At 65.0% G+C, this 57,446-nt stretch carries 53 protein-coding genes and 2 tRNA genes (2 of these 55 cut by a window edge); 29 read left to right on the forward strand and 26 right to left on the reverse strand.

Features of this window, described 5'->3' with window-relative positions:
• The 3 genes from LPA45_RS11375 to gloB all read right to left on the reverse strand — a co-directional run.
• On the reverse strand, positions 1-1,255 hold the 5' portion of the coding sequence (locus LPA45_RS11375; protein ID WP_367394556.1) for a propionate--CoA ligase. 638 nt of this gene lie to the left of the window's left edge; 1,255 of the gene's 1,893 nt are visible here — the first part of the coding sequence; its start codon is at positions 1,253-1,255; its stop codon lies off the left edge, out of view.
• A 169-nt stretch (positions 1,256-1,424) separates the two neighbouring features.
• Positions 1,425-3,113, reverse strand: coding sequence for a transglycosylase SLT domain-containing protein (locus LPA45_RS11380; RefSeq protein ID WP_317920357.1), 1,689 nt, complete (start codon positions 3,111-3,113; stop codon positions 1,425-1,427).
• 133 nt (positions 3,114-3,246) lie between these two features.
• On the reverse strand, positions 3,247-4,047 hold the full coding sequence (gene gloB, locus LPA45_RS11385; RefSeq protein WP_317920355.1) for a hydroxyacylglutathione hydrolase: 801 nt from the start codon (positions 4,045-4,047) through the stop codon (positions 3,247-3,249).
• Positions 4,048-4,059: 12 nt separating this feature from the next.
• Between gloB and LPA45_RS11390 the strand changes: the two genes are divergently transcribed.
• The 14 genes from LPA45_RS11390 (at position 4,060) to LPA45_RS11455 (ending at position 15,267) form a co-directional block, all read left to right on the forward strand.
• Complete coding sequence (locus LPA45_RS11390; RefSeq protein ID WP_116321972.1) at positions 4,060-4,896, forward strand: methyltransferase domain-containing protein; 837 nt, start codon at positions 4,060-4,062, stop codon at positions 4,894-4,896.
• A 66-nt stretch (positions 4,897-4,962) separates the two neighbouring features.
• Complete coding sequence (gene rnhA, locus LPA45_RS11395; protein ID WP_116321971.1) at positions 4,963-5,400, forward strand: ribonuclease HI; 438 nt, start codon at positions 4,963-4,965, stop codon at positions 5,398-5,400.
• Between the two features lie 48 nt (positions 5,401-5,448).
• A complete protein-coding gene (dnaQ, locus tag LPA45_RS11400) occupies positions 5,449-6,189 on the forward strand; it encodes a DNA polymerase III subunit epsilon (protein ID WP_376790605.1) in 741 nt (246 codons plus the stop codon).
• A gap of 91 nt (positions 6,190-6,280) precedes the next feature.
• Positions 6,281-6,355, forward strand: a tRNA-Val gene (locus tag LPA45_RS11405).
• 96 nt (positions 6,356-6,451) lie between these two features.
• On the forward strand, positions 6,452-7,348 hold the full coding sequence (locus LPA45_RS11410; RefSeq protein WP_367394557.1) for a tyrosine-type recombinase/integrase: 897 nt from the start codon (positions 6,452-6,454) through the stop codon (positions 7,346-7,348).
• Complete coding sequence (locus LPA45_RS11415; protein ID WP_367394558.1) at positions 7,330-7,776, forward strand: hypothetical protein; 447 nt, start codon at positions 7,330-7,332, stop codon at positions 7,774-7,776. The genes LPA45_RS11410 and LPA45_RS11415 overlap by 19 nt, the downstream gene beginning before the upstream one ends.
• Positions 7,777-7,869: 93 nt before the next feature.
• On the forward strand, positions 7,870-8,121 hold the full coding sequence (locus LPA45_RS11420) for a hypothetical protein (protein WP_367394559.1): 252 nt from the start codon (positions 7,870-7,872) through the stop codon (positions 8,119-8,121).
• Between the two features lie 81 nt (positions 8,122-8,202).
• Positions 8,203-9,171, forward strand: a complete 969-nt coding sequence (locus LPA45_RS11425) for a helix-turn-helix domain-containing protein (protein WP_367394560.1) — start codon at positions 8,203-8,205, stop codon at positions 9,169-9,171.
• A complete protein-coding gene (locus LPA45_RS11430; RefSeq protein ID WP_367394561.1) occupies positions 9,168-10,568 on the forward strand; it encodes a replicative DNA helicase in 1,401 nt (466 codons plus the stop codon). Before LPA45_RS11425 ends, LPA45_RS11430 begins: the two co-directional genes overlap by 4 nt.
• Before the next feature lie 172 nt (positions 10,569-10,740).
• Positions 10,741-11,256: a hypothetical protein gene (locus tag LPA45_RS11435; protein ID WP_367394562.1), complete on the forward strand. Its 516-nt coding sequence runs from the start codon at positions 10,741-10,743 to the stop codon at positions 11,254-11,256.
• 10 nt (positions 11,257-11,266) lie between these two features.
• Positions 11,267-11,908, forward strand: coding sequence for a hypothetical protein (locus tag LPA45_RS11440; RefSeq protein WP_367394563.1), 642 nt, complete (start codon positions 11,267-11,269; stop codon positions 11,906-11,908).
• A gap of 23 nt (positions 11,909-11,931) precedes the next feature.
• Positions 11,932-13,296, forward strand: coding sequence for a phage portal protein (locus tag LPA45_RS11445; protein WP_367394564.1), 1,365 nt, complete (start codon positions 11,932-11,934; stop codon positions 13,294-13,296).
• 4 nt (positions 13,297-13,300) lie between these two features.
• Positions 13,301-14,323 carry a hypothetical protein gene (locus LPA45_RS11450; protein WP_367394565.1) on the forward strand — a complete coding sequence of 341 codons (1,023 nt, stop codon included), beginning with the start codon at positions 13,301-13,303 and terminating at the stop codon, positions 14,321-14,323.
• 281 nt (positions 14,324-14,604) lie between these two features.
• On the forward strand, positions 14,605-15,267 hold the full coding sequence (locus tag LPA45_RS11455) for a hypothetical protein (RefSeq protein ID WP_367394566.1): 663 nt from the start codon (positions 14,605-14,607) through the stop codon (positions 15,265-15,267).
• 366 nt (positions 15,268-15,633) lie between these two features.
• Here LPA45_RS11455 and LPA45_RS11460 read toward each other — a convergent pair whose 3' ends face one another.
• A complete protein-coding gene (locus LPA45_RS11460; protein ID WP_367394567.1) occupies positions 15,634-16,257 on the reverse strand; it encodes a hypothetical protein in 624 nt (207 codons plus the stop codon).
• 5 nt (positions 16,258-16,262) lie between these two features.
• Complete coding sequence (locus tag LPA45_RS11465; protein WP_367394568.1) at positions 16,263-17,255, reverse strand: DUF262 domain-containing protein; 993 nt, start codon at positions 17,253-17,255, stop codon at positions 16,263-16,265.
• A gap of 555 nt (positions 17,256-17,810) precedes the next feature.
• On the opposite strand from LPA45_RS11465, the gene LPA45_RS11470 reads away from it, so the two are divergent.
• Positions 17,811-19,856 (forward strand): diguanylate cyclase domain-containing protein, encoded by a 2,046-nt coding sequence (locus tag LPA45_RS11470; RefSeq protein WP_317920350.1) that lies wholly within the window; start codon positions 17,811-17,813, stop codon positions 19,854-19,856.
• Between the two features lie 86 nt (positions 19,857-19,942).
• Here the strand turns inward: LPA45_RS11470 and LPA45_RS11475 are convergent, their stop codons facing one another.
• The 6 genes from LPA45_RS11475 to LPA45_RS11500 form a co-directional block, all read right to left on the reverse strand.
• A complete protein-coding gene (locus tag LPA45_RS11475) occupies positions 19,943-21,673 on the reverse strand; it encodes an ABC transporter substrate-binding protein (RefSeq protein ID WP_116322044.1) in 1,731 nt (576 codons plus the stop codon).
• Positions 21,674-21,796: 123 nt separating this feature from the next.
• On the reverse strand, positions 21,797-22,105 hold the full coding sequence (locus LPA45_RS11480) for a DUF2160 domain-containing protein (RefSeq protein WP_116321969.1): 309 nt from the start codon (positions 22,103-22,105) through the stop codon (positions 21,797-21,799).
• Positions 22,106-22,148: 43 nt separating this feature from the next.
• Entirely contained in the window at positions 22,149-22,979 is an 831-nt protein-coding gene (locus LPA45_RS11485) for a carbohydrate ABC transporter permease (RefSeq protein ID WP_317920346.1), read from the reverse strand.
• Positions 22,972-23,856: a carbohydrate ABC transporter permease gene (locus LPA45_RS11490; RefSeq protein WP_116321967.1), complete on the reverse strand. Its 885-nt coding sequence runs from the start codon at positions 23,854-23,856 to the stop codon at positions 22,972-22,974. Before LPA45_RS11490 ends, LPA45_RS11485 begins: the two co-directional genes overlap by 8 nt.
• On the reverse strand, positions 23,853-24,959 hold the full coding sequence (locus tag LPA45_RS11495; RefSeq protein ID WP_317925429.1) for an ABC transporter ATP-binding protein: 1,107 nt from the start codon (positions 24,957-24,959) through the stop codon (positions 23,853-23,855). The genes LPA45_RS11490 and LPA45_RS11495 overlap by 4 nt, the downstream gene beginning before the upstream one ends.
• Before the next feature lie 2 nt (positions 24,960-24,961).
• The gene (locus tag LPA45_RS11500; RefSeq protein WP_317925428.1) at positions 24,962-26,131 is read right to left on the reverse strand and encodes an ABC transporter ATP-binding protein; all 1,170 of its coding nucleotides are present in this window, start codon (positions 26,129-26,131) and stop codon (positions 24,962-24,964) included.
• A 157-nt stretch (positions 26,132-26,288) separates the two neighbouring features.
• Here LPA45_RS11500 and LPA45_RS11505 point away from each other — a divergent pair, with 157 nt between their 5' ends.
• Positions 26,289-27,059 carry a DeoR/GlpR family DNA-binding transcription regulator gene (locus LPA45_RS11505; RefSeq protein ID WP_116321964.1) on the forward strand — a complete coding sequence of 257 codons (771 nt, stop codon included), beginning with the start codon at positions 26,289-26,291 and terminating at the stop codon, positions 27,057-27,059.
• Between the two features lie 169 nt (positions 27,060-27,228).
• On the opposite strand, the gene purU is transcribed toward LPA45_RS11505, so the two are convergent.
• Both purU and LPA45_RS11515 read right to left on the reverse strand, forming a co-directional pair.
• Entirely contained in the window at positions 27,229-28,095 is an 867-nt protein-coding gene (gene purU / locus LPA45_RS11510; protein WP_116321963.1) for a formyltetrahydrofolate deformylase, read from the reverse strand.
• Between the two features lie 99 nt (positions 28,096-28,194).
• Positions 28,195-29,103, reverse strand: coding sequence for a DUF4743 domain-containing protein (locus LPA45_RS11515; protein ID WP_317925426.1), 909 nt, complete (start codon positions 29,101-29,103; stop codon positions 28,195-28,197).
• 56 nt (positions 29,104-29,159) lie between these two features.
• Between LPA45_RS11515 and glpK the strand changes: the two genes are divergently transcribed.
• The 4 genes from glpK (at position 29,160) to LPA45_RS11535 (ending at position 33,329) form a co-directional block, all read left to right on the forward strand.
• On the forward strand, positions 29,160-30,734 hold the full coding sequence (gene glpK, locus LPA45_RS11520; protein WP_116321961.1) for a glycerol kinase GlpK: 1,575 nt from the start codon (positions 29,160-29,162) through the stop codon (positions 30,732-30,734).
• A 61-nt stretch (positions 30,735-30,795) separates the two neighbouring features.
• Positions 30,796-32,442 carry a glycerol-3-phosphate dehydrogenase/oxidase gene (locus LPA45_RS11525; RefSeq protein ID WP_317925425.1) on the forward strand — a complete coding sequence of 549 codons (1,647 nt, stop codon included), beginning with the start codon at positions 30,796-30,798 and terminating at the stop codon, positions 32,440-32,442.
• A 53-nt stretch (positions 32,443-32,495) separates the two neighbouring features.
• Complete coding sequence (locus LPA45_RS11530; RefSeq protein ID WP_233528286.1) at positions 32,496-32,855, forward strand: MliC family protein; 360 nt, start codon at positions 32,496-32,498, stop codon at positions 32,853-32,855.
• Positions 32,856-32,948: 93 nt separating this feature from the next.
• The gene (locus LPA45_RS11535; RefSeq protein WP_116321958.1) at positions 32,949-33,329 is read left to right on the forward strand and encodes a hypothetical protein; all 381 of its coding nucleotides are present in this window, start codon (positions 32,949-32,951) and stop codon (positions 33,327-33,329) included.
• A gap of 57 nt (positions 33,330-33,386) precedes the next feature.
• On the opposite strand, the gene LPA45_RS11540 is transcribed toward LPA45_RS11535, so the two are convergent.
• The 5 genes from LPA45_RS11540 to LPA45_RS11560 form a co-directional block, all read right to left on the reverse strand.
• On the reverse strand, positions 33,387-33,680 hold the full coding sequence (locus tag LPA45_RS11540; protein ID WP_317925430.1) for a hypothetical protein: 294 nt from the start codon (positions 33,678-33,680) through the stop codon (positions 33,387-33,389).
• Positions 33,681-33,757: 77 nt separating this feature from the next.
• Positions 33,758-33,982, reverse strand: coding sequence for a hypothetical protein (locus tag LPA45_RS11545; protein ID WP_116321956.1), 225 nt, complete (start codon positions 33,980-33,982; stop codon positions 33,758-33,760).
• 111 nt (positions 33,983-34,093) lie between these two features.
• Complete coding sequence (locus LPA45_RS11550; protein WP_317925423.1) at positions 34,094-34,510, reverse strand: YXWGXW repeat-containing protein; 417 nt, start codon at positions 34,508-34,510, stop codon at positions 34,094-34,096.
• Between the two features lie 126 nt (positions 34,511-34,636).
• Positions 34,637-34,840: a hypothetical protein gene (locus tag LPA45_RS11555; protein ID WP_116321954.1), complete on the reverse strand. Its 204-nt coding sequence runs from the start codon at positions 34,838-34,840 to the stop codon at positions 34,637-34,639.
• Positions 34,841-34,960: 120 nt separating this feature from the next.
• Entirely contained in the window at positions 34,961-35,365 is a 405-nt protein-coding gene (locus LPA45_RS11560; protein ID WP_116321953.1) for a lysozyme inhibitor LprI family protein, read from the reverse strand.
• Between the two features lie 318 nt (positions 35,366-35,683).
• On the opposite strand from LPA45_RS11560, the gene LPA45_RS11565 reads away from it, so the two are divergent.
• Positions 35,684-36,280, forward strand: a complete 597-nt coding sequence (locus LPA45_RS11565) for a YfiR family protein (protein ID WP_317925420.1) — start codon at positions 35,684-35,686, stop codon at positions 36,278-36,280.
• Positions 36,277-37,542 carry a diguanylate cyclase domain-containing protein gene (locus LPA45_RS11570; protein WP_317925418.1) on the forward strand — a complete coding sequence of 422 codons (1,266 nt, stop codon included), beginning with the start codon at positions 36,277-36,279 and terminating at the stop codon, positions 37,540-37,542. Before LPA45_RS11565 ends, LPA45_RS11570 begins: the two co-directional genes overlap by 4 nt.
• Positions 37,543-37,682: 140 nt before the next feature.
• Here the strand turns inward: LPA45_RS11570 and LPA45_RS11575 are convergent, their stop codons facing one another.
• From LPA45_RS11575 to acs, 7 genes are all read right to left on the reverse strand, one after another.
• Positions 37,683-37,958: a hypothetical protein gene (locus LPA45_RS11575; protein ID WP_116321950.1), complete on the reverse strand. Its 276-nt coding sequence runs from the start codon at positions 37,956-37,958 to the stop codon at positions 37,683-37,685.
• Positions 37,959-38,011: 53 nt separating this feature from the next.
• Positions 38,012-38,860 carry a D-amino acid aminotransferase gene (locus LPA45_RS11580; protein ID WP_317925416.1) on the reverse strand — a complete coding sequence of 283 codons (849 nt, stop codon included), beginning with the start codon at positions 38,858-38,860 and terminating at the stop codon, positions 38,012-38,014.
• Positions 38,861-39,255: 395 nt separating this feature from the next.
• Positions 39,256-39,561: a hypothetical protein gene (locus LPA45_RS11585; RefSeq protein WP_147316263.1), complete on the reverse strand. Its 306-nt coding sequence runs from the start codon at positions 39,559-39,561 to the stop codon at positions 39,256-39,258.
• Positions 39,562-39,670: 109 nt separating this feature from the next.
• Complete coding sequence (locus LPA45_RS11590; RefSeq protein WP_317925414.1) at positions 39,671-40,771, reverse strand: acyltransferase; 1,101 nt, start codon at positions 40,769-40,771, stop codon at positions 39,671-39,673.
• 614 nt (positions 40,772-41,385) lie between these two features.
• Positions 41,386-41,476 (reverse strand) — tRNA-Ser (locus LPA45_RS11595).
• A 60-nt stretch (positions 41,477-41,536) separates the two neighbouring features.
• A complete protein-coding gene (locus tag LPA45_RS11600) occupies positions 41,537-43,588 on the reverse strand; it encodes a sodium:solute symporter family protein (protein ID WP_317925412.1) in 2,052 nt (683 codons plus the stop codon).
• A gap of 94 nt (positions 43,589-43,682) precedes the next feature.
• Positions 43,683-45,665, reverse strand: a complete 1,983-nt coding sequence (acs, locus tag LPA45_RS11605) for an acetate--CoA ligase (protein ID WP_367394569.1) — start codon at positions 45,663-45,665, stop codon at positions 43,683-43,685.
• A gap of 1,369 nt (positions 45,666-47,034) precedes the next feature.
• Between acs and ltrA the strand changes: the two genes are divergently transcribed.
• The 5 genes from ltrA to murI all read left to right on the forward strand — a co-directional run bounded on the left by ltrA (position 47,035) and on the right by murI (position 53,206).
• A complete protein-coding gene (ltrA, locus tag LPA45_RS11610) occupies positions 47,035-48,735 on the forward strand; it encodes a group II intron reverse transcriptase/maturase (RefSeq protein ID WP_317919906.1) in 1,701 nt (566 codons plus the stop codon).
• Between the two features lie 290 nt (positions 48,736-49,025).
• A complete protein-coding gene (locus tag LPA45_RS11615) occupies positions 49,026-49,928 on the forward strand; it encodes a DMT family transporter (protein ID WP_116322296.1) in 903 nt (300 codons plus the stop codon).
• A gap of 123 nt (positions 49,929-50,051) precedes the next feature.
• Positions 50,052-50,603, forward strand: coding sequence for a TIGR00645 family protein (locus LPA45_RS11620; RefSeq protein ID WP_116322214.1), 552 nt, complete (start codon positions 50,052-50,054; stop codon positions 50,601-50,603).
• A gap of 170 nt (positions 50,604-50,773) precedes the next feature.
• On the forward strand, positions 50,774-52,297 hold the full coding sequence (locus LPA45_RS11625; protein ID WP_116322215.1) for a fumarate hydratase: 1,524 nt from the start codon (positions 50,774-50,776) through the stop codon (positions 52,295-52,297).
• A 99-nt stretch (positions 52,298-52,396) separates the two neighbouring features.
• Entirely contained in the window at positions 52,397-53,206 is an 810-nt protein-coding gene (murI, locus tag LPA45_RS11630) for a glutamate racemase (RefSeq protein ID WP_116322216.1), read from the forward strand.
• Between the two features lie 22 nt (positions 53,207-53,228).
• Here murI and LPA45_RS11635 read toward each other — a convergent pair whose 3' ends face one another.
• Positions 53,229-55,529 (reverse strand): AAA family ATPase, encoded by a 2,301-nt coding sequence (locus LPA45_RS11635; RefSeq protein ID WP_317919903.1) that lies wholly within the window; start codon positions 55,527-55,529, stop codon positions 53,229-53,231.
• A 513-nt stretch (positions 55,530-56,042) separates the two neighbouring features.
• Here LPA45_RS11635 and LPA45_RS11640 point away from each other — a divergent pair.
• Together LPA45_RS11640 and LPA45_RS11645 are read left to right on the forward strand one after the other, a co-directional pair.
• A complete protein-coding gene (locus tag LPA45_RS11640; protein ID WP_317919902.1) occupies positions 56,043-56,705 on the forward strand; it encodes an energy transducer TonB in 663 nt (220 codons plus the stop codon).
• An 87-nt stretch (positions 56,706-56,792) separates the two neighbouring features.
• Positions 56,793-57,446 carry the 5' portion of a MotA/TolQ/ExbB proton channel family protein gene (locus LPA45_RS11645; protein ID WP_116322219.1) on the forward strand. It continues 75 nt past the right edge of the window, so 654 of the gene's 729 nt are visible here — the first part of the coding sequence; it begins with the start codon at positions 56,793-56,795; its stop codon lies off the right edge, out of view.

The following is a 57,446-nucleotide window of genomic DNA, read 5'->3' on the forward strand; positions in this document are numbered from 1 at the left end:
CGTAGGCCGGCACCCCCGGCGAGCCGAGCTTGGGCGGCAGCGGCTCGATGCCGCGCTGGATCGCCAGGATCGGCCAGCCCGACTCGGTCTGCCAGTAGTTGTCGACCACCGGCTTGCCTAGGCCGTCCTGGATCCAGCGCGCGGTGGGCTCGTCCAGCGGCTCGCCAGCCAGGAACAGCAGGCGCAGGCTGGACAGGTCGTAGCGCGTCAGCCAGGCCGGGTCCTGCTTCTTCAGCACGCGGATCGCGGTGGGCGCGCTGAACATCAGGTTGACCCGGTACTGCTCGACCAGCCGCCACAGGATGCCGCCATCCGGGCGGATCGGCGTGCCTTCGTACATCAGCGTCGTCATGCCGGCCAGCAGCGGGCCGTAGACGATATAGCTGTGACCGACCACCCAGCCGATGTCGGAGGCCGTGAACATGGTGTCGCCCGGCTTGCCGCAGAAGATGTAGTCCATCGAGGTAGCCAGCGCCACCGCATAGCCGCCGGTATCGCGCTGCACGCCCTTGGGCTTGCCGGTGGTGCCGGAGGTGTAGAGCACATACGAGGGTTCGCTGGACTCCAGCCACACGCACGGCACCTGCGCGCCGGCCACGCGGTCGCGCCAGGTGGCGTAGTCCTCATCGCGGCCTTCCGTGCGCGGCATCTCGGCGAGCTGGCGATTGACCAGCAGCACCTTGTCCGGCTGGTGCGACGACAGCCGGATGGCCTCGTCCAGCAGCGGCTTGTACGGCACCACCTTGCCGGCGCGCGAGCCAGCGTCGGCGCTGATCACCACGCGCGGGCGGGCGTCGTCGATCCGGGCCGCCAGGCTGACCGAGGCAAAGCCGCCGAACACCACCGAATGGATCGCGCCGATGCGCGCGCAGGCCAGCATTGCAAACGCAGCCTGCGGGATCATCGGCATGTAGATCAGCACGCGGTCGCCCTTCTGCACACCCAGCCCCTGCAGGATCGCCGCCATGCGGTTGACCTCGTCGTGCAGCTCGGCATAGGTGTAGGTATGGGACTGGTCGACCTCGGTCGAGACCCAGTGCAGCGCCGGCTGGCCGGCTCGCGCCGCCAGGTGGCGGTCAACCGCGTTGTGGCACAGGTTGGTGCGCCCGCCCACGAACCAGCGCGTGAATGGCGCCCGGCTGTTGTCGAGCACCTGGTCGAACGAGGTTTCCCAATCGATGCGCGTCGCCTGTTCGGCCCAGAACCCCTGCGGGTCGGCCAGCGAACGGGCATGCACGGCATGGCTTGCCGTCATGGCAGTCTCCTCCGCGTCTGCGGTCGTTGTGATGATGACGGTAGTTTGCCACCGGCGCGGGCCCGGGGGAAACGGGATTCGGAGGGGTGCAGCCCGTGGCCGGTGTCCGCGGCAGGCACAAAAAAAGAGGCGTGCCGCCGGCACGCCTCTTTGCTCTCAAACGCCGCGCTCAGCGCGTCTTGCCCTTGGCACTGGATTTGGCTGACGCCTTCACCACCGGGCCCGACCTGGCCTCGCGCGTCACCTTGGCCGGCGCCGCCTTACCGCCGCGGCGCGGTGAGGCGTCGACCGTGATGCGCTTGCGTGGCTCGGCCTTGCCATGGCCTGCCTGTTTGCCCCCCTGCGCCGATACACGCACGATGCCGCCCTTGCTGCCACGCTCGGCACGATCCTCGCGCTCGGCCCGGTCGGCCTGTTCGGCGCGTGCCGCACGGACCGCGCCGGCGCCGCGCACGGGCACCATCAGCACCAGGCTCTGCCCGGCCACCAGCTTGGTGCCCGACAGCTTGTTCCAGGACTGCACCTGGCCCGGCGACACGCCATAGCGTCGGGCCACCGATGCCACCGTATCGCGCCGGGTGGCGCGCACCACCACGCGGCGGGCATCGGGCAGGTCAGGCTCCATCGCCAGCATGGCGTTGTCGGCCAGGCTTGCGCTGATGTCCTGGTCGTGGCGGCCCGAACGCGGAATCATCACGGTCGAGCCGGCCTTCAGGCGCATGCCCTTGGGAATGCTGTTGATCTCGCGCAGCGTGTCGGCATCGATATTGAGCCGCGCCGCCAGTGACTCGACGCGCTCGCGCCCGTCCACCGTGACCGCGGTCCAGCTCGACAGCCCGCCGCGGTAGGTGTTCAGGTTGTACTGGAAGCGCTCGGCATTGTCGAACGGCAGCAGGATCTGCGGGTTGGATGCGCCCAGGATCACCGGCCGGTTGAACGACGGGTTCAGCGCCTTGAACTCCTCCAGCGTCATGTCCGCCAGCTTGGCCGCCAGGTTCACGTCGATATCGCGCGAGGTGGTCACCGTGACGAAGTACGGGTGGTCCGGGATCTCGGGCAGCCTGACGCCGTACACCGCCGGGTTGGCGATGATGTTCTTGACCGCCTGCAGCTTCGGCACGTAGTAGCGCGTCTCGTTGGGCATGGTCAGGCTGGCGTAGTCGGTCGGCAGCCCGCGCGCCTGGTTGCGCGCGATCGCACGCGACACCGCGCCCTCGCCCCAGTTGTAGGCAGCCAGCGCCAGGTGCCAGTCGCCGAACATGTCATAGAGCCGCTGCAGGTAGTCGAGCGCGGCATCGGTCGAGGCCAGCACATCGCGGCGCTCGTCGCGGAACATGTTCTGCTTCAGGTTGTACGACTTGCCGGTGCTGGGGATGAACTGCCACATGCCGGCGGCCTTGGCGGTGGACTGGGCCTGCGGGTTGAACGCGCTCTCGACGAACGGCAGCAGCGCCAGCTCGGTCGGCATCTTGCGGCGCTCCAGTTCTTCGACGATGTGGTACAGGTAGCGGCTCGACCGCCCGACCATGCGCTCCATGTATTCCGGGCGCTGCGCATACCACTGCGTGCGGTCATCGACCAGCGTGCCCTCCAGGTCCTGCATGGCGAAGCCGCGCCGGATCCGGTCCCAGATATCGTTGGACGGGCCGCGCAGCCAGTCCAGGCCGCCCTGGTCGGCATTGATGGTGGTCGTGGAAGCCAGCGCCGATTTGTCGCTGAGCGAGTTGAGCGGATCCTGGCGCCTGGCGGTCTGGGCGGTCGCGCCGTTGGCATCGGCGTCAGGCGGCGTGGGGGTGCTGGCGCAGGCTGCAAGCAGCGCCGCACACGCAACTACCGCCAGTAATCGACCAATTTTCATTAAGTTCTCAAATCGTGACGCTAAAAGGTTGCGTGATGCTAAAAAAAACGGACTATCGCGTCAATCAGATTTTTCTAGGTAGCGGCCCGAAAGCCTTGACTCGTAAGGGTTTTCGGCAGGGCCTGCATTCAATTTAGCGGAAATTGTCCTTCCACCCACGCAACGCGCCAAATGCTTTTGCGTCGCTGTCGGTGGCACCGCCCTGCGCCGACACCGCGGCGCGCACCGCAGGCTCGCGCGAGCGCAGGAACGGGTTGACCTCGCGCTCGTGGGCGATGGTGGTCGGCAGCGTGGGCGTATCGGCCGCACGCAGTGCATCGACGCGCTGCTCCCACGCCGCCAGCGCGGCATTCTCCGGCTCGACCGCCCGCGCGAAGCGCACGTTGCTGCGCGTGTACTCGTGGGCGCAGTAGACGCGCGTGTCGCCCGGCAGGCCCGCCAGCTTGTCCAGCGACGCCAGCATCTGGGCCGGCGACCCCTCGAACAGCCGCCCGCAGCCGCTGGCGAACAACGTGTCGCCGCAGAACACGGCGGGACCGGCCTCGCCCAGGTCGCCCACGTAGGCAATATGGCCGGCGGTATGTCCGGGCACGTCCAGCACCCGCAGCGTCACGGCCGGCTCGGCCAGCGTCACCTCGTCGCCCTCGCGCAGCGCCCGCGTGCGTCCGCCGATACGTTCACCCGCGGGCCCCAGCACCGGCATTGGTGCCCCCGAGGGCGTGCTCGGGTGCGCCGCCAGCAGGTCAGCAACACCGCCCTGGTGATCGCCGTGGTGATGGGTGATTACAATAGCGCCCAGAGCCAGCCCCCGCTGCGCCAGAAATTGCTCCACCGGCGCCGACTCGCCGGGATCGACCACGGCGGCGTGATGCCCGTCGTGAATGGCCCAGATATAGTTATCCTGGAACGCCGGGATCGGCTCAACCTTCAACATGCGCATGCTCCTATGTCCAATCGTCCCAATCGCCCACACGGCGAGTACGGCCAGCATGGCCTGAATGGCCCGATTGTAAGCTGGGAAGACTGGCTGGCCTCGCCGCCCGGCGAGTACATGCTGCGCTGGGAAGCGCAGCAGTACGACCGCACCGTGGCCGACATCTTCGGTTACCACGCCGTACAGCTGGGCATGCCATACGTCGATACCCTGCGCGAGAACCGGATGCCGTTCTCGGCGCTGGCGCTGGACCCGGCCAGCGGGCCGCACGGGCCGCGCGCGGCACATCCGGATGCGCGCCAGCTGCTGTGCCGCTTCGACGAACTGCCGTTCGACACACAGAGTGTCGACCTGCTGACACTGCCCCATATCCTGGAGTTTGCCGAAGACCCCCACGAAGTGCTGCGCGAAGTCTCGCGCGTGCTGATGCCCGAAGGGCGCGTGGTGGTCACCTGCTTCAACCCGATGAGCCTGTGGGGCGCGCGCCAGGGCATGAACAGGCTCGGCGCCACGCCCTTCCTGCCGACCGATGCCCAGCAGATCGGCTTCGTGCGCATCAAGGACTGGCTCAAGCTGCTCGGCTTCGATATCATCCGCGGCCGCTTCGGCTGCTATTGCCCGCCCTACCGCACCGAGCGCTGGCTGCAGCGCTCCGCCTTCATGGAAAAGGCCGGCGACCGCTGGTGGCCGATTTTCGGCGCGGTCTATATGATCTCGGCGATCAAGCGCGTGCGCAACGTGCGCCTGGTCGGCCCGGCCTGGAAGTCCAAGCCGGCGCTGGCACCGGTGGCATCGCCCGTGGCCACGCCCACCGGCACGCACGGCAAGACGCCGCGCGATGAACACTAAGCCGTAGCCACGGCGAAAAAACCCCTGCGCCGGCCGCGCTACGCGGCCGGCCCCCAACGGAATCCCATGGAAGAAGTCACGATCTACTCCGACGGCGCCTGCAAGGGCAACCCCGGCCGCGGCGGCTGGGGTGCGGTGCTTGTCGCCGGCACCAATGAAAAAGAACTGTTCGGCGGCGAGGCCAACACCACCAACAACCGCATGGAGATGACCGCGGTGATCGAAGCGCTGCGCGCGCTCAAGCGGCCCTGCACCGTGCGCGTCTACACCGACTCGCAATATGTACAGAAAGGCATCAGCGAATGGCTGCCCGGCTGGAAAGCGCGCGGCTGGAAGACCGCCGACAAGAAGCCGGTGAAGAACGCCGACCTGTGGCAGGAGCTCGAAGCGCTGACCCAGGGACACCAGATCTCCTGGCACTGGGTGCGCGGCCACAATGGCCATCCCGGCAACGAGCGCGCCGATGCGCTGGCCAACCGCGGCGTCGAATCGATCGGCCGCTGAACCGACGGACCCCAGTTTTTACCGGAGCCGGACTGCCGCTCCGCTAGAATGCCCGCCATGCGACAAATCGTTCTCGATACCGAAACCACCGGCCTGAATGCCGCCACCGGCGACCGCCTGATCGAAATCGGCTGCGTCGAGCTGCTTAACCGCCGCCTGACCGGGCGCCACCTGCACTTCTACGTCAACCCCGAGCGCGACATCGACGAGGGCGCGATCGCCGTGCACGGCATCACGGTCGAGTTCCTCGCGGACAAGCCCCGCTTTGCCGAGGTCGTCCACGAGATCCGCGAATTCGTCGCCGATGCCGAACTGATCATCCACAACGCGCAGTTCGACCTGGGCTTCCTCGACATGGAATTCCAGCTGCTGGGCATGCCGCCGTTCCGCCAGCATGTCGGCAACGTGATCGATACCCTGCGCGAAGCGCGGCAGATGTTCCCCGGCAAGCGCAACTCCCTTGACGCCCTGTGCGACCGGCTGGGGATCAGCAACGCGCATCGCACGCTGCACGGCGCATTGCTCGATGCCGAACTGCTGGCCGAGGTCTACCTGGCGATGACACGCGGCCAGGATTCGCTGGTGATCGACACGATGGACAGCAGCGCCGGCGCAGGCGGAGTCACCGCCACCGCCGACCTGTCCGGCCTGGTACTGCCCGTGCTGCGCGCCACCGAAGCAGAAATGGAGGCCCATTTCGACCTGCTCAAGGGCCTGGACAAGGCCAGCGGCGGCAAGACGGTATGGCAGGAAGTGACCGCCGAGGAAGCCGGCACACTGGCTGCCTGACCAAAAAGTTTTGAAAAGGGCTTTACAAGATACAGAGGCCCCTGCATAATCTCATTTCTCCGCTGCACGACGGCAACGACGACGCAGAAAGGGGTGGTTAGCTCAGCGGTAGAGCACTGCCTTCACACGGCAGGGGTCACAGGTTCAATCCCTGTACCACCCACCAGAATTATCCGCAATCCCTTGCCCCATAAGGGATTGCAGCCGGGGACCATGGCTTCTGGCAGGCGACTTTTGCACAGTGCATTAAGGAGCCTGATTCATGAGACCCAAACTTAACTTGCGCGCTGCGATGGCGCAAGTCGGCGAGCATACCGCCGCTGAAATGAACTTTGCCGAACTGGCCGACGCGTATTGTGCGGTGCAGTTTGATGGCGCCGACCTCCGGCTACGAAAGTGGACGGAGGCTTTTGGCCGTCTGTCGGCATGGTCACTGACCACCCGAGATATCTCCCTCGCCGCCGAAGCGATGCTGCAATCGGGCCTCTACCAGGCCAGTACCATCAACCGCGACACCAGCACTATCGGCACCCTCTACAAGTGGGCCATCCGCCGTCACTTGGCCCCCGCCGGCTTCGTCTCCCCCACCCTTGGACTGCAACGCTACGACGAAGCCATCCGCCGCGTAGAAATCGGCGACCGGGAAATCCGTGCCCTCATTAAGGGCGCCGCCGCCTTCAAGGACCGTCGCTTTGCCGTCTATGTCCGCCTGCTGGTGGACACCGGAGGGCGCCGTGGCGAAGTGCGGGAGCGTCGCTGGTCAGACATCGACCTGGACGCGCGCACCATCACCGTGATGGAAACCAAGACCGACCGGCCCCGACAACTGTTCTTCTCCGAGGACACCGCCGCCCTGATGCGCCGCGTATGGCCCAAACGCGAACCGGGCGCCCTGCTCTTTGAGGGCAAGGTAAAAGGCCAGCCCATCAACTACCGCGCCGCATGGGCCGACCTGACCGCCGCCATTGGCCGGCCCGGACTGCATCAGCACGACTTGCGCCATCACCGCGCCGCCGAACTGCTGCGCGCCGGCACGACCATCGCCGTGGCAGCGCAAGTATTGGGGCATAGCAGCCTGATTCTGCAACGCCGCTATGGCCACCTGGAAAGCAAGACCCTGCGCGAAGCCACGGAGGCATCATGGAAAACAGCAGCCTGAATGTATCCGACGCCCTGCGCATCATCAGCGACGGTCATGCCGAACCGTTTCTGCTGCGTTGGATGAATGCCGCCATCAATGGCGACAACGATGATGCAAAAGTGGCCGCCCTCGCGATGCACGCTATTCTGCGGAATAAGGAAGACCCCGCCGACAACAAGGCTACGGGCCGCGTGCGTCGATGGGCTGGACTGCCACCGCGCGTGCGCGGTCAGGACCCGCGCTACAACCCTGACCTCCACCCGCTTGACAGCGATACGTTCGCGATTGCCCTGGACTACATCATGGGTAGAAAGAATCGTCAGCAGGCATTGTCCGAACTGGAAGCCCATGTGGGCGGTAGCCCGCGCACCTTAGCGCAGTTGCTGGACGACCTATGCGCGAAGTTCACCGGCCTGTTTCCCGACCCGCGCAAACATACAAAATAGCGCCCCCGGCATTCTATCTTTCGACACTCGCACGCATTGTTTAGATTCCCCTTGCACCTGCCAGAAGCCTGTGCACCACAAGGGGAATCACTCATGCATAGCCATTGGACACCCGCCACCGACGCGTGGCGCGACTTCATCAAGAAGCACCCCGAACTAGGCCTCAGCGGAAGCGCATACAGTTGGGCCGCCTTCAGGCGGCGCAACGGCGAACAACTCCACAAGCAAGGCATCTTGCGCCGCACCCCGCGCGGCGCCTTTGTAGCCGATGCTGACCGCTTTGATGCCGCAGCATTCGATTTGGTCGCCCGACAGTACGACGACAGCGACGCCCAAGCCGCGTAGCCCCAAACAAGCGAGATAGCCACGCGCCCGACAAAGACCGGGCTGCGATGGCCTTCTGCCGACCGAAGAAGGGGGTAAACAATGGCCGTGGACCTGTTGGACCGGGTATTTCTCATGCCGCTGCCCGGTGCCCAATGGCGCGTGCTGGCGCAGTATGCGAAGCACGCTGATGGAACAACCGCCGAGGCATGGCCAACGCTGGCCACGTTGGCCGCCGCCATCGGCATCGCGCCCGACAACGTGAAGCGGCACCGCGCCGCACTTGTCCGGGCTGGCCACCTTGTCCCCGCAGGAAGACGTGGGCGCGCCGTGGTCTATCGGGTGACCCTGCCCGAGCTTTCCACCTTGCAAGCGGCCTTCCGCAAGCGGCGGTCCGAATTGGAAAACATCCTGGGTGCGGTGCCGCAAGACGATATTGGTCCCGCGTCAGATGGGGACGATATCGTCACCGTCTGCACCATATCCGGTCAGTTGAAGGGGGCCGATATCATCGCCACCACCGACCGTTGCAGGGACAATATCGTCACCAGTTCAAAGACAGGGGGTGACAATATCGACTTGAATGCGGTGACGATATCGACGGAACGCGGTGACGATATCGACGTGTATAAATCCCGAAGTAAATCCCTAAAAGAAGTCCCGAAGAAAGTACGCGCGCGCAAGGCGCGCACCCCACCCTTGGTTGGTGATGACGCGTTGCAGTGCAACGGCAGACGCGGCAGGCGTGACAGCACCACTTTGGCCGCATGGTTGCAGGCCAACGGTGGCGGCACCGCGATAGCCGACCACCCGACCGTGCGCAAATGGCAGGCGGACACGGCTGTGGATTGGGACTTTCTCCGCCTCGCATGGCGCGATTTCAAAGGTTACTGGACCACCGGCGCAGGCAGGGACAAGACCAAGACTGATTGGCCGGCCACTTTCCGCAACTTCGTGGCCACCGCAGGCTATGGACTGTGGGTGTGCGACGGGTCAGGCTGCCGCCTGACGACCAAGGGTGAAATGGCCAAGCGCATCATGGAAGCAGAAGACCGGGAGCATGCGGCGTGAACGCCCGTACCGACCTGCCCCCGGCACTGCCGCACAGCGTACCGGCCGAACATCAGGTGCTGGGCCTGCTGATGCTGAACCCCGGGTTGCTCGACCACTGTGAACACCTGCGCCCGGCCGCGTTCTTCGTGCCTGACCATCGGACCATCTTTGCAACCATCCGGGCCTTGGGCGACAAGCACCAGTCCACGGACTTGGTGAGCGTCTTCGAAACGATGGGTGGCGCGGCCAAGGGCTGCGACCTTACCTACCTCAACGACCTATGCACCGCCGCCACCGCTGCCGCTAGTTTCCCCACGCACGTAGCGCGCGTGACGGACCTGTGGCGCAAGCGCGAACTATTGGCCGTGTTGGACCGCGTACAGGCGCAGGCGATGGAGCAACACGGGCAAAGTGCGGACATGCTGATTGCCGCCGTGCGCGATGCCGTGGAAGAACTGGCCGACCTTGCCCCGCCGGACGATGTCGTCACCTTTGGCCAGGTATCGCAGGAGTGGTGCAACGTCATTGAGAACCGCCTGCGGGGCGTCACCCGCGCGGTGCCCACCGGCCTGCGTGACCTTGACGCTTTGTTGGATGGTGGCATGGAGCGGGGCACCACCTTTGTCCTTGGTGCGCGCCCCTCGCGCGGCAAGACGGCATTCGGCCTGACCATCATGCGCAATGTGGCGTGCGCTGGCGGTGTGGTTGGAGTGTTCTCTGCGGAGATGGACGCCATTGCGCTGACGGACCGCAACGCGGCGGCCATGACGCGCTTGGAGATGCACCGCTTCCGCCGGCCTAACGAATCGGACACGTCGATGTGGGAAGCCCTGCCCAGCTTCGCGCAGCAGTACAGCACCTTTCGCGGCGGCATCGTGGACCGGGGACCGTTCACGCTGGCCACGCTCAATGCGAAGGCCCGGCGCATTCGGCGCCAACATCGTGGCCTAGACCTGCTGGTGGTGGACTACGCGCAATTGCTGGACGGTGCCGACCCGCGCGCCAATCGCAACATGCAGTTGGAAGCCATCTCGCGCGGCATCAAGGCACTGGCCAAGGAACTGGATGTAGCGGTGCTGCTGCTGGCGCAGTTGAACCGCGCTAGCGAGCTGCGCCACGGTACGCGCTACACGCTGGCCGACTTGCGTGATTCTGGGAGTTTGGAACAGGACGCGGATGTGGTTGCCTTCCTACACTACGAATATCTCGACAAGTCTGAAGACGAACGTCGCAACGAATGGTCCTGCTTCGCCTGGTATTCCGAGCTACAGGTTGCCAAGGCAAGGCAAGGGCGGGTGGCGGACATCCCCGTGTTGTTTCAGCCGGAATACATGCGCTTCGCGGATTGGGACGGACCGCCGCCAGAGCGTGCAAAGCCTACGCAACCGGGCAAGACCAAGCCGCTTTTCGATTGAACATCTTGGCCAATCTGTCCGCCAGCACTAAACTTGTCCACAGCGAAGCGCGACGGTGGGCCGGTCCTTCGGTGTAGTGCCATGCCCGGTCCGTCTGTCGCGCCCCGCCCCTTGGTTTGTTCTGCATCGTGGTAGGGCGACGGTCGGTATCCGGTCCCAACCGGAGGCCATCATGCCCACGACCACCACGTTACCCGCCGACCTCGCCGCGCGCTATGCACCTTCAGGCGAGGCCGGCGCGCCTTCTTCCCCCGCCCATATTCCGCTGTTTTTCGGACCATCCTGCTGGCTCGCGGAGTACCTGCCCGCCCTTGGCAATGCGCACGCCGCGCGCCGGTTTTTGGCGCCGCTGATGCCGTCCTTGATGGCGGACGGACTGGTGACCGGCAACCGCCACACCGGCTATTTCACGGACTGCCCGGGCGAACTGGCGGCTGCCGTCCGGCGCCTGCTGGCCGACCCCAAGACGCGCGCGCACAACCTGTCGCGCCGCGTGCGCGCCGTGCTGGACAGCCCGCCGACCGCCCCGTATGGGGAAACCTTCCTGTGCCGCGACTGTGGCCAGCGCCGGCCCGTGGAAGGCCGCGTGGCCTACCGCTGCGCGGACTGCGCCACGCGTGCCATCGAACGCGCCAGCACCAGCAAGACCCCCGCAATGGCCGCGCCATGGCCTGACCTGCGCCGCTGACGCTGTTGCGATGGACGCCACCCCACAACCGCCGGAATCCATGCCCCGCAATTTTGCGGAGCATGGCCCGGCCGCTGCTGCCCTCAATTTTGAGGGATGCAACGCGCTGAATTCTCAGCCGGCCACGCCGTGGCGCTTGCGCTTGGACGATGCCCGCTATGACTGGCCGCAGACGTGGGGGGTGTGTTACGCCGCGCGCTGCGTGGCCTGCTGGCGCGTGGGCGCGGTGCCGCTCTATGTGGGCGTGGACCCGCCCGTGTTCCGGGTCACGACCCGCCAGTGGGGCGCCCTGACGCTGGCGGACATGTGCGTGGTGTTGGGCGCCACCGTCCACGCTGACCGCATGTTGCTGCGACTGCCGGAAGCCATCGTGCGCGCGCGGCACGCCCAGGATATCGAGCGATTGGAAGGCGTGGCCAACATGGACAATCCCATGGACAACGCCGCCGCGCGCGTGGGCGATGCGGTGGGTGCGGCGCTGGTGCTGACCCACCAAGAGGACATTTGCACGTTGTCCGCACTGCTGCAAGCCTATGGCGCGATGGATAGCGAAGCCTTGGCGCTGTTCGCGTGCGAGCACAACCTGTTGCACAAGCCGGTCCCGCTGCTGCTGCGCTTGGCCAACGAAGACCCGAAGGAACCCCCGCTATGAGTGCCCCCGCTCTTGGCCGCGCCGTGGCCACCCTCGCGCGCAACGTGCCCGCCTTCGTGCGCGGCTGGTGGGCGTCCGCCAACGTGGTGCCCACCACCGATGGCCTGATACCCACGTCCTACCCGTGGAACTACTGGCAAATGGCCCTGCCCACCCTGCCCACGGGCACACACCCGGCCGTGGAAGGATGCGTGCGCGCCATCAGCCAAGCCGTGGCCATGTTGCCGTGCCGGCATTGGCGGCGCCTGTCCGATGGCGGCCGCGTGGAAGTCATCAACAGCGCCGCGCACCGCGTCATGCGCCGCCCCAACGCCTACCAGACGCGCGCGGACTTTTTCCTGAATCTGGTACGCGCCGAACTGCTGACCGGCAACGGGGTGGCGGTGGCCGTGCGCAATGCCCGCTTTGAAGTGGACAGCCTGCATATCGTGCCGCCCGATGGCGCGCGGCCGTTCGTGTGGCGCGACCCGCAGGACGCCACGGACGTGGCTGTGTTTTACGGGGTCACCAACGTTGGCTTGGTGCCGATGGCGCCGGACAACGCCCGGGGCTATGTGTATGCGTTGCCGGCCCGGGACGTACTGCACCTGCGCCAGCAATGCGACCCCAACAACCCGTTGGAAGGTGTCACGCCGCTGACCGCTGCCGCGTTGAGCATGACCGCAGGGACCGCCATCCTTGGCAGTGAAGCCGCGTTCTTCACCAACTTTTCCAAGCCATCCGGGGTACTCGAAACGGAACAACAGCTAACGCCCAAACAGATGGACGAACTCCGGGCCAAGTGGCTGGAATTCACCCAAGGTGCCAACGCGGGTGGCACGCCCATTTTGGGTTGGGGCGTCAAGTGGAAAGCCGTCACGATGAGCGCGCAGGATGCGCAAATCATTGACGTGTACAAAATGACCACCGAAGACATCGCGCGTGTTTTCGGTGTACCACTGCCGATTATTGGGGCACTGGAGAACGCCACGCTGGCCAACGTGCAAAGCCTGACGGAATACTGGTTGTCCACCGGCTTGGGCTTCGTGCTGGAACACATCGAAAGCGCGCTGGATAGCCTCTTTGGCCTGCCCGATGGCGAGTGGATGGAGTTTGACACCGCCGCGTTGCTGCGCACGGATTTCACCAAGCGCGTGGAAGGACTGACCAAGGCCATCACCGGTGGCCTGCTGAGTCCGAACGAAGCGCGCGCCATGGTGGACTATGGCGCCGTGGAAGGTGGCGACCTGCCACGCGTGCAGCAACAACAAGTCCCATTGACTTGGGAACCTGCCGCCGCACCTGCCCCGCCCGCCGGCACTCCACCGCCCGCCGATGGCAGCGCCGGCAAGGCCGCCACCAAGCCGCGCATCCGCGCCCACGCCATCGTCAACAGCCCCGGAGCCTGACACCATGAAACAACGCCGCTATCACGTCATCACGATGTTGGCCTTGGCCGAAGCCGTCCGCTTGAACACGCACGAAGACCGCGCCACCGTCATGAAACGCCTGTTCCCGGCCGATTCTCAACGTGACCCCATGGCCGCGCTGCTGGAACGCGGCGTGCAAGGCCCGGCGGATAGTGTCACGCCTGGATGGGCGGCCGAACTGACCCAACAGACCATTGCCGCCTATCTGGCCAGCACCCCCGCTTCCCTCTATGGCCAATTGGTGCGACTGGCGCAGGCGGTGCCGCTGACCGGTGAAAACACGGTGGTGGTGCCCGGGCGCGACCGCACCAAGCGCCTGCGCTTCGCGTGGGTGGCACCCGGCGCGCCCATTCCGGTGTCCGGTGGCCAACTGACCGGCTCGCTACTGCGCCAAGGCACGTTGGGCGCCATCACGCTGGCCACCACGGAACTGTTGGCGTCATCGGCCGCCGCCAGCGTGCTGGACGCGCTGTTGCGCGAGGATGCCGCCTATGCGGCCGATAACGCGCTGTTTGGCACGGACGCGGCCGTAGCTGGCAAGAACCCCGCCGGCCTGTTGTTTGGCCTGACGCCGATTCCGAGCACGAATCCACAAGCGGACGTGCGCGCGCTGCTGGAAGCCTTGAACAATCCCACCGCGCCCGCGTTCGCCTGCAATGCCTTGCAACTGCCCGGCCTGCAAGCGGCCCACCTGATGACCGCGCCGGGCCTGCTGGCCGGAATGCCGCTGATGGTGTCCGCCAACATTCCGCCCGGGCGCGTGGTGGCCGTGGACGCGCCGGACATTGCCATGTCATCCGGGGACACCGTGGCCATTGAAGCGACGGAACAAGGCGTGGTGCATGAGGAAGACGACCCGGGCGCCATCGTGGACGAAGCCGGCACCGTGGCCCGCCCGGTGCGCGCGCTGTGGCAAACATCAGTGGTGGCCATTCGCGCGCTGTATCCCACCACGTGGGCGGCCCGCCGCGCGGATGCGGTGGCCTATGCAGACGTGACGTGGTGAGCCATGAACGATTGCCGCAACCGGCCGTGGGTGGAACGGCGCAAGTCCGAGCCACCGCCGCCGCCACCGCCACCGCAACCTGCGCAGTAGGAATGGAAATCTTTGGTTTGGCGCGATGCGAGGCTAAGGATGGTTCGAGTTCAGCCAGAGGCAGGCGTTCGGCTCCTTGCCAAAGTGGCCTTTTTGATTGCAGTCTTAAAATCCGCTAAAGTGCTTCGCGTCCCCAAAGCCTTCAGCCGCGGGCCGATAGACGATGAATTCGAATAGGTGGTTCTGCGCTGATGTGCGACGCCCTTGTGTGGTCTTTCGACGCGATAACGAGCATTAATTGGCTTGAGGTCATCAAGGCGCTTGCTTCCGTAGCAACGGCGGCGATTGCGTTTTTTGCTCTGAAGAACTGGCAGCGGCAGGACAAAGCCAAGAGGAAAGCAGAGTTCCTTGATGAGTTGATTGAAGCTGCCCACGCCTATATCCCAGAAGTGCACAAGCCCATCACACTCTTGCAGATGGCAAAGATAGGTATGGACAGTCACGCACCGACGTGGGAAAGCGGTGACGATGCCGACAAAGCCGTTAAGGGGGCGATTGCCTACATCGAGAAGAAGGGAGAGCAAGACGCCAAGCGCATGCGAGGCGTGCTAGAGGCCGTCCAACCGTCAACAATCAAGCTCCGGTCGCTAGCGACAAAGGGCCAAGTATTCAAGTTCGACGGCTACACCAACTGTCAAAACGCAGTGACGATGCTCACATGGCACTTCGACAGGATTGAAGCGTTCACGGAAGTTATCGGGTCGTCAACGTGGAACTGGGAGAACCCAGAAGTGCTGGGGTTCCTGAAGGATGTCATGGCAATCGACCCAAACGAGATACGCAAGAGCGTTCAGGAAAGCAACGTCGCCATCCTTGAGTTTGCCCGCGAGACTTACGCGCGAATCTACGGCTAGGCTTCCACAACCTGATATTCGGAGATGGGCACCACGCAGGCCACCAGCCCCGCCACGCCACGCGAGGCCGCAGGTGTGGCCCCATCGCCCTGCCTGCCCCGCGTTCGGCCAGCCACGGCCCACCGTCCGTGGGGAATTCGCTCAACGAGCGATTCCCCCACAGTCTTGCGCGCATCGAGCGGGACGAACACGCCCGGGGGGGTAGTGCCGAAAGAAGCGCAAAGCCTGCGGACCGGGCCTCGACCCACAACGATGAAAAAGTCACAACTTTTAGGGCTAATTTTCCCGCACAGCTTAGTTTGCGTCCCCACTCCCGGATGGGCGCACAGTGTGAACCGCCTCCAACTCCGCCGGCACAGGACCTCACTAGATGGGAGACTTGGTCAACGTCTTTACGAACAGCCTACTCCACCTAATATATTGTGAAAGAACGGTCTCAGTGCCGGCGTAGCCGATGATTGCATTCCTACGGGAGAGAAGATATTTTGCCGGACTAATGCCAGCGGTATTTGCATAAATCCGGCGGACGACTGGAATAAATCGCGCTTTAGTAGATGCCGTGTTATGCGCAACATGATTTCTTACATTGCGCATGTCTTCATAGACCGAGTTGTATACAGCCCTCGTCACAAGAAAGTGATCATTTGGGTCAACAATCCCTCTCAAATAGGTCTGCGTTTTATTCAACGTCGTCCACTCTAGATAATACTTTCTGTGTGTTGCCAAAATATGCTGACGGGCCGCCTCTTGACTTCGGAAAGGCGCACGCAGCAGTTGCGGTTGGTTGCCATCAAGATACGGGGTCCCGCGAACTAGCTTCAGAACTATTCCTTCAATGCAGCCATCCAGTTCATAAAATAGCCGTAGCATTAGCGTTTCCGCAATCAATTTTTGATATGGAATATCTAGACTTCCGGCATTTCTGCTTATATCCAAAAGCTTCGTTGTGACTGCATTAAATCTATTGTATTCAGTCCCAAGAGTCACCATGGCATCTAAACAATAAGCTCATTCAAATATGCCCGCCTAATTTCCCGGCTTTTTATCCGCTGCGTAGATGCCAAACAGGCCTCATGAAACGCCTTATCCTTCACCCGCTGCGAAGCCTCATCATTAAACTTGGCGTCGATATCTATTAGCGTCTGCTCAAGCTTCTTCAGCTGTGCTGCCGTTTTTGACTCAAGAACCAAGAACAATGAAAAGAAGATTGGTGACCGCGAAAAGATAGTATCGCGAATAATTTCAGGCCCAAGTTTCTCAAGAATTTTGAATACCTTATCAAGCCGCTTTTGAATCTTTTCCTCGTCCGGGAAATCCTCATCAAATTGTTGATATAGGTTATCTAATCGCGACGCACTAAAATCGGAAAGACCATTAATCATGTTATGGACGATATCCGAAATAAATTGGACCTCCTCCATTCTTGATATATCTGTCGCGGAGAAGACATTAGACTCACGCCAAAATTGCACGTGGTGCGCCGCATTCTCCAAGCAAAATTGTTTAAACAGACCACTAAATCTTGCATTCCTCTTCTCTTGCGCATTTAGAGTTTTTGATATCGAATTAAGCCTCCCAAAAATCTCAATGACATCCCCCTCTCCGGCATTAACGAGAATACCGGTGGAAAGTTTCGTCATTTTTAAATCCGTCTTTTGCGCACCAGAAAGTTCTGAGTACTTTACGGGTTTAGAATACATTGGGTGCCGTGCAGCAAATTCATCATCCAAGTATCCCAATATTGCTCTCAGGCGCTGCTGCCCATCGACAATCTCCTTAATACTTTTTTCCTTTTCTATATCAAGATAGTGCCGAATGTAAATGGTGGGCACAGGCTTCTTAACAAAGAGTGTATTAAGCAAGTAACCTTTCTGCGCAGTATTCCAAACTGAGCGCCGCTGATACCAGGGGTCCAGTTTTAACTCGCCATTTTTATGAAAATTCGCAATATCTTGAATCACGGCCTGCTCATAATCGACGCGGTCCATTCGCACTCCTCAAGGTGTTCTAATGTGACTAGATTGGCATTTTGACCGAATGAAAGGCACTTGGCTACGTCATTCCGCCGAGAAGCGCAGCTTTCGCCGCAATGTAACAGTGTCAGCCAAGACAGGGGGCACCGTCCAGCGACTAGTTGGCCGTCCGTGCGATAAGCACAATCGTATGCGCGCTCGTACGAATGTCTACACCGTGTGCGCGGATGCTTTACAATTGTGGACGCCTGCTTGAGGCCATCCCTTCACACGGCAGGGGTCACAGGTTCAATCCCTGTACCACCCACCAGCATTCAGAAAAAGCCAGCCTCGCGCTGGCTTTTTTCTTTTCCGCCTCCGCACCCACTTCTCCCTGGGGCGCAAACTGCACCCTCCACCCGGGCACCCATCGCACCGTTGCAACAGCCCGCCGTTCTTGTTGCAAACAGTTTCGAATTCACCCTTGACATCTGCTAATCTTCAACGCACGCGCCGGCAATGGGCGGGGTCGGCAATACAGAGCCCTGGGACCGGAACACGGGTCAGTGCGCACAAGAAAGACGGGCAATCATGCAGCACTCTTTGAAGTACCGGATGGCGATTGCCACTGCGGGTGTGGTGACGCTGATCATCGTGCTGCGCGCCTTCTACGCCCAGTACTACGCCTACGACAGCCTCAAGCGCCTGCTGCAGCAGCAACAGGACACGCTGGTCGAACTGGTGGCGGAGCAACTCGACGAAAAGCTGCAAAGCCGTGCCGCGGTGTTGCGCCGCATGGCCCGGCAACTGTCGCCGATGCTGGCAGCCAGGCCGGCCGAACTGCGCCGGGCCGCCGAGGGCATGGTCGACATGCCGGACATGTTTAACGCCGTCTTTCTCGCCACGCCCGACGGCCAGCTGGTGTTCAGCACGGCCATCCCGGACGGCGTGCGCCTCCGGGTGGACGATCGCGACTATTTTCGCGATGTCCTGCGCGGCCAGTCGCTCGCGGTGTCAGACCTGATCCAGGGCAAGCTGACCAATGCACCGGGCGTGGTGCTGGCCGTGCCGCTGCACGGGCCCAACGGCGAATTGCGCGGCGTGGTCGGCGGCGTGCTGAACCTGTCCGCCAATAATTTCCTGCGCGAGCTGGCCCACGGCCGCGTCGGCGTCACCGGCAGCTTCTGCCTGGTGTCGGCCGGCGCCAGTCCGCGCTACGCGATGCATCCCGATCCGACCCGCGTGCTCGCGCCAGCGCGGGCGGTGGACGAGGCCTGCGGTGTCGAGCGCCCTGCCTCGATGCTGGAAGTGGTCAGGCCGACGCAGCCCATCGTGGCGCGCTACCTGCTGCAGTCCAATGGCTGGGAAGTGGTGGCCGTGCTGCCGGCGACCGAAGCCTTCGCCGCGCTGGTCGATGTGCGCCAACGCACGATCATCATTGCGGGGATATCGCTGCTGTTCGCCGCGGCGCTGATGTGGCTGGTGATGCGCCGGCTGCTGGCACCGCTGCAGCGGTTGCACCGCGCCGTGCGCCAGATTGCCGCCAACCCGGCGGCGCTGGCGGACCTGCCCACTGGCCGGGCCGACGAAATCGGCGAACTCGCCACAACCTTTGCAGAAGTCGTGGCGCAGCTTTCGGAACGCGAAGCCGCTCTGAAAGCGGCCAAGGACCGCGCCGCCGAGAGCGAGAAACGCATCGAGGCGATCGCCAACCATGTGCCGGACTTCGTCTCGTTCATCGACCGCCAGCAGCGCTACGTGTTCGTCAACCAGGCCTACGCGCAGCACTACGGGGTCCCGGCGCAACAGATCGCCGGACTATCGCTGCGCGAACTGTGGGGCACGCAGGAGTACCTGGCCTGCCGGCCCTATCTGGAGCAGGCATTCGCCGGCCGTCCGGTCACTTTCACGCGTGAAAGCGCCGATGGCAACGAATGCATGGAGGTCACTTACCAGCCGGCCTGGAACGATGCCCAGGACACCGTGGTCGGGCTCCATATGTTTGCACGCAATGTGACGCACGAGCGCGAGAAGCTGCGCAACCTGGAGGCACAGACCGTCTCGGACCATCTGACCGGCCTGCTCAACCGCAAGGGCTTCGACCGGCGCCTGGCCGAATGCATGGCACGTACGAGCGCCGGCGGCCGCGCGCTGGCGCTGCTGCTGGTGGACCTGGACGATTTCAAGGCGATCAACGACAACCATGGCCACCCGGTCGGCGACCGCCTGCTGGTGGCCTTCGCGCAGCGCTTGCGTGCCTGCGTGCGCAAGGGCGATGCGGTCGCGCGCATCGGCGGCGACGAGTTCGCGGTGATCCTCGACGGCGTAGCGGACCGCGGCGCGATGGAGTCGGTCGCCAACGCCATCGTGCAGGCCGCGCGCATGCCGCTGGTGATCGACGGGCATTCGCTGTCGGCAACGGCCAGCGTCGGCTCGGCGCTGCACGACGGGCGTCACGCGATGACCGTCAGCGAGCTGTTCATGCACACCGACATGGCGTTGTACGAGGCCAAGCGGCACGGCAAGGCGCGCTATGCCGTCCAGGCTGCCCAGGCGACCTGCGCACCACCGGCCGGCGAAGCCGAAGCCAGCCCGCGGCCGGCAGCTCGCGCGGAGCCGGCCGGCCTGCCGGCCTAGCGCAGACGGAAAAAACGGGCGCACTTCGCGCCCGTTGCGGTGACATGGCGGCCGGGCCAAGCCTTGCGGCCTGCCCGGCGCCGCGCTCAGCGTACCTTGCCCTCCTTCCACGCCTGCAGCAGCTTGTCGTAGGGGATGGTCTCGCCCTTCGGCTTTTCGTTGGCAAGCTTCTTCCACGGCGCGTGGTCGTCAGACAGCCACTTGGCCGGATCGCCCTTCGGGTTGAGCTTGGGCGCGCAGTTGCTCATGCCGGCGCGCTGCAACCGTGCCATCACCTGGTCCATCTCGTCGGCGAGCGTGTCCATTGCTGCCTGCGGGGTTTTCTCGCCGGTCACCGCAGTGGCCACGTTCTTCCACCACAGCTGCGCCAGCTTGGGATAGTCGGGCACATTGGTGCCGGTCGGCGTCCAGGCCACGCGCGCCGGGCTGCGGTAGAACTCGATCAGGCCGCCATACCTGGCCGCATTCTTGGTCAGGTAGTCGTGGTTGATATCGCTGTCACGGATGAATGTCAGCCCGGTCAGCGACTTCTTCAGCGATACCGTCTTCGACGTGACGAACTGCGCATACAGCCACGCCCCGGCGAGCTTGTTGGGATCGGTGTTCTTGAAGAAGGTCCACGAGCCCACGTCCTGGTAGCCATTCTGCATGCCCTGCTTCCAGTACGGGCCGTAAGGCGACGGCGCCATGCGCCATTTGGGCGAGCCGTCCGCATTGACCACCGGCAAGCCTTTCTTGGTCATGTCGGCGGTAAAGGCGGTGTACCAGAAGATCTGCTGCGCCACCTGCCCCTGCGCCGGTACCGGTCCGGCCTCGGAGAAGGTCATGCCCATTGCCTGCGGCGGCGCATACTTCTTCATCCAGTCGATGTACTTGGTCAACGCATAGACCGCCGCCGGGCTGTTGGTGGCGCCGCCGCGCGCGACCGAAGCGCCGACCGGCGTGCACTTGTCCTCGGCCACGCGGATGCCCCACTCGTCCACCGGCATGCCGTTGGGCAGCCCCTTGTCTGCGGTGCCCGCCATGGACAGCCAGGCATCGGTAAAGCGCCAGCCCAGCGACGGGTCCTTCTTGCCGTAGTCCATGTGGCCGTAGACCTTCTTGCCGTCGATCTCCTTCACATCGTTGGTGAAGAAACTGGCGATGTCTTCATAGGCGGACCAGTTGGTCGGCACGCCAAGGTCGTAGCCGTACCTGGCCTTGAATTTGTCCTGCAGGTCCTTGCGCGCGAACCAGTCGGCGCGGAACCAGTACAGGTTTGCGAACTGCTGGTCGGGCAACTGGTACAGCTTGCCGTCGGGCGCGGTGGTGAACTTGGTGCCGATAAAGTCCTTCACGTCCAGGCCCGGGTTGGTCCACTCCTTGCCGGCGCCGTTCATGTAGTCGGTCAGCGGCAGGATCGAGCCATAGCGATAGTGCGTGCCGATCAGGTCCGAATCGGAAATCCAGCCGTCGTAGATCGACTTGCCGGACTGCATCGAGGTCTGCAGTTTCTCGACCACGTCGCCTTCCTGGATCAGGTCATGGTTGACCTTGATGCCGGTAATTTCCTCGAAGGCCTTGGCCAGCGTCTTGGACTCATACTCGTGCGTGGTGATGGTCTCGGACACCACGCTGATCTGCGTGACCCCCTTGGCCTTGAGCTTGGCGGCCGCATCGACAAACCACTTCATCTCCGCCTGTTGCCTGTCCTTGGACAGCGACGAAGGCTGGAACTCATTGTCGATCCACTTCTTCGCTTCCGCCTCGCCCGCCAGGGCGGAGGTGCCGCAAGCCAGCGCAGCCGCGCAGGCGAGGGCTGTCATCCCCAACTTCACGTGCACTTTCATCGGTGTCTCCTCATGAATTCCCTTCCCCGGCTATGGTCTGGGTGGCGGCCCCGGGGCAGGGATAAGCCGCATGTCCCATCGAAGCAAAAACGGCTGGTGCCGATGCGCCAGTCAGCCCTTGCGCAGTATCAGTGCCAGTACCAGCATTGACACGCCGAAGCTGATCCACACCGACGGTTCCTCGGACAAGGACAGCCACGCGGTGACCTTTTCTCCCAGCCCGACCCATGCCAGGTTGACCCACGCCGCGCACATCAGGCCGATGAACAGCCGGTCGCCGCGCGTGGTGGCGATCGGCAGAAAGCCCTTGCGCAGCACCGAAGGCGATCGGATTTCCCAGAGGGTCATGCCGGCCAGCATGACCACGATGCAGCCGAAGAACACCGCGACCGGCGTCGTCCACACCATCCAGCTGAGCATTGCCACGTCTCCTTGTCTTGTCCGCGCGCTTTACACGTGCGCCTTACACACGCCCCATCGCGAAGCCCTTCGCGATGTAATGCCGCACGAACCAGATCACGATGCCGCCCGGCACGATGGTCAGCACGCCGGCCGCGGCCAGCACGCCCCAGTCCATGCCGGAGGCCGACACCGTGCGCGTCATGGTGGCCACGATCGGCTTGGCGTTGACCGAGGTCAGCGTGCGTGCCAACAGCAGTTCCACCCAGCTGAACATGAAGCAGAAGAACGCCGCCACGCCGACGCCAGCCTTGATCAGCGGCAGGAAAATGGTCAGGAAAAAGCGCGGGAAGGAGTAGCCGTCGACGTAGGCGGTCTCGTCGATCTCGCGCGGCACGCCCGACATGAATCCCTCCAGGATCCACACCGCCAGCGGCACGTTGAAGACCAGGTGCGCCAGCGCCACGCCCAGGTGCGTGTCCATCAGGCCGATGGTGCTGTACAGCTGGAAGAACGGCAGCAGGAACACCGCCGGCGGCGTCATGCGGTTGGTCAGCAGCCAGAAGAACACATGCTTGTCGCCGATGAACTGGTAGCGCGAGAACGCATACGCGGCCGGCAGCGCGACCACGATCGAGATCACCGTGTTCATCGCCACGTAGATCATCGAGTTGATATAGCCGGAATACCACGACGGGTCGGTGAAGATGGTCTTGTAGTGCTCCAGCGTGAATTCGGCCGGCCACAGCGACAGCGTGGAAACGATCTCCTCGTTGGTCTTGAACGACATGTTCACCATCCAGTAGATCGGCACGATGGCGAACAGCAGGTAGACCAGCAGGAAACCGGCGCGCCACCATGTCGTGGTGGATGTCCGGGTGCGGATTTCAGCCATGAGGCATGTCCTCGCTGCCGGCGGTGCCCGCGCGCTGCATCCAGTTATAGAGGATGAAGCACATAAGCAGGATGATCAGGAAATAGACGATCGAAAACGCCGCCGCCGGGCCCAGGTCGAACTGGCCCACGGCCTTTTGCGTCAGGTATTGCGACAGGAAGGTGGTGGCGTTGCCGGGCCCGCCGCCGGTCAGCACGAACGGCTCGGTATAGATCATGAAGCTGTCCATGAAGCGCAGCAGCACCGCGATCATCAGCACCCCGCGCAGCTTGGGCAGCTGGATGTGGCGGAACACCGCCAGCCGTGAAGCACCATCGATCTGCGCAGCCTGGTAGTACGCATCGGGAATCGCGCGCAGGCCCGCGTAGCAGAGCAGCGCCACCAGCGGCGTCCAGTGCCAGACATCCATGACCAGCACCGTCACCCAGGCATCGAAGGCGCTGCCGGTGTAGTTGTAGTCGAAGCCCATGGCTGCCAGCGCGGCGCCTAGCAGGCCGATATCGGTGCGCCCGAAGATCTGCCAGATGGTGCCGACCACGTTCCACGGGATCAGCAGCGACAGCGCGATGATCACCAGCACCGCCGAGGCCTTCCAGCCTTTGGCCGGCATCGACAGCGCCAGCAGGATGCCGAGCGGGATCTCCACCAGCAGCACCGCCAGCGAAAAGCCCAGCTGGCGCAGCAGCGCGTCGTGCAGTTCGCCATCGCGCAGCACGGTGCGAAACCATTCGGTGCCGACAAACACGCGCCGCTCGGGCGAGATGATGTCCTGCACCGAGTAGTTGACGATGGTCATCAGCGGCAGGATCGCCGAGAACGCCACGCATGCCACCACCGGCAACACCAGCAGCCAGGCCTTCTGGTTGATGGGCTTCATGACACCAGTTCCTCGTTGACGTAGTAGCAGGTATGGGGATTGAACACCGACAGCCAGGCCGTGTCGCCGGGCCGTAGCGCGGCGGCCTCGCCTCCAAGCCGGGCGCGTAGCGTGCCAGCCTGTGCGCCAGCCTCCTGCACGTTGCCGGTCACCAGCCAGTAGGTGCCGATGTCCTGCGCGCGCTGCACCTGTACCGGCAGCGCTTGCATATCGCGCTCCGGTGCCAGTTGCAGGTACTCGGGCCGCACGCCGATGCGAAAGCTGCCCGCGGCGCGCAAGGCCGCGGCCACCGATGACGCCAGCGCCGGCGTGTAGCGGCGGCCCGCCACCTCGATGGCGTCGTCGCGCCACTGGCCCGGCAGGAAGTTCATGCCCGGCGAGCCGATGAAATGCCCGACGAAGGTATGCGCCGGCCGCTCGAACAGCGCATCGGCCGGTCCGACCTGCACCGCCTTGCCGCGCGACATCACCACCACCTGGTCGGCGAAGGTCAGGGCCTCGGTCTGGTCGTGGGTGACGTAGATCAGCGTCAGGCGGAATTCGTGGTGGATCTCCTTGAGCTTGCGCCGCAGCTGCCACTTGAGCTGCGGGTCGATGACGGTCAGCGGCTCGTCGAACAGGATCGCCGACACGTCATGCCGCACCAGCCCGCGGCCGAGCGAGATCTTCTGCTTGGCATCGGCGGCAAGGCCGCTGGCGCGACGGTCCAGCGTGGCCGACAGGTCCAGCATCTCGGCGACGCGGCCGACCCGCTCGCGCACCTGTGCCTCGGGCACGCCGCGGTTGCGCAGCGGAAAGGCCAGGTTTTCGCCGACGGTCATGGTGTCGTAGATCACGGGGAACTGGAACACCTGGGCGATATTGCGTGCCTGCGGCGTAGCACCGGTGACATCGCGCCCGTCGAAGGCAATGGTGCCGTGCGAAGGCTGCAACAGCCCCGAAATGCAGTTCAGCAGCGTGGTCTTGCCGCAGCCCGACGGGCCCAGCAACGCATAGGCGCCGCCGTCCTCGAAGGTGAACTTCAGCGGCAGCAACGCGTAGTCCTCATCGTTGCGCGGATGCGGCACGTAGGAATGCGCCAGGTCGAGGTCGATGCGTGCCATCGTCAGCCCCCGGCTGCTGCCCCGCCCGGCACATGACCCGGCACAACACCGTGCACACCGCCAGGCACCCCCGCCGCCAGCCCGCCGGGCCGGCGCGGTGCATGGATGCGCCGGCCGGCCGCGTCGAACAGGTAGATCTGGTCAGGCAACAGGTGCAAGGACACCGGTTCGCCCAGCCGCAGGTCGAGCACGCCGGCGAACTGCGCCACCAGGTTGCCCACCGGCGTATCGGCGTGGACAAAGGTGTCCGAGCCCGACAGTTCGGCCAGCGCCACGCGCCCGGGCACCGCGACCGCGCCCGGCTCGCCGGCCAGGCGCAGCGCGGACGCCCGCACGCCGACGGTGACCGGCCCGTCGCCGCCGCCAGCCCCGGGCACCGGCACCGAGATGTCGCCGGCGAGCGTGACCCAGCCGCCGCTGAGCGTGCCGGCGACCAGGTTCATCGGCGGATCGTTGAAGGCCCGCGCCACGCGCAGTGAATCGGGATAGTGGAAGACATAGGCGGTCGGCCCGTACTGCAGCAACTCGCCGGCATCGAGCACGGCCGTATTGCCGCCCAGCAGCAGGGCCTCGCCGGGCTCGGTGGTGGCGTAGACCACGGTGGCGTCGCCATGCGCGAACAGCTGCGACAGTTCTTCGCGCAGTTCTTCGCGCAGCTTGTAGTCCAGGTTGACCAGCGGCTCGTCCAGCAGCATCAGCGGCGCTTCCTTGGCCAGTGCTCGCGCCAGCGCCACGCGCTGCTGCTGGCCACCCGAAAGCTCCGACGGGTAGCGGTCCAGCAAATGGTCGATATGCAGCCGCGCCGCCAGTTCGCGCACGCGCGCGGCAATATCGCCGCCGCCGGCGCCCTTGCGCCGCAGCCGCGGCCGCAACCTCAGCGGCGAGGCAATGTTGTCAAAGACCTTGAGCGACGGGTAGTTGATGAACTGCTGGTAGACCATCGACACATTGCGCTCGCGCACCGGCACGCCGGTGACGTCATGGCCGTCGACCAGCACGCGGCCGGCGCTGGGCCGGTCGAGCCCCGCCATCACGCGCATCAGCGAAGTCTTGCCCGCCTGGGTGGCGCCCAGCAGGATGGTCACCGCGCCGGGAACCGGCGCCAGCGTCAGCGGATAGAGATACGCCTGCGAACCTGCCTGCTGCGCCACGGCCTCCAAACTTAGCTGCATCCGGTCTCCATGTTCGATATGCTTTCCGCATCACCACGTTCCGCACAATGCAGGCGCACAATTCTTGGCTTTCCGAACGTTTTAGTAATAAAACGAACAGAAAACAAGTGTGCGCCGCATCATTTGTTTTCGTTTCTGTTTGAACTAGAATCCCGGCATGACGCTCAATCCCCGCCAGACCGCCCTGCTCGAAGAAGTCCGCAGCCAGGGCTTTGCCTCCATCGACGAACTTGCGCGCAAGTTCGGCGTCACGCTCCAGACGGTCCGACGAGACGTCAACCTGCTGGCCGAGAACGGCATGCTGGCGCGCTTCCATGGCGGGGTGCGGGTGGAAGGCTCCACCACCGAGAACATTGCCTACCGGCAGCGGCAGGTGCTGAACGCCGATGGCAAGGCGCGCATCGCACGCGCGGTGGCGGCGGCTGTGCCGGAAGGCTGCTCGCTGATCCTGAACATCGGCACCACCGTGGAAGAGATCGCGCGCGAGCTGATGCAGCATCGCGGGCTGCGCGTGATCACCAACAACCTGAACGTGGCCAATATCCTGGCAGACAACCCCGACTGCGAGGTCATCGTCGCCGGCGGCGTGCTGCGCTCGCGCGACCGCGGCATCGTCGGCGAGGCGACGGTCGAGTTCATCCGGCAGTTCAAGGTGGATATCGGCCTGATCGGCATCTCGGGCATCGAGACCGATGGCACGCTGCGCGACTACGACTTCCGCGAGGTCAAGGTGGCGCGGACCATCATCGAGCATTCACGCGAGGTCTGGCTGGCAGCGGATACCAGCAAGTTCAACCGCCAGGCCATGGTGGAGCTGGCGCATGTGTCGCAGGTCGACCGGCTGTTCACCGATGAGCCGCTGGCGGCACCGTTCGACCGGATCCTGGCCGACAGTGGGGTGAAGTGTGTGGTGGCGGAGCGGGAATGAGCGTGCCGGACGCCCGGCTGCTGCTGCCGCGCTGGCGGGAGCGGGGCTGGTGTTGATGGCGGGTGGCGGGACGGTGCATGCCGTGTGGACAGCGCGACGCGCCGGCCCTCTCCCCCGGCCCCTCCCCCGCCGGAGGGAGAGGGAAGCAAACCTTCGGGAAACCGAAGGCTTACTTGAAGACGACAGTCTTGTGGCCGTTCAGCAGGATGCGGCGTTCGGCGTGCCACTTGACCGCACGGGCCAGCGCCACGCATTCCACGTCGCGGCCCACGGCGGTGAGCTGGTCCGGGTCCATGCTGTGGTCGACGCGTTCGATTTCCTGCTCGATGATCGGGCCTTCGTCCAGGTCGGCGGTGACGTAGTGCGCGGTCGCGCCGATCAGCTTCACGCCGCGGTCATGCGCCTGGTAGTAAGGCTTGGCACCCTTGAAGCTGGGCAGGAACGAGTGGTGGATATTGATGGCGCGACCGGCCAGCTTGCGGCACAGGTCGTTGGACAGTACCTGCATGTAGCGCGCCAGCACCACCAGGTCGATCTTCTGCTCCTGCGCCACGTCGAACACGCGCGCCTCCTGCGCGGCCTTCTGCTCGGCGGAGGCGTTCATCAGCGGCAGGTGGAAGAACGGCACGTCGTACGACGCGGCCAGCTGGTAGAAGTCGCGGTGATTCGACACGATCGCAGCAATCTCGACCGGCAGGCCGCCAACCTTGGCGCGGAACAGCAGGTCGTTCAGGCAGTGGCCGATCTTGGACACCATGATCATCACGCGCGGCTTGACCGAGGCGTCGTTCAGCTCCCACTGCATGCCGAACTGGTCGCCCACCGGCGCGAACGCGGCCTTCAGCGTGCCCAGGTCCGGGCCGCCGGCAGCCGGGCTGAAGTGCACCCGCATGAAGAAGCGGCCGGTGTACGCGTCACCGTACTGGTCCGAGTCGACGATATTGCAGCCATGCTGGAACAGCAGGCCCGAGACGGCGTGGACGATGCCCGGCTGGTCGGGGCACGAAAGGGTCAGGATGAATCCGGTGGTGCTCATGGTGTGTGGTTCTGTCTGAGGGGCGCGGTGTACGAGCCGGTGTGCGAGCCCAAAGGCCATGGAGGCAGTGAAAGCGCGGGCCAGGCCCGCTGCGCAAGCTCAGGCGCGACGGTCTTCGGTGCCCGGCCAGCCGCGCCGGCGAAGGGCATCCAGCGTCACCAGCGTGGCGTCGACCGTCATGGCGCCGCTCGACATGATATCAAGCAATGCGGCCAGCCCCACGCGCTTGTGTTCGCTGACCTCGCCATCCTGGTTGCGCGGGGTGAAGCCTGGCGGCAGCATCAGGTCATAGACATAGACCTGTTCCCACTGCACGCCTTCGGGCAGGTCGCGCAGCACCTCGATCATGCCATGCGCCTGCACGCGCCCGGCCAGCGCCGGCGGGATGCCCGACTCTTCCTCGCACTCGCGCACCAGCGTGGCCAGCGGGTCGCTGCCATGCGGCATGCCGCCGGCGACCAGGTTGTCCCACATGCCGGGGTCGACCGACTTGGCGGGGCTGCGCCGCGAGATCCACAGCACGGGGCCGGCGCCGGCATCGGCCATGTCCACGACCCCGTTCATGTGCGAGGCAAAGGTCAGCAATCCCAGGAAGCGCGCCGCCGCCCGCTCGACCGCCGCCAGCGCGGGCGCGTCCAGTGCCGCGGTGACCGCGAACAGTTCATGGCGCCAGCCGCGCACGTGCCCGGCATCGGCCAGCTGGTGCGCCAGCGCGGCCAGCGCGGCGCTCAGCACGTCGAAGCCGGATCGTCCCGGCAGCAATTCCACCGCGGCGGTGCCATCCGCTGCACCCTCCTCCGGGCCGAGGATGCAGCCCATGCCGCGCAGGATCGCCGCATGCGATCGGGGCAGCCAGCCGACCTGCTGGCCGGCCACCATCAGGCGCAGCTTGCTGGCGGGATCGAAACCGGTGCGCGCCGCCAGCGAGGCGGCGATGCGCGCCATGTGGCCGGAATCGGTGCTATTGCCGATGGGATCGGCGGGCGGCAGGGAAGAAATTTCGGCCATGTCAGATCGGGGCGCCGGCCGGGCCGGCGCATCTTGTCATTTTCAGGATTGAACGCATGAACCAGGCAGCAACGCAAGCCCAGGCGCAGCGCGCCGGCCCAGGCCGGCATGGCTCCGAACCGCAGTATGTGCTGGCCCTCGACCAGGGCACCAGCAGCTCGCGCGCGATCCTGTTCGACCACGCCGGCAGCGTGGTGCGGCTGGCGCAGCGCGAGTTCCGCCAATACTACCCACATCCGGGCCACGTCGAGCACGATCCGTACGAAATCTGGCAGTCGCAGCTGGCGGTAGCGCATGAAGTGCTGGCCGATGCCGGCATCTCCGCCACGCAGGTGCGCGCCATCGGCATCACCAACCAGCGCGAGACCACGGTGCTGTGGGACCGCAAGACCGGCGAGCCGGTCGGGCGCGCGCTGGTCTGGCAGGACCGCCGCACCGCGCCGATGTGCGAGGCGCTGCAGGCCGCCGGCCATGCCGAGCTGTTCCGCGAGAAGACCGGGCTGATCGTCGACGCGTATTTCTCCGGCACCAAGCTGCGCTGGATGCTCGACAACATCGAAGGCGCCCGCGAACGCGCGCAGCGCGGCGAGCTGGCGTTCGGCACGGTCGACAGCTGGCTGATCTGGCAGCTGACCGACGGTGCGCGCCACGTCACGGACGTCTCCAACGCCTCGCGCACGATGCTGTTCAACATCCACCGCTTCGAGTGGGACGACGCGCTGCTGGCGCTGCTCGACATCCCGCACGCGCTGCTGCCCGAGGTGGTGCCGTCCAGCGGCGAGGTGGCGCGCACCGCGGCGCGGCTGTTCGGCGTGGAGATCCCGATCGCGGGCATCGCCGGCGACCAGCAGGCCGCCACCTTCGGCCAGGCGTGCCTCTCGCCCGGCATGGCCAAGAACACCTACGGCACCGGCTGTTTCCTGCTGATGAATACCGGCACCGAGCCGGTGGCATCGCGCAACCGGCTGCTGACCACGATCGGCTGGCAGTTTGGCGGGCAAACCCAGTATTGCCTGGAAGGCGGCGTCTTCATGGGCGGCGCCACCATCCAGTGGCTGCGCGACGGCCTGAAGATCATCAACAGCGCGCCCGAGGTCGAGCCGCTCGCGCGCCAGTGCGACGACACCGGCGGCGTGGTGCTGGTGCCAGCCTTTGCCGGCCTGGGCGCGCCGCACTGGGACGCCTTCGCGCGCGGCACGCTGGTTGGCATGACCCGCGGCACCGGCCGGCCACAGCTGGCGCGCGCGGCACTGGAATCGATCGCGCTGCAGAGCGTCGACGTGCTGGAGGCCATGCAGAAGGACGCCGGCATTGCACTGGCCGAACTGCGCGTTGACGGCGGCGCCTCGCGCAGCGACCTGCTGATGCAGATGCAGGCCGACCTGCTCGGCACGACGGTGGTCCGCCCCCGCGTGACCGAGACCACCGCGCTGGGCGCCGCCTACCTCGCCGGCCTGGCCACCGGCTACTGGAGCGACCCGGCGCAGATCGCTCAGCAATGGCAGGTGGAGCAGCGTTTCGAGCCCAACCTGTCCGCCGACGAACGCGGCCACCGGCTGGCGCGCTGGCACCGCGCCGTCGAGCGCGCCCGCGACTGGGCGCGCGAGGACGACGCCGGCGGCCACGGCTGAACGCCGGCCGTCCCGCCCCTCCCCCGCTCCGCCAAGACCGCATATACCCGAAACGAACGCCATGCAGAAAGTCTCCACCCCGACCCAGCCGCCCACCCGTGCCGCCCTGCTTTCCACCCTGGAGCGCGAGCCGCGCTGGGACGTGATCGTCATCGGCGGCGGCGCCACCGGCCTGGGCACCGCGGTCGATGCCGCCTCGCGCGGCTACCGCACCCTGCTGGTCGAAGCCGCCGACTTTGCCAAGGGCACCTCGAGCAAGGCCACCAAGCTCGTCCACGGCGGCGTGCGCTACCTGGCCCAGGGCAATATCGGCCTGGTGCGCGAAGCCCTGCACGAGCGTGGGCTGCTCGCGCGCAACGCACCGCACCTGGTGTGGCCGCTGGGCTTCGTGGTACCGGCGTACCAGATGTTCGACCAGCCCTTCTACGGCATCGGCCTGAAGGTCTACGACATGCTCGCCGGCAACCTCAACCTGGCCGGCAGCCGCTGGCTGAACCACCGCGAGGTGCTGGCCGCCGCGCCCAACCTGGCCGAGCACGTGAGCGGGCGCCCGCTGCGCGGGGGCAACCTGTACTTCGACGGCCAGTTCGACGATGCGCGGCTGGCGGTGGCGCTGATGCGCACGCTGTTCGACGTGGGCGGCACCGCGGTCAACTACATGCGCGTGACCGGCCTCGGCCAGCAAGGCGGTGTGATCAGCGGCGTCACGGTGCAGGACGCGCTGGGCGACGCCAGCTTCCGGCTGCGCGCGGATTGCGTGATCAATGCCACCGGCGTGTGGGTCGACGCGGTGCGGCAGATGGAAGACGGCCACGCCCGCGCCCTGGTGGCGCCAAGCCAGGGCGTGCACCTGACGCTGCCGCGCCGCTTCCTGCCGGGCGAGCGCGCCATCCTGATCCCCAAGACCGACGACGGCCGGGTGCTGTTCGTGGTGCCATGGAACGGCCATACCATCGTCGGCACCACCGATACGCCGCGGCGCGACCTGCCGCTCGAGCCCGATGCCGGGGCCGACGATGTCGATTTCATCCTCGAGACTGCGTCGCGCTACCTGGCCAGGGACCCCACCCGCGCCGACGTCACCAGCGTCTGGGCCGGACTGCGGCCACTGGTCAGGGCTACGGGCGAAGCGTCCACCGCATCGCTGTCGCGCGAGCATACGATCCTGGTCTCGAAGGCCGGGCTGATCACTGTCACCGGCGGCAAATGGACCACCTATCGCAAGATGGCGGAAGACGTGATCGACACCGCGATCCAGCGGCAGATGGTGCACGCCGCGCCATGCGTGACCGCCGAACTGCCGCTGCACGGCGCCGCCGGACTGCCGGCGGAACTGCCGCTGGAGGAGGCGGCCGCGCCGGACCGCTACTACGGCAACGAGCTGGCCACGCTGCGCGCCCTGCCCGGCCATGACCACGTGCTGGCGGCGGCATCGGGCCTGACCGAGGCCCATGTCCGTTTCGCGGCCCGGCACGAGCTGGCGCGGCGCGTCGAAGACGTGCTGGCGCGCCGCAACCGCGTCCTGTTCCTCGATGCGCGCGCCGCGCTGCAGGCCGCGCCGGCGGTGGCCGCGATCCTGGCCGAAGAACTCGGGGAAAACGAAGCCTGGCAAGCGCGCGAACTCGACAGTTTCCGCACGCTTGCCGCTGGCTACCTGCTGGACGGCGCGCCGCAGCCCGCGGAACCGGCCGCCGCCGCCCGCGTCTGAACTGGCTGACACGAACCACCGAGAAAGGCCCATCGACCATGAATCGCCGAACCTTGAACGCAACCCGCGCCGCCGTGATGCTCGCATTGCTGGCCGCTGGCGCCGGCGCCAGCGCGGCGCGTGCCCCCGGCATCGACGGTGTGCGTTTTACCGACGTGCGCACCGTGCGCTACCAGTGCGACGGCGACAAGACCCTGACAGTGCGCTACTTCAACAGTGCGGACAACCAGGCCGCCGTGCTCCGCGTCGAAGGCAAGCCGGTGCTGGCCGTGACCACGGTCTCGGCGTCCGGCGCGCGCTATGTCGGCGGGCGCTACGAGTGGTGGAGCAAGGGCGATACCGGCACGCTGCGCGACCTGATGCAGCAGGAAAACGCCGCGCCGGCGCTGTCGAACTGCCAGGCAAAGCCCTAGCCGGCAGGCATGCAATCGGTGCTGAACTGTCGCCAACGTTTGAGGCAACGTCGTTCCGGGCGATAATGCGGGGATTGAATCAGGGAGAACACCATGGACGAGATTGAAGATCTGTCCGATCTGCCGATGCCCCGCTTTATCTGGGGCTTCGCCGTTATCGCCGGCAAAAGCGGTGAGGTCATGCACGACGAGTTCGAGTATCTGACCCACACCCGCAGCCCGCGCTTTACCTGCCGCGTGGTCGAGCTGGAAGACATGCCGGCTGAAAGCGAGGAAGACGCCATCGACGGCCGCATCGTCCACCATGACGATCCGCGCCGGATGTTCTATATCACCGATGCCGGCATGGCGCTGGTCAACTTCCAGCTGGCCGACAAGATGCCGGACAAGCAGAAGTTCAAGCGCATTTGCGACGAAGCCATCGCCAACTGGATGCTACGCCGCGAATTCCTCGACGAGGAGGAAGAAGACTGACCCACCCGGTTCCGGCCTGGCCGGAACGTTGCGGCCGCCGGCGCGGCCGCGCCTTCATCAGGCCTGGTCTTGCTCCGGCGGCAGCGCGCCCGTCAGCAGTTCATTGAGCAGGCCGCTCATGCCACCGGGATGATTGACGGCCAGCGCCTGCAGGCGCCGGGCCAGCGTGGCGTCCAGCTTGCACGCGAACGGCACCAGGCCCTGCTCCTGGTCCAGCCGGCGCTGTTCGCGGCGATCCAGGCGCCCCGCGGCGCCGCCAGGAATTCCGCCCCGGGTCGCCGAAGCCTGTTTCAGGCTGTTTGCGATCTTCAGGCCCTTGTTCTTTTCCAGGTCCGTTTTCTTCACGGCAATTTCCGAAAGTCTGTCGAGGCCGGCATTGTACGCGCAGGCTGCGGCCGGGCACGGCAACGCGTGCGCACTGCGGCGCGCTACGAGTCGCTGACCTCGATCAACTCGGCCGCGACTCGCTGGATTTCCGCGTAGACCGGGATGGCATCCATCGGACCGGTGCAGCCTACCGCCGTCGCCTGGCTGGCATCCGCGCCCGGCGGCAGAAAGACGAAGGCCATGCCGGGCTGCCAGCCGGGATGCTTGCGCAGGCTGTCATTGAGGATGTCGAGATACTGCGCGCGCGTGAAGACGTGCCTTGCCATCACTACCTCCGGATCCACTGCCGATGCGCCGTGTGGGGCGCGGGAGTCATGGCGGGGATCGTAGCATGGCAATCATGGCCGGCGTCACCTTGCGGCGCCGGCCCGCACGCCTCAGCATTCCCCTTTCTTGGCGTGCCCCGGCGGGCAGTGGTAATCCTTCTTGTTTCCCTTGCCGTTGCCCTTGCCCTTATGGCCGCCTTCGTCCCAGCGCCCCGGCACCAGTACCCAGCCGTCGCGCGACTGGATCCAGCGCGGCGACTCATAAACATAGCCGGGCCGCTCGCGATCCCAGCGGCCCTTTTTCCACGCATGCTTGTGGTGGTGGTCGTCCCAGTCCCAGTAACCCGGCATCCAGACATAGCCGGGACGCGGCGCGGGAATGGCCTCGTACATCGGCGCCGGAGGCGGCACGCCAATGGCAATGTTGACCGACACCTGGGCCATCGACGCCGCACTGAACGCCAGGCCCGAACCCAGCACGGCCGCCAGCAGGATGGTCCGGACCGGCCGGAGCGCGAGATGTGTCATGGAAGCCCTTTCTCCGTTGGAACACGCGCTCAGTCTAGCGCGCGCCGGCCGCGGCGCCATGTAAGAAAGGGTATCCGTTGATCACAAAGATGCCGGCGCGCAACACTCGCTTGCACGCCGGCGGCATCAGTGATCCTCGGCCATCGCCTTGAGCTGGGCCTCGCCGGCAACGCGCGCGGCGTCCGCAGTGGTGAAGGTGTCGTCCGAGACGATGGCGCGCCGGACCTGTTGCGCGCCGAAGTCGACCAGCGCGACCACCCAGACATAGCGCCCTGCCTGGGGAGCGGTCTGCACGAAAGCTTTCAGGTTCGGCCGGGATTCACTCGCCATGATCCATCTCCTTGGGAAACGATCTGGAAACGTCGTTGAGGGATGTGCCGCAACACAAAGGTGTCTGAAAACTCTAGCACACGGTCCGGGCCCTTACCGTCCTTACCGTCCTTACCGTCCTTAGCGGGCGGCGGCCTCGTCGGCATATGCACGCAATTCGCGCGTCCGCGACGCGGTCATCTGCGCGGCGCAGGTTACGCCGGCGACGCGCGCCGCACTGCCGCCGCCCGGATTGGCCACATAGGCACAATTGGCGTCGCGGAACTGCAGCCAGGCCCGCTGCGCCAGCCGCAGTTGCCCCGTGCGCGGCGCCTCCAGCCGGCGCAGCAGGTCCTGGTAGGTGGTATTGACCGCCTTGTCCTGCAAACGCAGTTCTGCCGCGGTGCAGTCGAGCATGTCGACAGTCGACACGGCCTTGGCCATGCAGCGTTCGTAGCCGGCGCTGAGGGCGGGATCGGCCCCCGCGCGGGCCGGCCCTGCGGCCGCGAACAATCCAACCAGGGCAAGGCAGGCAAAGGCGCGCATGGGTGTTTCCTTGGGCGATGCAGGCCAGCCTGGGCGCCAGCTCGGCGCCGGGTGGCAGCGAGTTGGCGAGGTGGCGGCAAGGTGGCGAACGGAATTTCATTCTAAGTGTTGCGTGCGGCACCGCGAAGCCTGGACTGTGGGCAACCCTTCAGTCAGCGCCGCGGCAACCGATAAACAGGCCACGAACCAGGCGCCGCCAACAGCGCGCCCCCTCTGCTCGAACGCTTGACCAGCCAAAACCGACGCCCGGACAATAGCCGCGGGCTGCAGAAACCAGACAACCACACACGCAGCGCATTCGCTCCCGCTCTTCAGATCATGGCTTCTGCCCCGGCCGGCGCCACGCCCGCTTCCTCCGCATCCCGACGGCCGCTGCTGCGCCGGTGGTGGCCTACCCTGTTGGGCGCCATGCTCGCGTTGCTGCCCGCGGTGCTGCCGCCGGCCGTCACCGCGCAGCCCGCGCCACAGCGCACCGAGCAGGTCGCACGCGTAGTCTTGAGCCTGCTCGGCTATGCGCGCTGGCCCGTCGAGCGCGACACGGTACGCCTGTGCGTCGACAACGGCAGCCGCTACTCCGCCCGCCTGATGGAAGGCGGCACGCTTGCCACCGGCCGGCCGGTGCAGCCGCGCCAGGTTGACGTGCTGGCCGATGCACTGAATCCGGGCTGCGATGCCCTCTACGTTGGCGTCATGAACGAAGCCCGGCGCAAGCGGCTGTCGGCAGAGCTGACCGGACGCCCGGTGCTGGTGATCGCCGAGGAAGATTTCGAGTGCGAGGTCGGCAGCATGTTCTGCCTGAACATCCGCGAGAGCCAGGTTTCGTTCCGCGTCAACCTCGACACGCTCTCTCGCAGCGGCGTGCACGTCCACCCCGGCGTGCTGCAACTGGGGCGACGCAAGGGGGCGCCATCATGAGCCCGCGCCGGCCCGAACCCGCTCCCGCGCCCCGTCCCACGCTGTACAGCGTGCTGCGCCGCATTCATCTGGGTGTGGCACTGATCGCGGTCATTACCGCCGGCCTGCTGCTGACGGCGATCGGCGTCACCGCGCTGCGCGTCTATGCCGACCACAACCTGCGGCTGGTGGCCCGCTCGATCGCCTACACACTGGAAGCGCCGGTGGTGTTCCGCGACCAGGCCGCCACCGGCGAGACGCTTGCCATCATCGCCGCGTCGGAAGACATCGCGCGCGCCCAGGTGTATGACGCCGACAACCGCGTACTGGCCGAGTGGCAGCGCCCCCGCCAGCCCCAGCTGACCGGCCTGCGCCAGACGCTGGGCGAATGGCTGAGCATGAACGCGGTGGAACAGCCGATCCTGCACCAGGCGCAGCAGGTCGGCCTGCTGCGTGTCAGCGGCGATCCCCGCAACCTGCTGCAGTTCCTGCTGCAAGGGGCGTTGGGCCTGCTCGGCTGCCTGCTGCTGACCGCGGTCGCCGCGCACTACCTGGCCAGCCGCATGCTGGTGCAGATCGTCGAGCCGCTGCGCAACCTGATGCGGGTGGCGCACGCGGTGCGCTCCGAACGCGACTTCGCGCAGCGCACGCCGCCGGCACGTATCGCGGAGCTCAACGCGCTCAGCGACGACTTCAACGGCCTGCTCGATGAGCTGCAGACGTGGCAGAACCAGATGCAGCACGAAAACCGCTCCCTCGCCCACCGTGCCAACCATGATGCGCTGACGGGGCTGCTGAACCGCGCCGCCTTCGTCGAATCGCTGGAACATGCGGTGCGCCATGCCGCGGCCAACCATGAATATGCGGCGGTTCTGTACCTCGACAGCGACGACTTCAAGGACATCAACGACCGGCACGGGCATGCCTCGGGCGATGCGGTGCTGGTCGCCGTGGCGCAGCGCATCCATGCCAGCCTGCGCAGTGGCGACACCGTGGCACGCATCGGCGGCGACGAATTCGCGGTGCTGGCCACGGCGCTGCGCTCGCCGGGCGACGCCATCCTTGGCGCCGAGCGTATCCTGCAAGCCCTTGCCGAACCGATCGCGCTGCCCGACGGCACCTCGGTGCAGGCGTCGGTCAGCATCGGACTGGCCGTGTTCCCGGTCCATGCGCAGGACAGCCAGGCGCTGCTGCACGCGGCCGATGCCGCCATGTATGGCGCCAAGCGGCGCTCCGGCGGCATCTGGCAAAGCGCGGAGCCGCGCCTGGATGTTACGCTGTGAGCTTCCGCCCGATCGCCACCACGTCTCCGGCTGTGTTGGTTGTACTCGGCCGACCCGGCATCGCTCCGCGGCCGGCCGCGCCGAGAACCGGCGCGTGGCCATCATCGTTTCAGTCGACTGAAGCTTCAGGCGCCAGACGCTCAGTCGCCGAATGGATTAGGCGCGCGGTTTTCGAGCGACTCATTCAGGTCGAACTCGTCGCGTACCTCGTCGACCACCGTGCGTATGCTCGCCTCATAGCCCGTTGCGTTGCCGAAGCCGTTCATGTCCCAGTTGCGGCCGCGGGTATCGCGGGCATGCGGCACCGGCGCGGGCACGTGGATGGTCGCGCCATCCTCGCCGATTTCATAGATATGCTGGATGCGCCGGCTGACCTCGTCCTGCAGGGCACGCCGGCCACGCTCGCGCTTGGCCATGGCTGACTCCTCGATGCATGCGCTGGCATCCTAGCACGGTGCGCCGGCGTGGTTCAAAGTGCCGCGATGGCGGCCTGGTACGCCGCGTAGAGCCGCGCGAAGACTGGTCCGGGCACGCCGGCGCCGATGGTGCGCCCGTCGATCGTGACCACCGGCAGCAGTTCCTTGCTTGCCGAGGACAGCAGCACTTCATCCGCCGCGAACAGGTCCTCCCTGGCGATCCGGCGCGCCTCCAGAGGAATCTCCAGCGCCGCGCAGACTTCTTCCATAAAGCCGTAGCGGATGCCTTCCAGGATCAGGTTGTCCTTGGGCGGCGCCAGCACGCGGCCATCGCGCACCACCCAGACGTTGGACGACGAGGCTTCGGTCAGCCAGCCATCGCGGAACTGGATCGCCTCGGTCACGCCGTGCTCCACGGCATGCTGCGCGGCCAGCACGTTGCCGAGCAGCGAGGTCGACTTGATCTGGCAGTTCAGCCAGCGCCGGTCCTCCATCGTCACGCAGGCCACGCCTTGTTCGCGCATGTGCGCGGGCGGCAGCGCCATCGGATTGGTCATGATCAGCACCGTCGGCACGACTTCCTTCGGGAAGGCGTGCGCACGCCGGGCAACGCCGCGCGTCACCTGGATATAGACCATCTGGTCCGACATGCCGTTGGCACGGACCACGTCGTCGATCAGTGCCTGCCACTGCGCGGGGCCGTGCGGGTCGGGAATCCCGATCGCCTCCAGGCTGCGGTGCAGGCGCGCAAGATGCTGCGCACCGCGTAATGGTTTTCCGCCGTAGTACGGGATGACCTCATAGATGCCATCGCCGAAGATAAAGCCGCGGTCAAGGACGGGGATGCGGGCTTCGGACAGCGGGGTCAGGGTGCCGTTGAGGTGGACGACGGGGTCAGTCATGGGGGCCATTTGGCTTCAGGCGGTGGAGTGAATGAAGAATTCTTTCACACGCGCGCATCTGAAGTTATGCGCATTTTGCATCCACTGCTCGTGAAGTGCTGTGACGCAGGGGAGCCTTGATCACATTCACCCATGTGGGGGTGTTCGCTGCAGCACTTCACGCCGAAAATCAAGGTGTCGTGAGTTGACCCCTCTCGGCATTTCCCGCAGCCCGCCACCGTGCGGGCTTTTTTTTGCATCACCAGAATTGGGGATGCGCGCCGTACCCGCAACGGCGACGATAAGGGCGGGCGGACTGCGACCCGCCCAACGCCACTTCAAGCCCTCGCCTACCCTGGCCGAGGGCTTTTTCTTTTTGTTGGCTCACCGGGTACCGGCGCGAGTACCGGCGCAGGTCACAGCGCGCAAGGCGGCTTGAAGCCTGGCACGGACGCACAGGCGCTTGGCACGGGCAGTTCGGGCCTTTGCACCTCCCCGGGAACGGAAGCATTAACCTCAGCGGCATTGACCGGACAGCGGCCGGTGATTAGCGCTACCGAAGCGAACGGGCCGGGCAGGCATGGCACCACCAACTCGAATCTCGCCAGGCCCTTCGCTTTGGCATACAGGACGCTGCGCCCTGGCATGGCGTCCAGTAACTCGGGAACCAGCATCAAGGTGAGCAGCGAGAATATCGACAGCCAGGCAAACGGTGAAGGCATGGCACGGGTCCCCCGATGGCTTGATGCAACCGCCGTGGTTTCCAGTGTCCTCCAGGCACCCTCCTTTGGCCGGCCTGACCTGACTCCCTTATGTGTGGTGGCGCACAAACTACGAGCGACCTGCTGCGTGCGAAGCGGCCACTGGCGCTATCTGCCGGTGACGTGCACCGAACCGGCGATTTACCCATGACCGCATCGGTTTCTCAACCAGAAAGTGGAGGAGGATGGCGGCGCCCAACGTGAGGAGCAACAGGAGCGTTGCCTGCAACCAGCCGGGCATGGCGGCCAGATCGGGCAGGCGGGTCCGGACAAATGCGAACAGGTACTGCGGAATCCGCTGCACGATATAGATGCAATACGACACCTCGCCCAGAAACACCAGCGCGCCCATCGACAGCACGCGCGTCAGCGCGTCCTTTTCATAGGAAAGCGAGAAAATCAGCCCGCCCGCGCCGGCGACGAACAAGGTGTCCACTGCCAGCCAGACAGCGATGGCGCAGACGAGGAGCGAGATGACGGCACCGAGCACGCACCCGTCGTAGTCCGGCATGGCCTCGCGCAGGCGGCACAGCAGGACACCAAGCATGAACTCGGGGAGCAGCCGCGCGACGCCGCCGCTGACCGAAAGATGCTCTGGCGACGTTGCCTCCACCATCGCAAGCATCGCCAGCGCGCACCCCGCCATCAGCAGGATGCGGGCCTTGTTCATGCGTGGCGCCGCGAGCACGAACAGTGGAAAGCAGACATAGGCAAACCATTCCGCGCTGACCGACCAACCGACGTCATTCCACCCCGCGGCCCCGGCATAGCGCCACGCGCTCAGCAGCAACAATCCCGACACGAATTTCGAAGCCGTGTAGTCGGCGGTTCCGACCACGTTCGTATGCAGCACCACGTCGCGAAGCATTACTGCAGCCGCAAAAACCAGCAGGCAGGTGACGTAGGCCGGGTAGATCCGTGCAATGCGCGCCACGATGAATGCCCGCCAGTCCAGCCGTTCGCCGGGCGATGGCGCGTAATGATAGGCCAGGATAAAGCCGCTCAGGACGAAAAAGCCGTCGACACCGAGATAGCCATGGTCAAAGAACGTGCTGGTGAAGCCGAGGTCGAAGTACACGCCGTCGGCGCCATAGCGATGGAACCAGTGCCTGCACAGCACCCACACGGCAAGCAGCAGCCGCAGGCTTGTCAAAGGTTTGAACTGACGCATACATCCTTCCTCGTAGCCAGGGTTCAATGGCGTAACTGTGCTGCGAGGACAATGGGCGATCGGTGCGGTTGGCGACGAGTTGATGTTTCACGGCCGCATCGGGTCGACGGGGTGATTCCGAGTGCTTGTCGCCCCGGCACAACACCTCTGATTAGAGGGATGCGCGATTCCATGGGCTGTATGACTATCGTCACGGGCGGTTCCGCGACTCGCCCACCACTACTTCAAGCCCTCGACTACCCTGGCCGAGGGCTTTTTCTTTGGTTGGCGCAAACGGGCTGTGGCGCATCCGCAATGCAACAAATCTTTACAACTGAGCCCGTGAAATCCCGCAGGGTTGCCCTAGCCTTTCCCCATGCTTTCCGAAGGAGACGGCCATGCCTTCGTCACGGGACACATTCAAGTTGCGCCGCCCTGGGCGCCGGACGATGAACTGGCATGACGTCGCCCTGATTTCGGCGGCGTGGATCGGCTTGTGTTTGGGCCTTGGGTGGACGCTTTCCAAAGCGGCCGGGACCTTCGAGTAAGGCTGGCTGGCACCCTCTTCGAAACAGCGGGGGGAAATAAAAAAGCCGCCCAGGTTGGGCGGCTTTGATTTGCCTTGCGCATTGTTCTGGCGGAGAGAGGGGGATTCGAACCCCCGATAGGCTATTAACCTATACACGCTTTCCAGGCGTGCGACTTAAACCACTCATCCATCTCTCCGGGAAGTCCGCGATTATAGCAGAGTTGCCCGGCGAATCCACAAGTTCGTGCGGCCCTGCCCTAGCCCCTGCGCAAATACGTCACCAGCCTGTCGATAACCGGCGCGTTGCGCGGCGTGAGCAGGCTGACGATGATCGCCACTGCGAAGCCGGCGGGCACGCCGAAGGCGCCGGAGGCGATCGGGTCGACGCCGAACCAGCGGTTGCCGAAGATGCCGGTCATGCGGGTGAAGAACGGGTAGTTGACGAATATGTAGTACACCGCTACCCCAAGCCCGGCAGCCATGCCCGCGACCGCGCCGGCCGCGGTTGTCCGGCGCCAGAAGATGCCAAGTATCAATACCGGGAAGAAGCTGGACGCCGCCAGCGAGAACGCGGCGCCGACCAGGAACAGGATGTTGCCGGGTCGCAGCGATGTAACGTATGAAGCGAACAAGGCAACGCCGAGCAGCACGATCTTGGCCGTGGTGACGCGGCGCTGGTGGCTCGCCTGGCGATCGACCATGTGATAGAAGACGTCGTGCGACAGTGCATTGGCGATGGTGAGCAGCAGGCCGTCGGCGGTCGACAGCGCCGCGGCCAGCGCGCCGGCGGCGATCAGGCCCGAGATGACGTAGGGCAGCCCGGCAATCTCCGGGGCGGCCAGCACGATCATGTCGGGCTGCAGCAGGATCTCGGCCCATTGCACGATGCCGTCGCCGTTGACGTCGCGGATGCCGAACACCGGCGGATCGACCTTGCGCCATTGCACCACCCATTGCGGCAGTTCCGCATACGATGTGCCGACCAGGTGTTCAAAGAACTCGTACTTGACCAGCGCGGCCAGCGTTGGCGCGGACACGTACAGCAGCGCGATGCAGAACACGGCCCAGGCCACCGAGTTCCGGGTCTCCTTGACGGAGGGCGTGGTGTAGAGGCGCGTCAGGATATGCGGCAGGCTGGCGGTACCGACCATCAGGCAGAACACCAGCAACACAAAATTCAGCCGCTTGGTCTTGCGCTCCTGCTCGGACACCGCGGGATACGGCTCGGTGGACGACATCGACTGCCGGCTGCGCGCAAGCGCCTCTTCACGCTGCAGGCTCCACTGCTGCTGCGCGGCGGCGGGATCGCGCGGGAACTCCAGGCGTTCGCGCTCCAGCGCCTTGATGTCCCGCAGCGGCGCATTGCGCGCGCGCAGATCCTGCAGCCGCGCGTCCAGCGTATCTCGCTCCTGCCGGAAGGATGCCGGCAGGAGCGAGATGCGATCCTGCAACAGGATGGCCTGCTGCTTGTAGTACTCGCGCACGGCCTGCTCGGCGGGCTCGCGCTCCAGTTCCTGCTCGCGCGCATCGAGCTGCGCCAGCAGCGTGCCATAGCTGAGCTGCGGCACGGCTTCCTGGTGATGCTTCCACGCGATCATCGACACCGTGACCAGGAAGGCGACGATCATCATGATGTACTGCGCTACCTGCGTCCACGTAACCGCGCGCATGCCGCCCAGGAACGAGCACACCAGGATGCCGGCCAGCCCGAAGAAGATGCCGACGGCGAATTCCACGCCGATGAAGCGCGTCACCACAAGCCCTACCCCCTGGATCTGCGCGACCAGGTAGACGAAGGAACACAGCGAGGCCGCCAGCACCGCGATCGCACGCACCGGCAGGTTGCCGCCGGGCTTGCCGTTGCCATAGCGCGCGGCGAGGAAATCGGGGATGGTGTAGCCGCCGTACTTGCGCAGGTATGGCGCCAGCAGGAAGGCCACCAGGCAATAGCCGCCGGTCCAGCCCATCACGTAGGCGAGGCCCTCGTACCCGGAAGCGAACAGGATGCCGGCCAGCCCGATGAAGGACGCCGCGCTCATCCAGTCGGCGGCAATCGCCATGCCGTTGAACAGCGCCGGCACGCGCCGCGAGGCGACGTAATACTCGTTGAGGTCGGAGGTGCGGCAGATCAGCCCGATGCAGGCATAGATCGCGATGGTGATAAAGAGGAAGACATAGCCAAGCCACAGGGCATCGGCGTTGGAGCGCTCCAGCAGCCCCATCATGCCGACGAAGCCGAACAACCCTAGCGTGAACAGGCCGTAGTACAGCAGCAGCCGGCGGCGGAAGCGCGACTGGGCATCGGGCATGGGCGGCGGTCCGTGGTCGGTGGGGCGCTATCGTAACAAACCCGCCGGCGCGCGGGAACGCGGCGGCGGGTTGGTCGGTTGCACGCTGGCGGGATTATTGGGCTTGCTTGAGCTGGTCCAGGATCGCCGGGTTCTCCAGCGTCGAGGTGTCCTGCGTAATCTCCTCGCCCTTGGCCAGCGATCGCAGCAGCCGGCGCATGATCTTGCCCGAGCGCGTCTTGGGCAGGTTGTCGCCGAAGCGGATGTCCCTGGGCTTGGCGATCGGGCCGATTTCCTTGCCGACCCAGTTGCGCAGCTCGGCAGCAAGCTTGGCCGCCTCGTCTCCGCTCGGCCGCGAGCGCTTGAGCACGACGAAGGCGCAGATCGCCTCGCCGGTCATGTCGTCGGGACGGCCGACCACCGCGGCCTCGGCCACCAGCGGGTTGGACACCAGCGCCGACTCGATCTCCATCGTGCCCATGCGGTGGCCCGACACGTTCAGCACGTCGTCGATGCGGCCCATGATGGTGAAGTAGCCGGTGTCCTTGTCGCGGATCGAACCGTCGCCGGCCAGGTAGAGCTTGCCACCCAGTTCTTCCGGGAAATAGCTCTTCCTGAAGCGCTCCGGGTCGCCCCAGATGGTGCGGATCATCGACGGCCACGGGCGCTTGACCACCAGGATGCCGCCATTGCCGTCAGGCACGTCATGGCCGGTCTCGTCGACGATGGCGGCCATGATGCCCGGCAGCGGCAGCGTGCACGAACCTGGCACCAGCGGCGTCGCGCCCGGCAGCGGCGTGATCATGTGGCCGCCGGTCTCGGTCTGCCAGAAGGTATCGACGACCGGGCAGTTCTCGTTGCCGATGTGTTTGTAGTACCACATCCACGCTTCCGGATTGATCGGCTCGCCCACGGTGCCCAGCAGGCGCAGGCTCGACAGGTCGTATTGCTTCGGATGGATTTTCTCGTCGGCCTCGGCGGCCTTGATCAGCGAGCGGATCGCGGTCGGCGCGGTGTAGAAGATGCTGACCTTGTGGCGCGCGATCATGTCCCAGAAGCGGCCGGCGTTCGGGTACGTGGGCACGCCTTCGAAGACCACCTGCGTGGCGCCGGCGGCCAGCGGGCCGTAGGCGATGTAAGTATGGCCGGTGACCCAGCCGATGTCGGCGGTACACCAGAACAGGTCGTCGGGCTTGAGGTCGAAGGTCCACTTCATCGTCATCAGCGCCCACAGCAGGTAGCCGCCGGTGCTGTGCTGCACGCCCTTGGGCTTGCCGGTGGAGCCCGAGGTATAGAGCACGAACAGCGGGTGCTCGGCGCCGACGGGCTCGGCCTCGCAGGTATCGGGCTGGTTGGCGCAGACGTCGTCGAGCCAGCGGTCGCGGCCCTCGGTCCAGCCGACGTTGCCGCCGGTGCGGCGGTAGACGATCACGCTCTTGACCGCCTCGCAGCCGCCCAGCGCCAGCGCGTCGTCGGCGATGGCCTTCAGCGGCAGCGCCTTGCCGCCGCGCATCTGCTCGTCGGCAGTGATCAGCGCCACCGCGCCCACGTCGACCAGCCGCTCCTGCAGCGACTTGGCGGAGAAGCCGCCGAACACCACCGAATGCGTGGCGCCCAGGCGCGCGCAGGCCTGCATCGCGGCCACGCCTTCGACCGACATCGGCATGTAGATCACGACGCGGTCGCCCTTCCTGATGCCGAGCGTCTTCAGGCCATTGGCCAGGCGGCACACCTTCGCATGCAGTTCGCGGTAGGTGACGCGCGTCACGGTGCCATCGTCGGCCTCGAACACGATCGCGACCTTGTCGGCGTTGCCGTTTTCAAGGTTGCGGTCCAGGCAGTTGTAGGACGCGTTGAGCTGGCCGTCCTCGAACCACTTGTAAAACGGCGCGTTGCTCTCGTCCAGCACCTTGGTGAAGGGCTTGTTCCAGTGCAGCAGTTCGCGGGCGTGGCGTGCCCAGAAGCCTTCGTAGTCGCGTTCGGCTTCCTCGCACAGCGCCTGGTAGGCCTCCATGCTGGGAATCGCGGCCTGGCTGGCGAACGACTCGGGCGGGTTGAACACGCGGTGCTCGTGCATCACCGATTCGATGGCGGACATAGACTTGTCTCCTGATTTTGGACTGGCTTTGGCTGCCAAGGTACGCCCGACGGCTTACTTAAACCTGACGGTCGGCGGCTGCCGCTTGCGGTGACTGGCCGGTTTCCGTTGTCGCCGCATGCTGCAATGCAGCGGGAAACGTCCTGCGAAACGTCCTGCCATCGGGGGCGAAAGTGCAGCCTTCTCCATTAGGCTAGCACAGCTATAATGCCGCGAGCCGTGCGACACGCACTAACGTGTCCGGGTAGCTCCAACGTAAGGAGCATCGACCTTTGTTGAGACAAGGAGAAGGCTTCGGCCCGAACCGTCCAATCTCAACCATTTCTTGCTTAGACAAACCCGGCCGGTAAAGCCGTGGGGCGTCCGATGTGTTGTGAGAAGGCCGGAGTAGTGGCTGACTTGCAGCTTGCTTTTGCTGGAGGAAATTCCAGCCATTGCCCAAGGGCGGGGACGCTCGCCTGCGGGCGAGCTCTCTGTAAACGCCCCTCCTCGGAGGCGGCGGGCGCCATGCAACGGCAATTTTTGTTGCGAAAACGCCACATAGCTTTCAACCGATCCGGATGGATCGGCGCTACGTCCTTTGGGGCGATGACCGGTGCTCGCGAGAGTCCGCCATCGTCAAGCGCTCGCCCGTATTGGGAGCACGCGAATAAGGAAGTGAGGTCCCGGAGCGCAAGCTCTGTGCGTTATGGTTCGGTCAAACACGCCTGTGAGGACGCTTTGATAGAGAACCTGCTATGCGACTAGCAGTAGCCTAGGGAGACATGCGTCACTGGTAACGGTGGGGTGTGAAGCTCTCCTGACAACGTAGCCCCCGCAAGGGTGCCCACGGATCGTGAGGTCGGTAGGCAGAAAACCGAAGCAGCATCGGTTTAGGAGCTAGGCTGGCTGGTATGAGTAATGAAAGTGAACCGCTGATAAACGTCGTAAGCATTGCTGTGCCAAAGCTGATGATAGGCACTAACCAAAAGGTACGTGGTTGGATACTTCGGTGGCTTGTCGAAGTACGTCGCCAAACAACCACCGGCGGAGAGGCGGACTCTAACCCAGTCTTGTAACGCGCAGGGAACGTGGTAAGCCCGTATGGCTGCCGGAGTGCTGTACGACTCAGGCAGGCGAACCGTAAGGAACGCTGTTGGCTGTGCGGGTATGGGAGGTTGGAAAAAGCGAATGCCGGGCTGTAACGGCTCGGATAGGGATTGAAACATCATCCCACGCGAAAGCGGGCAGACTTCCAACTGGTCTTCTCGTCGCAGGACGGCTGACTAAACTCGCTTGTTTAAAATTTCTTCCCTTGAGGGACAACCTGTCCCTCAAGGGGCATGTTGTCTTTCGATGTTGGGGAAGATCCTCAAGATAGGAGGGCAGCATGGATGCATTGATCCGCAAGGATGAATCTGCGCCTTCCGGCGTACCGGAAAGATGGGGCGACATTGATTGGCGCCGCGTGGAACGGAACGTTCGGGTGATGCAGATTCGAATTGCGAAGGCAACACAGGAAGAGGATTGGCGCAGGGTGAAAGCCTTGCAAAGGTCCTTGACCCGCTCGTGGTCCGCCAAAGCATCGGCGGTAAGGCGAGTGGCGATGAACCAAGGTGCGCGGACGGCGGGAGTCGATCGCGTAAAGTGGGAAACGTCTGAAGCCCGGTGGGAAGCCATCGGGAGGTTGAAGCGTCGGGGGTATAGGCCACTGCCTTTACGGAGAGTCTACATCCCCAAGTCGAATGGGAAGAAACGCCCTTTGGGCATTCCGACCCTACACGACCGAGCCATGCAAGCGTTGTATCTGCTGGCGCTGGAACCGGTGTCCGAAGGGACGAGCGACCCGAACTCTTACGGGTTTCGGATCAATCGCTCGACCCACGATGCCATGTCTCAGCTATTCGTATCTTTATCCCAGAAGGCCTCGGCCCAATGGGTGCTGGAGGCGGATATCAAAGGGTGCTTTGACCATATCAGTCACGACTGGCTGGAGCGCAATGTCCCAATGGACAAAGCAATCCTTCGGAAGTGGTTGAAGGCTGGCGTGGTATTTCAGGGCCAGTTTCAGGCGACCGACGCTGGAACACCACAGGGGGGCATCATTTCCCCGACTCTGGCAAATGTGGCATTGAACGGGTTGGAACGATCACTGAGCAAGGTTCTTGAAGCCAAGTTCGGTGTCAAGAAGACGCGGACGCTGAAGGTACACGTTGTGCGCTATGCGGACGACTTCGTGATCACCGGCAACACGCCGGAGGTGCTAGAGAACGAAGTGAAACCGTGGGTGGAGCAGTTCCTAGCATTACGGGGGCTGACGCTATCGACGGAGAAAACGCGGATCACCAACATCGCCGACGGTTTTGACTTCCTAGGGTGGAATTTCCGGAAGTACTCGGGAACGCTGCTCATCAAGCCGAGCAAGAAGAACGTGAAAGCGTTCTACTGCAAGGTGAAGCAGGTCATCAATGCAAACAAGACGGCAAAGCAGGAGAAGCTAATTCGACTGCTGAACCCGATGCTAAGGGGCTGGGCGCAGTATCACTGCCCGGTGGCAGCGAAGGCGGCGTTCACCCGAATGGAGCATCTGATTTTTCGTGCTCTATGGAGGTGGGCAAAACGGCGACATCGAGGAAAGAACTCAGGATGGGTGCGGAAGAAGTATTTCGCCTCAGTCGGAAATCGAAACTGGGTGTTCGGAACCACTGCTGTGAACAAGGCAGGTGAAGGCTACTGGATGGAGATGTATTCGATTGCGGGTACGCTCATTCGGAGGCACAAGAAGGTGCGGGCGGACTACCATCCGTTCGACCCGGCGCAGGAGATGTATGGCGAAAAATTGCGGCAGGAACGCATGGCAGATCGCATGTCGTACCGAAAGCAGTGGGCAAAGCTGTACGTTTCTCAGCGCGGCTTGTGCGTGGTGTGCCAAGGCGAGCTTACCGACGAGACTGGATGGGATGACCATCACATCGAACCCCGAATTCTGGGGGGCTCCCATGCTCTAGGAAATCGCGTATTGTTGCACCCCGATTGCCATGTCCAAGTTCATCACTACGGCAAAATTGCTGTGAAACCGGTGTTTGAATAAGTTCAATCACTTTGTAAAGGCTTGAGCCGTATGCGGGGAAACTCGCACGTACGGTTCTTAGGGGGGAGAGGTCCAGGAATGGATTTCTCCTACCCTCCCTATACCTGAACGCGGCGCTTACCCTTGCCACGTCCCCTCCAAGCTTGCACGGCTCGCCGCGCCATCGCGCCACCCGCGATCGTGGCCGCCCGCTGACCGAGGCATCGACCGTGCCCGCCAACACCTCCACCGCAGCCACTACCCCCTCTCAACTTTTCTCCCCGGTCCACGCCCTGTTCCTGGTCGGATCGATGGCACTGGTCGGCAGCAATGTAGGGCTGGGCAAATCGATCATCGCCCATGTGCCGGTGCTGCTGTTCGCGCTGCTGCGCTTTGTCATCGCTATCGTCTGCCTGGCGCCGTGGTACCGGCCCGCGCGCATGCGCCAGGTGTCGCGCGCCGAATGGCTGAACCTGTTCCTGCAGGCGTTCTTCGGCACCTTCCTGTTCACGCTGCTGATGCTCAACGGCGTGCGGCTGACCAGCGCCATGGCCGCCGGGGTCATCACCAGCACCATCCCTGCCACGGTGGCGATCCTGTCCTGGCTGGTGCTGCGCGAACGGTTGTCGCGGCGCACCGTGGCCTCGGTGCTGCTGGCGGTGGCCGGCATCGCCGTGCTCAACATCGCCCGCGGCGATTCGCACGGCGCCGGCGAGAACAGCCAGGCCTGGCTGGGCAACCTGATGATCCTGGGCGCGGTGCTGTGCGAATCGATCTACGTGATCCTGTCGCGCCGCCTCACGCAGACGCTGGCCGCCATCGAGATCTGCGCCTATACCCACCTGATCGGCGGCTTGCTGATGCTGCCGCTGGGGCTGGTGCCGCTGCTGACCTTCGACGCCTCCACGGTACCGGCGCAGACCTGGCTGATGCTGCTGTGGTACGCGCTGTCAGCCAGCGTGTTCTCGTTCTGGCTGTGGATGAAGGGCATCCGCCACGTGCCGGCGCAGTTGGCGGGCGTGTTCACCTCGGTGCTGCCGGTGGCCGCGGCCACCTACGGCATTGTCGTGCTGGGCGAGCAGCCGGGCTGGCCACACGGCGTGGCGCTGGGCTGCGTGCTGGCCGGGATCGTTCTTGCAAGCTGGCCGGGCCGGATTGCGCGCGGCGCCTGGCGCGGCAAGGCGGCCGGCGCGGACCCGGGCGCGGCGAACTGAGCCCCTCGGGCGAGGACCGGTAGCCGCCCTCGGTTACGGTCGGTAACACAGTCCGGTCATCGGCGCTTGGTACAATCCACGCCGACTTTCAACCCGCCGCATTTTCCACTCTTCGCCCCGCCCATGGCTTCCAATCCAATGACCAGGCCGCAGACCATGCGGCCGATCCCGAGCATTATCTTCGCGTCGCGCTGGCTGCAGTTGCCGCTTTACCTGGGCCTGATCGTCGCCCAGGGCGTCTATGTCTACCATTTCCTGGTCGAAGTCTGGCACCTGCTGGCGCATGTGACCGAGTTCGACGAGAACAAGATCATGCTGGTGGTGCTGGGCCTGATCGACGTGGTGATGATCTCCAACCTGCTGATCATGGTGATCGTGGGCGGCTATGAGACCTTCGTCTCGCGGCTGGGCATCGACAACCACCCGGACGAGCCGGAATGGCTGGACCACGTCAACGCCGGCGTGCTCAAGGTCAAGCTGTCGATGGCGCTGATCGGCATTTCGTCGATCCACCTGCTCAAGACCTTTATCGACGCCGAGCAGCGTACCACCCACACCATCATGTGGCAGGTGGCGATTCACATTGCCTTCCTCGCCTCCGCGGTGGCAATGGCCTGGGTAGACCGGATGGTGACGCACCCCGCCGGCGCCCATGCGAAGCCGGAAACACATTGAAGCGAAGCTGAGCTTTTGCTTCACGCAGGACCGCGGCCATGTGCCGCGGTTTTTTATTTTGAGGCGCCAGCGCCTCATTGGAGCCTGTAGACGGATGTATGCAGCCGGGCAGACTGCCCCGGCTCGGTGTATGATTTCGGGCTGTGTTTCACCGCTGCCCACCCCACAAAATGACAGTCATCAAGCAAGAAGACCTCATCCAGAGCGTCGCCGACTCCCTGCAGTACATCAGCTACTACCACCCGATGGACTACATCACCAGCCTGGGCCGCGCCTATGAGCTGGAGCAGAGCCCGGCGGCCAAGGACGCGATCGCGCAGATCCTGACCAACAGCCGCATGTGCGCGGAAGGCAAGCGCCCGATCTGCCAGGACACCGGCATCGTCACGGTCTTCGTCAAGGTGGGCATGGACGTGCGCTGGGACGGCGCCACCATGGGCCTGACCGAGATGATCAACGAGGGCGTGCGCCGCGGTTACACGCACCCCGACAACGTGCTGCGTGCCTCGATCGTCAGCCCGCCCGAAGGCGGCCGCAAGAACACCAAGGACAACACGCCGGCCGTGATCCACTACGAAGTGGTGCCGGGCAACACCGTCGACATCCAGGTCGCGGCCAAGGGCGGCGGCTCGGAGAACAAGTCCAAGTTCGTGATGCTGAACCCGTCTGACTCGATCGTCGACTGGGTGCTCAAGACCGTGCCGACCATGGGCGCCGGCTGGTGCCCGCCGGGCATGCTGGGCATCGGCATCGGCGGCACCGCCGAGAAGGCAATGGTGATGGCCAAGGAATCGCTGATGGAATCCATCGACATCCAGGACATCATCGCCCGCGGCCCGAAGGACTGGGTCGAGGAACTGCGCGTCGAGCTGTATGAGAAGGTCAACGCGCTGGGGATCGGCGCGCAGGGACTGGGCGGCCTGGCCACCGTGCTGGACGTCAAGATCATGGCCTGCCCGACGCACGCCGCGTCCAAGCCGGTCGCGATGATCCCCAACTGCGCCGCCACCCGCCACGTGCACTTCACGCTGGACGGCAGCGGCCCGGCCAGGCTGGAAGCGCCGGACCTGTCGCAATGGCCGGAGGTCGAGTGGGCACCGAACACCGAGACCTCCAAGCGCATCGACCTGAACACGCTGACGCCGGAAGAAGTCGCCTCGTGGAAACCGGGCCAGACCCTGCTGCTCAACGGCAAGATGCTGACCGGCCGCGACGCCGCGCACAAGCGCATCGCCGACATGCTGGCCAAGGGCGAGAAGCTGCCGGTGGACTTCAAGAACCGCGTGATCTACTACGTCGGCCCGGTCGACCCGGTGCGCGACGAAGCCGTCGGCCCGGCCGGCCCCACCACCGCCACGCGCATGGACAAGTTCACCGAGATGATGCTGGCCGAAACCGGCCTGATCTCGATGATCGGCAAGGCCGAGCGCGGCCCGGTGGCGATCGAGGCGATCAAGAAGCACAAGTCGGCCTACCTGATGGCCGTCGGCGGCGCCGCCTACCTGGTGGCCAAGGCGATCAAGGAAGCCAAGGTGGTCGGCTTCGAAGACCTCGGCATGGAAGCCATCTACGAGTTCGACGTCAAGGACATGCCGGTGACGGTCGCCGTGGACAGCGAAGGCACGTCGGTGCACAAGACCGGCCCCGCCGAGTGGCAGGCCAAGATCGGCAAGATCCCGGTCGCCGCACTGTAAGTCTGGCGAGGCGGTAGAATTTGCCGTCGCGCTCGAAAAAAGCCGGGTTCCGACCCGGCTTTTTTTCTGCCTTTCTATTCTGTTGTCTGCTGCAGCCCCGTGAACCCCTCCCCCATCGGCGTCTTCGATTCCGGCCTTGGCGGCCTGTCCGTTCTGCGCGAGATCCGCGCGCAGCTGCCGCATGAATCGCTGCTGTACCTGGCCGACTCCCGCTACGCGCCCTATGGCGAAAAACCCGAACGCTTCGTGCAGGCCCGCACCCTGCAGGCGTGCGAATGGCTGATTGGCCAAGGCTGCAAGGCGCTGGTGATCGCCTGCAACACGGCCACGGGCCACGCGGTGGAACTGCTGCGCGAGAAGCTGGCGGTGCCGATCATCGGCGTCGAGCCGGGCCTCAAACCCGCCGCCGCGGCCAGCCGCAGCAAGGTGGTCGGCGTGCTGGCCACCGCCAATACCCTCAAGAGCAGCAAGTTCGCGCGCCTGCTGGCATCGATGGAAGGTGAAAGCCGTTTCCTGTGCGAGGCCGGGCTGGGCCTGGTAACGCTGATCGAGCAAGGCGACATTGACGGCCCCGCGGTGCGGCAGCGGCTCGATGCCTACCTGACGCCGATGCTGGAAGCCGGCGCCGACACGCTGGTGCTGGGCTGCACCCACTACCCCTTCCTGGCCGGCACGATCCGCGACATGGTCGGCGACCGGCTGGCGCTGGTCGATACCGGCAGCGCCATCGCACGCCAGCTCGCGCGCAAGCTGGCCGAACACGGCCTGGCCGCCGCGCCCGATGCCGCGCCGCACGACCGGTTCGCTTCCACCAAGGATGCCGCGCACCTGCGCGCGATGGCCGCCACGCTGCTGCAGGTGGAGGCCAATGCGGAAACGGTGGTGATCGAGCCGGCGCCGGCCTGCTAGCCGGCGCCTGCCCTAATCCAGCTTATTGCAGGAAGCCCAGCGGCCGGTGCTGCCGCACTTCCGGCTTGATGGCGTGTTCCTGGCGTAGCTGCGCCAGGAACTCATCCGGCGTCAGCGCCTCGCCCAGCAGCACGCACTGGCGCTTGACGGTGGCGAAGTCGCCCGGCGTCAGGCAATCCATTGCCTCCAGCTCGCGCCGCATGGCATCGCTCAGCAAAGTTGCGTCGGCGCCCAGCGCTTCGTCGACGAACATCGCGGCCCGTTGCTCCGGCTTCAGTGCCAGGAAGCGGATCTTGAACGAGAAGCGCCGCAGCGCGGCCTCGTCGATGCGGTCGAACAGGTTGGTGGTGCAGATGAAGATACCGTTGAAACGCTCCATGCCTTGCAGCATCTCGTTGACCTCGGAGATCTCGTAGTTGCGCACTGCCTGCTGGCGGCTCTGCATGAAGCTGTCTGCCTCGTCCAGCAACAGCACCGCCCCGTCTTCCTCGGCGCGCGCGAACATGGCCGCGATCTGCTGCTCGGTCTCGCCCACGTACTTGCTCATCAGGTCCGAGGCACGCCGGATCATCAGCGGCAGGTCCAGCTCGGCGGCGATATGCTCGGCCAGCGCGGTCTTGCCGGTGCCTGGCGGACCGTAGAAGCACAGCGTGCCGCGCTGGCGCACGCGCAGTGCTTCGACGATCTTGGCAACGTCGTAGCGGGTCTCCAGGTGCAGGTTTTCCAGCCGGTAATGCGTGACCACCGGCCGTGCCTCGGCCTCGGGACGCAGGCCCATCGCGCGGTCGGCATGCTCCAGCTGCCGCAGGATCAGCGCCTCGACCGGCTCCTGCACGTCGGGCCGTGCCAGCTCGACAAAACGCGCCGCCGATTGCACCTGCGCCGGCGTCAACGTCTTGCGCGCGGCCAGGCCGCTGATGAAGGCGTCGCTGACATCCAGCCCGCCCAGGTGCTTGCGGATAATGTTCTCGCGCACCAGCGGCGGCGGGATCTTCAGCTCCAGGTGGAACTGGAAGCGACGCAGGTAGGCCGGGTCGATCTGCCGGATCGAATTCGAGATCCAGATCACCGGCACCGGGTTCTGCTCGAGCGTCTGGTTGACCCACGCCTTGCCGTTGACCGACGCGCGCGTATCTTCCTGGCCGAACAGGCTCATCAGCTCGCGCGCGCTGCCCGGGAAAACGTCTTCCACTTCGTCGAACAGCAGCGCGGTATGTGCGCGGCCGCGCAGGAAGGCCTGCGAGACCTGCAGCGACCGGTAGCGGTCCTTGCCCGACAGGCTGTTGCCGTCGCGGTCCAGGCAATCCACCTCGTACAGCTCGCAGCCGGCTTCGCGCGCCAGCAGGCGCGCGAATTCGGTCTTGCCGGTGCCTGGCGGGCCGTAGATCAGCACGTTGACGCCGCTGGCGTGCTGGCGCGTGGCATTGGCCAGCAGCGCGCATAGGTAGCGGGCATCGGTCTCGACGTGCGGGTAGTCGGCGACAGTCAGCGTGGGCGGCGCTGCCGGGCGGGTGAACACCGCCATCATCTCGGCTTCGTTGGCGTAATTGCCCAGCAGTACGTGCAGCAGGCGGTCGGACAGGCGCATCAGGTCGCCCAGGTCGGTCACGCTGTTCTCGGGCAGCGGCTGCTCGATCAGGTTCAGCGTTTCCAGCCGCGAGCCCGGGCGCAGCGACGCCGCCACGTCAGCGGCGCCGGCGCCGGTCAGGCCGGCCAGGATCTGGAAGGCTTCCTGGCTGTGCGCCACCTTGCAATCGACCATCACCGCGCGCAGGTCGCGCTTGTACTTGGCCAGCGCAGCATACAGCAGCAGCTTGCGCTCGTGGTCGGGCAGGTCCAGCACGCGGCTCAGCATGTCGATATTGCGCACCAGCAGCACGCGCTCGCTGTCCAGCCGCTGCGCAATGGCGGCGGCCGAGGCGTCGAACACGGCAAACATGTCCTTGGCGTGGTGCTTGACGTACTCGTCGAGGTAATAGAACAGCGCGCTTTCGTCGAAGGCGCTGTTCCACTGGCCGTGGCGGTCGAGGAATTCCTCAGGCGTCAGCCGCGCCGCGCCCTTCCACGCGGGCATGTCGGCGCAGCGGGCGGCCAGGAAGCGCTGCACGCGCAGCACCACCCCATAGGGCCACACCATTTCCTGCGCGCTGACAGTCAGCACGTCATTGATATTGCTGCGCAGGTTGAAGCGCGGCCCCAATGCGCACACCACGCGCAAGGCAAACTGCGCGCACATCCAGTCCAGCGCGGAGCTGGACGACGTCCCGGGCATGGAGCGCAGGAGCGTCAATCGGTCATCTTCAGCGGAACGTGTGAAGTCCATGGACGGTTCCCCGAGCTCGCCGTGGCGGGGCCGACCGACCGGCGCACCGCCTCGTCTGCAGTTTCTTCCTATGCTAGCGCGCTTTGCCCCCCTCCGCGCGGGGGTTGGCAAACCGGCTACCAGCGATTGTGGCCTGTGCCACCGAAGCCTACGGATCCTTGCGGGCGCGCAAACCCGCGCAAGATAGCGCTAACCGCTCCACAATGCTGCCTGGATTTGGCGGTATAACTTGCCCGGACGGAAAATTCCAGTTGCGGCGCACAAATCACAACAAATAAGAATCATTATCGTTTATACTAGCCAGCTAACACGCTGCCCCAGAGTGGCGCTCCCACGGCAACCCAGTTGAAGGAGCGTTTATCATGGAATTGCTGCTTAGCCTGCTGGTCGGTTGCGGCATCTCGCTGATCCTGTTCTACCGCAAGTGACGGCCCGCAGGTGCTGTTGCTTGTGCCGCTGCTTGTACCGAGCCAGGCCGTTTGGCGCCTGCCGGCAGACTTTTGTTGTTGACACATGTTCGATCAACGCTTCTTCAAGATTACGCTCGCCGTCCTGCTGTTCCACGCGGGCCTGCTCTACCTGATCCAGAGCGGCCTGGGCCGCAAGCTGACCGAGGCGGTGATCGCCCCCGAGATCATCGCGCGCATCATCCCGCTCGAACCGCCCAAGCAAGAAGCTCCGCCCGAGCCACCCAAACCCAAGCCCAAGCAGGAAACACCGCCGAAGCAGGTCAAGGTGACCACGCCCAAGCCGACGCCGCCGCAGCCCAAGCCCACGCCGCAACCTGTAGCCAACCTGCCGCCGACGCCGAACGCGCCGGAAGCGCCGTCCGCACCGCCGGCTCCACCGGCACCGGCTGAACCGGCACCGGCACCGGCACCTGTTTCCGCCGCGCCGCGCGCCGTCGGCATCGGCGAAATCCAGTGCACGCCGCCGCAACCGAAGTATCCTTCTCAATCACGCCGCATGGGCGAGACCGGCAAGGCCGTGGTGCGCCTGACCACCGATGAAGGCGGCAAGGTCATCAAGACCGCCGTGGTGTCGTCGAGCGGCTCGTCGCGCCTGGACCAGGCCGCGGTGGAAGCCGTGCAGGCCATGCGCTGCAAGCCTTACATGGACAACGGCCGTGCCGTCGCCGTCACGGCGCAGCAGCCGATCGGCTTCGAACTGAACTGATTGCCGATCCGCTGCGCGCCATCCGGCTACCCGATTTCCGATCATCTGATCTGACCTAAACCAAGCGAACTCACCAGGAACCAACCCATGCAGGACCTCGGACTCTCCCACCTCTGGACGCAAGGCGACTTCGTCATGCGTGCGACCGCCATCATTCTGCTGATCATGTCGCTCGCCTCCTGGATCGTCATCTTCACCAAGGCCTGGGATCTGGTGCGCCTGAAGAAAATGGCGCAAGGCGCGGAAAAGCGCTTCTGGCACTCGGACGACTTCGACCACGCGCTGGAAACCCTGGGCGCCAATGATGCCAACCCGTTCCGCACGCTCGCCATCGCCGGCAAGGAAGCCGCCCAGCACCACCGCGCCAGCCAGCCGCAACTGCACGACGTGATGGATATCTCCGACTGGCTGACCCGCTCGCTCAAGAGCTCGATCGACGAGGCGGTGGCACGCATGCAGTCGGGCCTGGCGGTGCTGGCTTCGGTGGGTTCGACCGCGCCGTTCGTCGGCCTGTTCGGCACCGTGTGGGGTATCTATCACGCGCTGATCGGTATCGGCGCCTCGGGCGTGCCGACCATCGACAAGGTCGCCGGCCCGGTGGGCGAGGCCCTGATCATGACCGCCTTCGGCCTGGCCGTGGCGATTCCGGCGGTGCTGGGCTATAACGCATTGACGCGAGGCAACAAGGCAGTGATCTCCAAGCTCAACCGCTTCGCCCACGACCTGCACGCCTACTTCGTG

The sequence above is a fragment of the Cupriavidus sp. Agwp_2 genome (assembly GCF_040784895.1).
GTDB lineage: Bacteria > Pseudomonadota > Gammaproteobacteria > Burkholderiales > Burkholderiaceae > Cupriavidus.

Bases quoted from the DNA above. Each gene is read 5' to 3' on its own strand.
- LPA45_RS11380 (WP_317920357.1), bottom strand. From the start codon at position 3,113: ATGAAAATTGGTCGATTACTGGCGGTAGTTGCGTGTGCGGCGCTGCTT.
- gloB (WP_317920355.1), bottom strand. From the start codon at position 4,047: ATGTTGAAGGTTGAGCCGATCCCGGCGTTCCAGGATAACTATATCTGG.
- LPA45_RS11390 (WP_116321972.1), top strand. From the start codon at position 4,060: ATGTCCAATCGTCCCAATCGCCCACACGGCGAGTACGGCCAGCATGGC.
- rnhA (WP_116321971.1), top strand. From the start codon at position 4,963: ATGGAAGAAGTCACGATCTACTCCGACGGCGCCTGCAAGGGCAACCCC.
- dnaQ (WP_376790605.1), top strand. From the start codon at position 5,449: ATGCCCGCCATGCGACAAATCGTTCTCGATACCGAAACCACCGGCCTG.
- LPA45_RS11410 (WP_367394557.1), top strand. From the start codon at position 6,452: ATGAGACCCAAACTTAACTTGCGCGCTGCGATGGCGCAAGTCGGCGAG.
- LPA45_RS11415 (WP_367394558.1), top strand. From the start codon at position 7,330: ATGGAAAACAGCAGCCTGAATGTATCCGACGCCCTGCGCATCATCAGC.
- LPA45_RS11420 (WP_367394559.1), top strand. From the start codon at position 7,870: ATGCATAGCCATTGGACACCCGCCACCGACGCGTGGCGCGACTTCATC.
- LPA45_RS11425 (WP_367394560.1), top strand. From the start codon at position 8,203: ATGGCCGTGGACCTGTTGGACCGGGTATTTCTCATGCCGCTGCCCGGT.
- LPA45_RS11435 (WP_367394562.1), top strand. From the start codon at position 10,741: ATGCCCACGACCACCACGTTACCCGCCGACCTCGCCGCGCGCTATGCA.
- LPA45_RS11440 (WP_367394563.1), top strand. From the start codon at position 11,267: ATGGACGCCACCCCACAACCGCCGGAATCCATGCCCCGCAATTTTGCG.
- LPA45_RS11450 (WP_367394565.1), top strand. From the start codon at position 13,301: ATGAAACAACGCCGCTATCACGTCATCACGATGTTGGCCTTGGCCGAA.
- LPA45_RS11455 (WP_367394566.1), top strand. From the start codon at position 14,605: ATGTGCGACGCCCTTGTGTGGTCTTTCGACGCGATAACGAGCATTAAT.
- LPA45_RS11460 (WP_367394567.1), bottom strand. From the start codon at position 16,257: ATGGTGACTCTTGGGACTGAATACAATAGATTTAATGCAGTCACAACG.
- LPA45_RS11465 (WP_367394568.1), bottom strand. From the start codon at position 17,255: ATGGACCGCGTCGATTATGAGCAGGCCGTGATTCAAGATATTGCGAAT.
- LPA45_RS11470 (WP_317920350.1), top strand. From the start codon at position 17,811: ATGCAGCACTCTTTGAAGTACCGGATGGCGATTGCCACTGCGGGTGTG.
- LPA45_RS11480 (WP_116321969.1), bottom strand. From the start codon at position 22,105: ATGCTCAGCTGGATGGTGTGGACGACGCCGGTCGCGGTGTTCTTCGGC.
- LPA45_RS11485 (WP_317920346.1), bottom strand. From the start codon at position 22,979: ATGGCTGAAATCCGCACCCGGACATCCACCACGACATGGTGGCGCGCC.
- LPA45_RS11490 (WP_116321967.1), bottom strand. From the start codon at position 23,856: ATGAAGCCCATCAACCAGAAGGCCTGGCTGCTGGTGTTGCCGGTGGTG.
- LPA45_RS11495 (WP_317925429.1), bottom strand. From the start codon at position 24,959: ATGGCACGCATCGACCTCGACCTGGCGCATTCCTACGTGCCGCATCCG.
- LPA45_RS11500 (WP_317925428.1), bottom strand. From the start codon at position 26,131: ATGCAGCTAAGTTTGGAGGCCGTGGCGCAGCAGGCAGGTTCGCAGGCG.
- LPA45_RS11505 (WP_116321964.1), top strand. From the start codon at position 26,289: ATGACGCTCAATCCCCGCCAGACCGCCCTGCTCGAAGAAGTCCGCAGC.
- purU (WP_116321963.1), bottom strand. From the start codon at position 28,095: ATGAGCACCACCGGATTCATCCTGACCCTTTCGTGCCCCGACCAGCCG.
- LPA45_RS11515 (WP_317925426.1), bottom strand. From the start codon at position 29,103: ATGGCCGAAATTTCTTCCCTGCCGCCCGCCGATCCCATCGGCAATAGC.
- glpK (WP_116321961.1), top strand. From the start codon at position 29,160: ATGAACCAGGCAGCAACGCAAGCCCAGGCGCAGCGCGCCGGCCCAGGC.
- LPA45_RS11525 (WP_317925425.1), top strand. From the start codon at position 30,796: ATGCAGAAAGTCTCCACCCCGACCCAGCCGCCCACCCGTGCCGCCCTG.
- LPA45_RS11535 (WP_116321958.1), top strand. From the start codon at position 32,949: ATGGACGAGATTGAAGATCTGTCCGATCTGCCGATGCCCCGCTTTATC.
- LPA45_RS11545 (WP_116321956.1), bottom strand. From the start codon at position 33,982: ATGGCAAGGCACGTCTTCACGCGCGCGCAGTATCTCGACATCCTCAAT.
- LPA45_RS11550 (WP_317925423.1), bottom strand. From the start codon at position 34,510: ATGACACATCTCGCGCTCCGGCCGGTCCGGACCATCCTGCTGGCGGCC.
- LPA45_RS11555 (WP_116321954.1), bottom strand. From the start codon at position 34,840: ATGGCGAGTGAATCCCGGCCGAACCTGAAAGCTTTCGTGCAGACCGCT.
- LPA45_RS11560 (WP_116321953.1), bottom strand. From the start codon at position 35,365: ATGCGCGCCTTTGCCTGCCTTGCCCTGGTTGGATTGTTCGCGGCCGCA.
- LPA45_RS11565 (WP_317925420.1), top strand. From the start codon at position 35,684: ATGGCTTCTGCCCCGGCCGGCGCCACGCCCGCTTCCTCCGCATCCCGA.
- LPA45_RS11570 (WP_317925418.1), top strand. From the start codon at position 36,277: ATGAGCCCGCGCCGGCCCGAACCCGCTCCCGCGCCCCGTCCCACGCTG.
- LPA45_RS11575 (WP_116321950.1), bottom strand. From the start codon at position 37,958: ATGGCCAAGCGCGAGCGTGGCCGGCGTGCCCTGCAGGACGAGGTCAGC.
- LPA45_RS11580 (WP_317925416.1), bottom strand. From the start codon at position 38,860: ATGACTGACCCCGTCGTCCACCTCAACGGCACCCTGACCCCGCTGTCC.
- LPA45_RS11585 (WP_147316263.1), bottom strand. From the start codon at position 39,561: ATGCCTTCACCGTTTGCCTGGCTGTCGATATTCTCGCTGCTCACCTTG.
- LPA45_RS11590 (WP_317925414.1), bottom strand. From the start codon at position 40,771: ATGCGTCAGTTCAAACCTTTGACAAGCCTGCGGCTGCTGCTTGCCGTG.
- LPA45_RS11600 (WP_317925412.1), bottom strand. From the start codon at position 43,588: ATGCCCGATGCCCAGTCGCGCTTCCGCCGCCGGCTGCTGCTGTACTAC.
- acs (WP_367394569.1), bottom strand. From the start codon at position 45,665: ATGTCCGCCATCGAATCGGTGATGCACGAGCACCGCGTGTTCAACCCG.
- ltrA (WP_317919906.1), top strand. From the start codon at position 47,035: ATGGATGCATTGATCCGCAAGGATGAATCTGCGCCTTCCGGCGTACCG.
- LPA45_RS11615 (WP_116322296.1), top strand. From the start codon at position 49,026: ATGGCACTGGTCGGCAGCAATGTAGGGCTGGGCAAATCGATCATCGCC.
- LPA45_RS11620 (WP_116322214.1), top strand. From the start codon at position 50,052: ATGGCTTCCAATCCAATGACCAGGCCGCAGACCATGCGGCCGATCCCG.
- LPA45_RS11625 (WP_116322215.1), top strand. From the start codon at position 50,774: ATGACAGTCATCAAGCAAGAAGACCTCATCCAGAGCGTCGCCGACTCC.
- LPA45_RS11635 (WP_317919903.1), bottom strand. From the start codon at position 55,529: ATGGACTTCACACGTTCCGCTGAAGATGACCGATTGACGCTCCTGCGC.
- LPA45_RS11640 (WP_317919902.1), top strand. From the start codon at position 56,043: ATGTTCGATCAACGCTTCTTCAAGATTACGCTCGCCGTCCTGCTGTTC.